Here is a 57,304-nt window from a genome sequence, read left to right on the forward strand (position 1 = left end):
CGCGGCCAGCATCCGGCCGTCGTCGAGCTCCAGCAGGCTGCGGTGCCCGCCGGGAACCCAGGCCACCGGCCGGGCGTGGCAGAGCATGGTCACCCCGGGCAGCGCGTCCAGGCGCTGCCACAGGGCGCGGCGAATCACCCGGTTCTCGACGAAGTGGCCGAAATCCGGCAGCTCGAGCTCGGCGGCGTTGAAGCGGATATGGCGCTTCTCGGCGGTGTCGCTGGCCTCGATATGGCGGAAGGGGCAGCGCCGTGCCTCGGGAATGTGTGACCAGGCGCCTACCTCCTCCAGCAAGCGCTGGGAGGCCAGGTTGAGCGATGACACCCGCAGGTCGAAGGGGGCCTCAATGGGGATCGCCGCGGGCGGGGCGCCGCCCTCCACCAGCGCCACGCTCATGCCGGCCTGGCCCAGCGCCGCCGCCACCGCCGCGCCGACCATGCCGCCGCCGACGATGATCGCATCCAGGGTCTCGTCCATGCCTTTCTCCAAGTGGCCACCTCCCGCTGCCGATGTTCGGGCGCCATGCGAAACCCCTTTCGGGTCGCGGTCGCCAGGCCTAGGATACCGAATCTTGACCCTACAAGGAGCGACCATGACCCCGACGCGATCCGCGCTGATCCTGCTGGGCTGGCTGGCGCTGGTGACGCTGGCCGCGCTGACTGGCATCTTCACCCCGCCCGGCGAGTGGTATGCCGGCCTCGACAAGCCGCCGTTCAACCCGCCCAGCCTGGCCTTCCCCATCGCCTGGACGCTGCTCTATGTGATGATGGCCGTGGCCGCCTGGCGGGCCACCCTGGCCGCACCCCCGGCAATGCGCTGGCACACCCTCTGGCCCTTCGTGGCCCAGCTGGCCGCCAACGCCCTGTGGTCGCCGCTGTTCTTCGGCCTGCACTGGATGGGAGTGGCGCTGGTCGACCTGCTGCTGCTGTGGGGGCTGATCGTGCTCACCATCCGCCGCTTCGCCTCGGTCTCGCCGCTGGCCGCCTGGCTGCTGGCGCCCTACCTGGCCTGGGTCAGCTTCGCCGCCTACCTCAACGCCAGCGTCTGGTGGCTGAACGGTTGAACGGCTGAACGGCTGAGGTCGCGAGGCCGCCGTCAGGCGAACTCCTCGGTGTCGATCTCGGCCTGCAGGGCCTCGCCGTAGCGTGCCCCGACGATGCGCTCGGGAGCGAAGAGGGCGTCCAGACGCGCCACGCCGGCGGCGTCCAGCCTCACCGGGTCGGCGGCCAGGTTCTCGCGCATGTGCGCGATGGAGCGGGTGCCGGGGATCGGGATGATGTCGTCGCCCCTGGCGCGCAGCCAGGCCAGCGCCAGTTGTCCGCTGGTCACCTCGAGTTCGCCGGCCACGGCCTCGAGTTCGGCCAGCAGCCCCAGGTTCTGCGCCAGGTTGTCGGCGCTGAAACGCGGCATGCCGACGCGCACGTCGCCCTCCACCAGGCCCTCGCTGTCGCGCACCGCGCCGGCCAGGAAGCCGCGCCCCAGCGGGCTGAAGGCCACGAACAGGGTGTCCGCCTCGCGGCACGCCTCGAGCACCGCGATCTCGGGGTTGCGGGTCCACAGCGAGTACTCCGTCTGTACCGCGGCGATGGGGTGCTCGGCCCGCGCTCGGCGCAGGGTGGCCGCCGAGACCTCCGAGAGGCCGATGGCGCCGATCTTGCCTTCCTCCACCAGCCGGGCCAGCTCGCCCACGCTCTCCTCGATGGGCACGCCCTTGTCCCAGCGATGCAGGTAGTAGAGATCGATATGGTCGGTCTGCAGGCGCGCCAGGCTCTCCTCGCACTGGCGGCGCAGCGTGGCCGGACGACCATCGATCACCTTCCTGCCCAGTTCCGGGTCCATGGCCATGCCGCACTTGCTGGCCAGCAGGAACTCATCCCGCTTGCCGGCGAGCGCCTTGCCCACCAGGCGTTCGTTGGCGGTGGCGCCATACAGGGTGGCGGTATCGAAGTGGCGATAGCCCATCTCGAAGGCCTCTTCCAGGGCGCGCAGCCCCTCGGCCTCGGAGACCGGCTGGCCGTAGCCGTGGGAGAGGTTCATGCAGCCCAGGCCGATGGTGGGGGAGGCCACGGCCTGGAGGCGGGCGGTCACGGAATTCATGGTGTCTCCTTGAAGGTTGTCGAGTCGTATCCTCAGCGCTTGCGGGCGATGAACTGCACCACGCAGCCCGGGCCGGTATGGCCGCGACCCTCGATCACCTCGCGCTCGCACTCCCGGCTGAGCGCGATCTCCAGTTCGGCGAAGGCCGCATCGAGCTCGGCGGCGGTGGGGGTGCGGTCCGGGGTATCCGGGCCACCGGTATTGCGAGGCACCTGGTCCGGCGTGTAGGCCTCCAGGATCAGTACGCCGCCGGGCTTGAGGGCGCGGATCACCTGGCGATGGAGGTGGGGGCGGCCCGCCGCCGGCACGTGGCAGAAGATCGATACCACGGCATCGAAGGACGCCGGCACGAACTCGTGCTCGGTGAGGTCGGCGTTCAGGATGGTCAGCGCTACCCCCTTGTGTTCGGCGAGGCGGGCGGCCTTGCGCAGGCCCACCGAGGAGGCATCCACCGAGGTCACCCAGTGGCCGAGGCCGGCCAGGTAGACCCCGTTGCGCCCCTCGCCGTCCGCCAGGCAGAGCACGCGCTTGGGCGCCTCGCCGATCAGCGCGACCTGCTCGCGCAGGAAGTCGTTAGGTTCGGTGCCATAGACGTAGTCGTCCGTGCTGTAGCGCTCATCCCACATGGGGCATCCTCACGTTGTCATCGCTCGAACCCCGAGAGTAGCAAGTTCCGGGGCCCTGTTGGCCTATCCGGCATCCCTCTCGTGACGGATAGCGGCACACACGCTGCACAATTCCTGCGCGAAGGGTCGCTAGCATGCAAAGTATTCTCATCGCCCAGGAGCCCCGCCATGCCGTCCCACATCACTCACTATGGCCGCGTCAGCCGCCTGCTCCACTGGGGCATGGCGGTTCTCTTCGGCGTCCAGTTCATCACCGCCAGCGTCCACTTCGCCTTCCCGGATACCGCCCTGGAGGCCGCCGTATGGGGCGCCCACAAGCCGCTGGGGGCACTGCTGATGGCATTGATCGTGCTGCGCCTGGTGTGGGCGGTGGTGGACCGGGCCCGGCGACCGGCCTCCGTCAACCTGGCCGCCGGCCTCGGCCATCTGGCGCTGTATGCCCTGATGGTGGCGGTGCCGCTGGTCGCCCTGCTGCGCCAGTATGGTTCGGGTCGCGCCTTCGCGCCCTTCGGCATCCCGCTGATGCCGGGCTTCGAGGGGGAGATCAACTGGATGACCGCCGTCGGCGGCATCTTCCACGGCCTGCTCGGCTGGGTGCTGCTGGCGCTGATCGTCGGCCACATCGGCATGGCGATCCTGCATCGCCGCATGGCGGGCGAGGACGTGCTGGTGCGCATGCTGCCGCGGCGCGGCACTCAGCCTGACACGGGGGGACGCTGAGGAACCGGTTCGGCCTGCTGACCCCGCCAAGGGGTTACACCACAAGCAAGAGGGGGGAGGCCAGATGCCTCCCCCCTCTTGCTTTTCCTGCCCCTGTTGGGAAGGTGCGTCAGGCTTACTCCATCTGGCCGATCGACCACCACAGCGTCTCGCCGGCGCTGTCGTCGACGCCGTCGTTGTCGGTGACGAAGTAGCCGTTACCCGCGACATCGATGGCGAAGCCTTCCACCTTGTCGGTGACAACGCCGTTCAGGGCCTCGAGGTCGGCCATCAGGTCACGCTCCAGCGTCTTCTCCAGCACCGGCAACTCGCCGCCCAGAGGAGCGGTCTCGATGCTGGCCAAGTTCAGCGCATAGAGGCGCTTGATGGCGGCGTGCTCGCCGATCTGGTTATCGCGCTCCACCACATAGAGCCTGTCGTTGGCGATCTCGATATCGGAGAGGCCCACCCAGCCGCGCGCGCTCTCTTCCAGCGGATAATGGGCCGCCGTCCACTCGGCGCTTGAGAGGTCGAAGCGCAGCAGCTTCGCATGGCCGGCGGGATCGTCCTGCCAGGGCCGCTGCATTGCCACCCACAGTGCATTTTCGTGCAACTCGATGCCCTCGGCGCCGAAGCGGGTCTGGTGCTCAAGCAGCGCCTCCGGCAGCGTCACCGTCCGCTCGATGGCGCCCTCCGCATTCACGTGATGCAGGGCATGCGGCACCTGCTCGTCGGCATCGCCCTCGGAGGCGACCCAGAAGCCGCCTTCACCATCCACGGCGATACCTTCCAGATCCAGAGTCTCGGCCGGCTCGCCGTCACGCGTGATCTCCAGGGCTGCGGTGATACGCGCCGGGTGCTGGTTGGCATCGATGGTGAAGATGCGCGGCTGGCCGGCGTAGAAGCTGTCATTGACGGCGTAGAGCATGCCCGCCCGTTGCGGGTCGGCGGTCAGCCCCGAGAGAGCCCCCCACCCGATCGGGGCACCCTGGGCATCGTTGTCGGACACCAACTGCGGGTAGGCGGGGGCGTCATCGCCGAGTTGATAGAACATCACGTGGGCACGTGGGCCGCCGTCTTCCACCAGGTCTTTCTCGTTGGCACTGACCAGCAGATTCCGCTGAGGTATCGCCACGGCGGACTCCGGTGCGATACCGGAGGGCAGCAGCTGCACGAACGCCGGATCTGCGCCGGTATCGCGATAGACGCCGATCACGGAGCCACGCTCAGAGAGCACGAAGATGTAGGTATCCTCGCCGAACTTGCCGACCTCGAGGCCCTCGGGTTCGGCCCCCTTCTTGCCGGAGCGCTTGTCCGGATAGTGGCCGGCGCGAGCCACTTCGTGCTCGAAGGCGGCGCCGGATTCGAACAGCAGCTCGCCACTCTTGTGAAAGATGCTGAAGCCACGGGCCCCGCCCTGGTAGTCACCCTCGTTGGCGATCACGAAGCGTTCGTCATCCAGCCACTGGGCGGCATCGGGTTCACGCAGCACGTCCTTCTGCTCATCGGTGAACGACAGGGCGCCATCCTTTTTGGTGTCGATCTGTGTCAGGTCGACCGTGCCCGCCGGAAAGTGGTGGCTGATCTCGCCACTGGCCGCATCGACGATGACCAGGTGGTTGTTCTCCTGGAGCGTGACCACGACCTCGCCCAGCGCGTTGAAGTCGACGAACTCCGGCTCCGGGTCGCTGGGGGCAATCTCGGCCAGTCCGGTCAGGTCCACGCGCTTGAGCCCCTCGCAGCTCAGCGAGCCGTTGCTTATCGGCACCAGCACCAGATCGCCCGCCGGTAGCTGCGGCATCACACCGTCATTGAGGTCTTCGTCGCGCTCGTTCTCGATGGCGACGGCAACCCAATCCCCTTGGTGGGAGACCGCCACCGAGTCCGGCTGCCCGCCCAGGTCGCACTGACCCAGCACCTGCTGCGTGGTGCTGGAAACCAGGGCCACGAAGCCCGAAGGCTCGGTGAAGCTGGCCGAGGTATTCACGCCGACCACCACGTCCTCGCCGATGGCACTGACCGCCGTGGGTTCGCCCGGCAGTGCGGTGAAGCCTGCCGCGCGGGGTGAGCCGTCTTCCTCGATGGCGATGTAGCCGATGCCACCGCGCGGGCTATCGCTGTAGATCAGCATGTCGCCGCTAGCCGTGGCGGTGATGATCTCCGCCGACGTCTCCTGGTTACGCTCGGATGCCGGCAGGTTATCGGCGGTAGAGACGCTGTGAATGCGGTTGAAGCTGGCGGCAGACGCCGCGGTGGCAACCGACGCCGCGGCGATGGCCAGGGCCAGGCCGGAAAGGCGAAGAGTACGGCAGGTCATGTGGTGATCTCCCATCGGGAACAGAAAGCTCGGAGTGAGAGAGGCACGGTAATGGTGGGTTGTTACAGAAAAGTGATGCGCTCCCTCTAGCAAATTTTTATTTCATTAGCATGAAAATAAAAAAGCCGTGTGCTCAATATTTTGGTCATCTATCTGTAGCAATGAGCCACTAATGTGCCGCCATGCCGACTATTCATGATGAGTGTTACTGATGAAGTTTACCCCCGTTTTCCTGGGTTTTTTGGTGGCGATGTCATCGTCTTTTTGCGTGGCGGATGTCCTGGTTGTTCCAGGTGATGGGGTGGAGGTCCTGGCCATCAATGGCCAGGAAGTGGATAGCGAAAGTCACCCGTCGATCTCGGGAGACATCCAGCTGGATGATGGAAGAAACCAGCTGCTCGTTACCTATGCCGCGCAAATCAGGGACACCGGGAATGAGTCGATTCTTGATACCAGCTCGGCCCAGGTCGTGCTGTTCGAGGCCCAGGATTCGCGCCTGCGCCTGATGGCCCCGGAGATTGGCAGTCGCCATGAGATGCGCACCTTCGACGAGGGCGGCCAGTGGCACCTGGTGGATGCCAAAGGCGAGCCGGTTCCCTATGAGTCTGCAGTGCTGGCGAAGCAGGGGCTGCAGTTCGGCAGGGACTATGAAGCCGAGTTAAGGCGCTTCAATCAATCCGCCTCTCCCGCTGCCATGGCGATCCTGGGCGAAGAAAGTTTCGCCTTCGATTCCCCCGTGGCGGCCGCCACCGCCCCGGAAGCAATGCCCTTCGGCGCGGCCGAAGGCGTGAATGACAGCGGCATGTCCGACCAGCAGATGGTCGGGAAGATGCTCAAGTTCTGGTACCAGCAAGCCAGCTCAACAACAAGAAACGACTTCAAGCGCTGGCTCCATGAGAGCCAGTGAGCCTTAGACTCCATTCGAAAAGGGAACTAGACCATGAAAAAGCTTCTCCTCGCCGCCGCCGTGGCCGTTGCCTCCGGCTCTGCCCACGCTGCCACCATCTATCAAGAAGGCGGCTTCGAGTACAAACTCAATGGTGACTTCCAGGTGCAGCTGCGCCAGAAGTCCGGCGACGACAAGGATCCGGATATCGAGTTCGACGACCTGGAGCTGAAGAACTACGTCAGCTACCAGCTCAACGATGACATGACCGCCTTCGGCCGCGTCGACTTCGGCTTCAAGGACGCGGCAAACGATGAAGATGATGCCGACAGCGGCGACCTTGAGGAGGCCTATCTGGGCATGGCCTTCGGCGGCACCTCCATCTCCGTCGGCAAGCAGAACTTCGCCGGCGACGAGTTTGGCATCGAGGAGGCCATCGAGCTCCACTCCAAAGAGGACCGCTTCGACGCCGTGTCCACCGATGGCGACGATGTGATTCGCATCGACTCCGAGCTCGGCAACGTCTACCTGGCGGCCTCCTACGAGCTGGAGTCCGAGGGCAACGACAGCGAGAATGGCGAGGCCTTCGACCTGTTCGCCTCCACCGAATTCGGTGGCCTGGAGCTGGCCGCGGCCTACCAGGAGTGGAAAGAAAATGATGAAACCATTGATACCTGGGGCGTCAGCGCCGCCTATGGCTTCGGCATCCTCACCCTGGCCGCCGACTACAGCGAGTCTGATTCAGATCTCGATAACTATTATGTTGATTCAGATAATAACCGTCTGAGCAATGCCGAGCAGTACAACCTGGCCGCCGTGTTCGCCGCCGCCGAGACCACCGATATCGCCATCGGCATGACCGAGACCAGCTACGACGACCTGGTCGGCGACGACGATGTGACCGAGTGGTACGCCAACGTCACCTACGCCTTCCCGGCCCACAAGAACGTCACCGTGTTTGCCGAGATCGCCGATACCGACGAGGAAAATGCCGACGTAGGCTACCTGGCCGGCATGCGCATCAAGTTCTAAGGACGGTCGCGCGTCCTTCAGCAGCAGATCTGTTTATTGGGTCCGCTCCCCGCTACGGTGGGGGCGGGCCCCTTTTGCGTGAGGCCGGCTTTCAGGCCAGGCCCGCCTGCCCATTTGGTCGAACGTCGCGATCTACTGCCCGAGCATGCGGTAGGGTAGCCCGTGACAGGCGCCTCGGCGCCGCCCTTTCAAGGATCTCGGAGCGCCAGGCATGGCCAAGCCCTTTCCCCTCTCCCCGCGCTACCGCGTGCTGCTGGCCGGGCTGTTCAGCCAGCTGCTGTGCATCGGCGTGGCACGTTTTGCCTACACCCCGCTGCTGCCGGTGATGCAGCAGCAGACCTGGCTGGGCGACGCCGATGGCGGCTGGCTGGCCGCCCTCAACTATGCCGGCTACATGCTCGGCGCGCTGATCGCCGCCTCCATCAGCAGCATCCGGCTCAAGGACACCCTCTACCGGATCACCCTGGTGCTGGCGCTCGCCTCCACCGCCGGCATGGCGCTGGTCGACAGCTTCTGGCTGTGGGCGGTCATGCGCTTCGTGGCGGGGTTCTCCAGCAGCGGCGCCATGCTGCTCGCCTCCGGGCTGATCCTGCACTGGCTGATCAGCCACCGGCAGCGCGGCGAACTCGGCATCCACTTCGCCGGGGTGGGCCTGGGCATGCTGCTGGCCGCCCTGGCGGTGGAGCTGATGCTACGGCTCGCCTTCGACTGGCAGGCCCAGTGGTGGGGCTTCACCGCCCTGGCCGTGGCGCTGTTGATTCCCGCCTGGGCCTGGCTGCCGCGCCCCGCCAAGCCGGTCGTGGGTGCCGGCGGCGGGCAACGCCAGGCCCAGCCGCCCAGCCGCACTTTCATGCGACTGATGCTGGCCGCCTACTTCTGTGCCGGCTACGGCTACGTGATCAGCGCCACCTTCATCGTCGCCATCGTCGAGCGCGAGCCGCTGCTGGCGGGGGCCGGCAACTGGACCTTCGCCCTGGTGGGGCTGGCCGCCGCGCCGGCGGTGATGCTGTGGGACCTCATCGCCCGCCGCTTCGGCTACCTGGGAGCGTTGATCAGTGCCATGGCGCTGCAGGTGGTGGGGATCGTGTTGCCGGCGTTGACCGATAGCCTGGCCGGCGTGCTGATCAGCGCGGTGCTCTACGGCGGCACCTTCCTGGGCTGCGTCAGCCTGGTACTGACCATGGCCGGCCGGCTCTACCCGCAGAGCCCGGCGCGCATGATGGGCCGCATGACGCTGGCCTACGGCGCCGCCCAGATCATCGCCCCGGCGCTTACCGGCATGCTCGCCGAGGCCAGCGGCCACTACGACACCGGCCTGTGGCTGGCCGGTGGCTTCGTCGCCCTGGGCGCGGTGCTGCTCGTCTGGCTGCGCCTGGTCGACCGCACCGCCCAGCGGCTGGACGCCGAGGCCAAGGCGGCACCGACGGGGTGAGAGGGCCAATTTTGTACCGCTACATGATGCGCCACCCTGTGGGAGGCCGGCTCTGCCGGGCGAAAGGGGGCCACAGGCCTCCCGCTCAGGGCTCCCCGGCGGCTCGCCGAGCAGCTACCAGTTCGCTCAATGCCCCCTTGGGGCTGAAGTTTTCATTCAGAGACGCACAGTCATCGCTTGCGCGTCCTGGATGATCAACGCCCAACCCCGCGAACGGCGCCCGCGCCATTAATCCCAGTGGATCCACTCGGCGAGTGCCTGGCGGTTGGCGATCTCCACCTGCTGGGCCCGCGGCTCGGTCTCGACGTGGTGAGGGTTGATGCCCAGCTCGCGCAGCGCGTAGAGCACCAGCGGCCCTCGGCACGACAGGGCGAGCTCACCGTCTTGCATGGCGTAGTCCGCCGCGATCAGCTCTCGTTCCTGGGGCGGTAGCCGCCTGTCGGGTATCAGGCACACGTCTACCCGGGTATGCCAGGCCGAGTCCTCGGCGATCCCGTGCTCGCCGAGCATCTCGCCACACGCCTCGGGCACACCGCGGAAGCGGCTCAGCACGAAATCCCGATAGTCGCGATGCTTCTCGCAGAAGGCCCGCACATGCCAACGCCCCGCCGCAAACACCAGCGTATGCGGCACGATGATCCGGTCCTCACCGGTGGGGCTGGTGAAGGAGGCGTAGGTGACCTCCAGGCGCTGGGCACCGCGGGCGGCCTTGACCACTTCCCGCACCACCTGCGGCGACACCATGCGGCTCGGCAGCGGCAGTGCCTCCGTGTTCGCCGCGCCGAGTCCTAGTCCTGTGAACGGCGATGCCAGCTGCCGGTGGACGCCCAGTAGATGCAGGTACTCCTCGACCCGACCTTGGGTGAAGGACGGTGCGAACCGTGTGGTCGGCAGGAAGCCCTTACGCGACTCGTCATAGGCCAGGTTACCGGGGACCAGTTCCCGATAGCGACGCAGTACCTTCTGCGCCTGCTGGCGCCCGATGTCGAAGGCCTCACCGATCTGCGCGGCCACCACACGACCCTCCCACAGCGCCAGAATTTCGATCAGCCGATAGCGGGCCAGGGTGTCCCAGGGGAGTGCGGTGGTCGCTGACATGGAGGCTTCCTTCCTTCCGTGGTGGAGACTCAGCATGACGGATGTCAGAACCGGGTTGAAGAGTACGCTGGTCGGATGGCCAGTGGGTGGCAAAGTAAGGTTAAGGGTGCTTAGCTGTAATCGCCAACTTGGTTACAGGGGCTGTCATGGACGATCTCTCTCCGTCTGACCTCAAGACGATTCTGCACTCCAAGCGCGCCAACCTTTACTACCTTCAGCACTGTCGGGTGCTCGTCAACGGCGGGCGCGTCGAGTACGTCACCGACGAGGGGCGCCAGTCACGCTACTGGAACATCCCTATTGCCAACACTACCTCGCTGCTGCTGGGTACTGGCACTTCTATTACACAGGCGGCGATGCGTGAGTTGGCCAAGGCTGGGGTGCTGGTCGGTTTCTGCGGCGGCGGCGGTACGCCGCTGTTCGCCGCCAACGAAGTCGACGTTGAAGTCGCCTGGCTGACTCCCCAGAGTGAGTATCGCCCGACCGAGTATCTTCAGCACTGGGTACGCTTCTGGTTCGATGACGACCGGCGTCTGGAAGCCGCAAGGCGTTTTCAGCAGGCGCGGCTGACGCGCATCAAGCGCCAGTGGCTCGATAGCAGACCGCTGCAGGATGCTGGTTTTGTGATCTCACCGGATCATTTAACCGCCGTGCTGGAACAGCACGACCAGGCCATCGTCCAGGCGCCCAGTACCGTGGATCTCTTGACGCTGGAAGCGCGGCTGACCAAGACGTTGTTCAAGCTGGCGGCTCAGGCTGTCGGCTATGGTGACTTTACCCGCGGCAAGCGCGCCACTGGCACCGATCCCGCCAACCGCTTTCTTGATCACGGCAACTACCTGGCCTACGGCCTGGGTGCTACGGCGACCTGGGTGTTGGGCATTCCGCATGGTTTGGCCGTGCTTCATGGCAAGACCCGTCGCGGCGGACTGGTCTTCGACGTAGCTGATCTGGTCAAGGATGCGGTGATTCTGCCACAGGCGTTTCTCTCGGCCATGCGTGGCGACGAAGAGCAGGCGTTTCGCCAGTCCTGCATCGAACAGCTGACTCGCACCGAAGCGCTCGACTTCATGATCGATACCCTGAAAGAGATCGCCACCGATCTGGGAAGTGACGCGCCATGAACGTGCTGATCGTCTCCCAGTGCAACAAGAATGCCCTCAAGGAAAGTCGGCGGATTCTTGACCAGTTTGCCGAGCGCCGCGGCGAACGCACCTGGCAGACGCCTATCACCCAGGCGGGGCTCGATACGTTGAGAAAGCTGCTGCGCAAGACGGCGCGCAAGAACACGGCCGTGGCCTGCCACTGGATTCGCGGAAGAGATCACAGCGAGCTGATGTGGATCGTTGGCGATGCTAGCCGCTTCAATCCGGAAGGGGCGGCGCCCACCAACACCACATCGCGGAATATCCTGCGACGTGCCGATGAAAATGACTGGCACAGCGGGCGCCTGATTCATCTTCTGGCATCGATGGCGGCCTTGTTCCACGACCTCGGCAAGTCCAGTCGCGCATTCCAGGATCGCCTTCACGGGCGTCTTGAGGGGCGCAACCGGTACCGCCATGAATGGGTGTCGCTGCGTTTGCTGGAAGCCTTCGTGGGCGATGACGACGATGAGACCTGGCTTGCTCGGCTTGCAAAGCCCACACCGGACGACGACGCGCGCTGGCTGGGCTATCTCAAGAGCGATGGAGTAGCCGACGTCGCTGACGGGGAGAAAACACCTTTTATCCAACTGCCGCCGCTTGCGGCGGCGATTGGCTGGCTGGTACTGAGCCATCACCGTCTGCCGGCGTTGCCGGCTTACGATGACAACGGTCGACAAAAGTGGGTCGGGGCTCGCGCCAGCATGAACGCCGCTAACCTGCCGGCGCTCCCCGAGGCTATCACGGCGGCCTGGAACGAATGCGTCGAATTGGCCGAGACACAAGACGTCGAGCCGTACTGGGAATTCCCCCATGGCCTGACTGTTAGGACTGATGCATGGCGGCAGCGTAGTCGGCGGCTGGCGCGGCAGCTAAAAGACATCAGGGTATCGACGCCGCCGCTGGAATCTCCCTACGTCATGCATCTGGCACGTTTGGCATTGATGCTGGCGGATCACCACTATTCGAGCCTGACCGGCACAGGGCGGCTCTCCGGGAGCTGGTCGACCGCGCTCTACGCCAATACCACCGTGCTGAATGGCAAGCGTCAGCTATGCCAGCCCCTGGAAGAACACCTGCTGGGCGTAACTCGGGCGGCGGGTGAAATCGTTCATCGCTTCCCGGATATGTCCATCGCCCTGCCGCGTATCGCGCGGCACAAGGGCTTTCGCCAGCGCAGCCGCGACCCTCGCTTTCGCTGGCAGGACAAAGCATTCGATCTGGCGGCAGGTCTGCGCGACAAGGCCTGCGAACAGGGCTTCTTCGGTATCAATATGGCATCGACCGGCTGCGGCAAGACCATCGCCAATGGCCGCATCATGTACGCCCTGAGCGATCCTGAGAAAGGGGCCCGCTTCTCGATAGCCCTCGGCCTGAGAACGCTCACGCTGCAAACCGGGCAGGTCTATCGTGAGTTGCTTGGACTGGGCAGCGACGATTTGGCTATTCGCGTCGGTGGTAGCGCCAGTCGTGCTCTCTTCGAACACCAGCAGCAGGAGAATGGGGGCTCAGAGTCCCGCGTCGCACTGTTGGATGAGCAGAGCCATGTCCATTTCGAAGGGCAAATCGATGAACACCCTCTGCTGTCGCGAGCCGCGAAAGACCCCCATGCCCGAGCGCTTATCGGCGCGCCGGTGCTGGTGTGTACCATCGATCACCTGATACCGGCCACTGAAAGTCTTCGCGGCGGTCACCAGATTGCCCCAATGCTGCGGCTAATGAGCAGTGATCTCGTGCTTGATGAGCCGGATGACTTCGATATCAGTGATCTACCCGGCCTGACGCGCTTGGTGTACTGGGCAGGACTGCTGGGGTCGCGGGTACTGCTCTCCTCGGCCACGTTGCCGCCTGCCATGGTGCGTGGGCTGTTCGAGGCCTATTGTGCCGGCCGGACAGAGTACCAGCGGCATCGTGGCATTCCAGGCACTCCGGTGAGCCCTTATTGTGCCTGGTTCGACGAGTTTGGTTGCGCCCAGCAGCAATGCGCTGAGGGTGAGCAGTTTGCTGCCGCCCATAAGCAGTTTGCTCAGCAGCGTGCCGTGCGGCTAGGGGAGCAGACGCCGGCCCGTCGTGGCTATCTCGTGCCGTTGTCTGCTCCCAGCGCCCATCCGGACGCCGTACATCAAGCGGTCGCGCAGACGATGCTCACTCATGCCTGCTCCCTGCACGAGCACCACCACTCTGTCGACCCCCATAGTGACAAGCGGGCCAGCTTCGGTCTGGTGCGCATGGCCAACATCGAGCCGCTCGCTGCCGTTGCCCAGGCGCTCTACCAGTCGGAAATTCCGGAAGGGTGGCAAATCCACCTTTGCGTCTACCATTCCCAGTTCCCGCTGCTGCTGCGCTCACGCCTGGAAGCACGCCTGGACCGGGCGCTTGATCGACGCAGCGAGGATGCCGTCTTCGATCTCGCCGACGTTCGAGCTCGGCTCGATGACGGCTCCGCTCAGGATCACCTCTTTATCGTGCTTGGGTCGCCGGTCACTGAGGTTGGCCGGGACCATGATTACGACTGGGCCGTGGTCGAGCCTTCATCGATGCGTTCGATCATTCAGCTGGCCGGTCGCGTACGCCGCCACCGCCTTGCCCCTGTTCGTGCCCCCAACATTGCACTGCTTGGAACCAACGTTCGGCACCTGAAACGGGTCGCGCCGGCCTTCAGCCGGCCAGGTTTCGAGACCGAGCGGGACTGGCCGCTGAAGTCGCATCAACTGGCGGAGCTTCTGAGAGAGGCCGAGATTGAGCATATCGACTCGCGCCCACGTTTGTTGCCTGTGGAGGTGCTAGAGCCGGCGCACAAGTTGGTTGATCTCGAGCATGCGCGACTTGCCGCACTCATGATCGAGGGGGCCCATGCAGCTCCTGGTCGCCAACGACGCAGGCGTCGCGGTGAGCCGGCGCAGATTCATCTCGGCGCCTATCTCTTCTATCGCCCTGCGTCGATGACCCTCGGGGCGCTACCGATACAGCACCACCCCTTTCGGGAAGACAACGAACCGGAGTGCGAATTCGTGCTGCTCCCGGATGAAACAGGGGAAGACTACGGCTTCTGGCGGGTGGAGCAGGAGGGCAGAGAGGAGAGGCTGACACCCGTGGAGACCGAGCTGGACCGGATACCGGAGGACGTTTTCCGCCAGCCTCGCATCGCACCCTGGAACGAGCCCGACTACATGGCCGCGCTGGCGGATCAAGCCGAGGCCATGGACATGGAGCTAGAGCGCTGTGCCAGGCGCTTCGGCCGCATCCGCCTGAAAACGAACTACGCCCCGCAGGGGTGGCACTTTCATCCAGCGTTGGGATTCGTGAGGAGAAAGTAGGCAGCCGGCCTTGGCCGGGCCGGATGAGGCTGCCTGTGCGGCAGTGAAGGATGCTGGGTGCTATTTCTAAGCGGCCTGCTCGGCTGCGTTGGTGAGTCTATCACTTCGCTTGGGTTGGTTGTTTTAAGTTTACTATTAAGGAAGCTGGTATTGGATGCTGGTTGCTAGGTTTGATCTGAGGCCTGGCCGGGTGTAGCCTGTTGGTGAGCTCGGCAGTGCTGAGTGGGTGCTCGCCATTGAGGGGCTGCTCAATGGGCGAGCAAAGCATCGATAACGTCTAACCTACTTTGGGAAGAGTAAGGAGGTGTGTGGATGATTGGCTATCGTCCCGTTAGAAGAGACGAGTATCTTGGCCCAACCACGCCCCAAGCGTTACCGCGCTTGGGGCACATTATGACATGCCTTGGGATTACCACCCAAGCTAAGGCAGGGAACCTATGTCAGAGCCCCAACACCATGCGTCTATGCGCGATCTGGTCGAATGGTTTATCCATGACCGCTTCGCGACCAAGACGGAAAAACTCCCAACGGATGATCCCAGGTACCTTGAGCTTCAACAGCAGTTCGAGCCACAAGCCTGGCTGGCCGATGCGGCCCGTCGTGTCAGCCAGCTTCAGGTGGTCACGCACTCCCTGAAGGCGATTCACCCGGATGCCAAGGGCACGAATCTCTACGTTGAGCCCGGCCAGCTGAATCAGAGCGGCCAGGTAGGCAGCCACTGCCTGCCTGCCGATTTTAAGGGCGACGTCGTCGGCAACGCAGCTGCGCTTGATGTCTACAAGTTCCTGAAACTGGAGTGGCAAGGGCGCACGCTGCTAGAGCGGGCGCTCGATTTCGACCAAGTACTGATCGATGCCTTGAGCCAGGATCGCGACGAAGCCGAAAGCTGGGTACGCGCCTTCGCAAGCATCACCGAGCCCAAAGGGGCGCCCAGCTCCCATGTGATGGGCAAACAGCTTTACTGGCTGGTAGGCGATGATCCAACCGACGACACTGCCTACCACCTGCTGGCACCGCTCTATGCCACTGCGCTTACTCACCGCTTCTATGCGCAGGTCAGTCCCAATACCTGGTTTTTTGGCGATCACAACAAGGCGGCGCGTAAGGCGTTGAAGGACAAGGCACCATTTGAAGGTGGTTATACCAGCTATCCTAATCTAGCCGTCCAGAAACTCGGCGGCACCAAACCGCAGAATATCTCACAGCTCAATAGTGAACGAGGCGGCCAGAATTATCTTCTGGCATCGTTACCGCCAAACTGGGATTCGCGCGAGGTGTACGCACCGATGCGCGACCCCTTTCGAGCATTCAAAAGGCGCCCGAACGTCTGGCGCATCGTGGATGATCTCAAGCGCTTTCTGGAAACGGATCCTGCCAAGAACATGCACACCCGTGACCTGCGTGATGACCTCACCTCCATGCTGGTCGACGAGCTGATGCTGTTCACATTTGATATCCACTCCTTGGCGCCAGGCTGGACGGAGGATGAGAAGTGTCAGCTGGCCCTCGAAGAGCAGTATTGGCTGGATCCAGGGCGAGCCGATGAGGATAGCGAGTTTGCCGAGGCGCGCTGGAAGTCAAACTGGCATGAAGCCATCAGCTCTCGTGCGGCTAGCTGGCTTAACCGTGAACTGAGCGACAAAAGTCCTCTCAGCCTCGGCGATGCGGAACATCATCATTGGAAGCGTCAGTTTGAGGGCATCGTGAAAGAGTTTCGCCAACAGCTCGATGATCTGCAAGAAGCATTACGTGATGAAGACGATGATCAAGGAGACGCAGCATGATCCAGCATCTTCTGCTGCTTCCCCGGCTGCGGATCCAGAACGCCAATGCCATTTCCAGCCCAATGACCTGGGGCTTTCCTGCCATGAGCGCCTTCATGGGGCTGATGCAGGCGCTGGAGCGCAATCTACCGGATGATATCAAGCTGGTCTTCAACGAGATCGGGGTGGTGTGTCATCGCCTCGACCCTCAAGTTACCTCGGGTGGCTTCACCCGTGTTTTTCACCTCACCCGTAACCCTGTAGACAAGACGGGCAGCACTGCGGCCATTGTCGAGGAGGGCCGGACACATCTGGAAATCTCATTGTTGATCGGCGTTGAGGCAGATGGTAGCGACGATCTGAAAAGCGCAGAGCACCGCCAAGTCATTGCCCAACAGCTTTACCAGCAAGTGCAGGGCATGCGTATTTCAGGTGGCAGTGTGATGCCGCCTCGCCCCGGTGAACGACACTACCGGCCGGAACTGATCAGCTTCGATGCCGATGAGGAAAAAGGAGCGCAGCAATGGCGCCGGCTCAAGCGCAAGCTGTTGCCGGGATTTGCGCTGGTACTTAGGGATGATCGGCTCACGGAGCATACCGCCACACTGAAAGCGAACGACGACGGTGCTACACCGCTGGACGCCTGGCTCGACCTGTCACGGCTCAACCACGAGTGCCGGATCACCAGGGGGGAAGACGATAACGGCAAGCAGCAGGTCAGTTGGGATGTTCGCCGCCCCTATCCTGGCTGGTTAGTGCCGATCCCAGTGGGCTATGGCGCCATTTCCGAACTATTCGGTCCGGGCGCAGTGGCTAATGCCCGAGATCCTGAGGTGCCGTTCCAGTTCGTCGAAAGCCTCTACTCGATCGGCGAATGGGTAAGCCCGCACCGAATCAGGGATCCCGAAGCCTTGCTGTGGTTCGTGGAGAACGACCTCGAACGTGGTACCTATCGCTTGAGTAATGCCTACACTGACACCTTGATAAACGACTGACGCAGGAAGACTCTCATGGCCAAGAAAGATGACGCCCTCAAAACCGCATCCGTCCTTGCTTTCGAACGCAAGCTTGATCCGTCGGATGCACTGTTCAGTGCCGGAGACTGGAGTGACCGCTCTCAACATATGACGTGGAGTGGCATTCCTATCCGCGAAAAATCAGTTCGCGGTACCATTTCCAACCGGCTGAAGGTCAAGGACCAGGATCCCGCCAAGCTGGATGCCGCTATTGAGAATCCCAACTTGCAGACGGTTGATGTTGCTACGTTACCGCATGACGTTGACACCTTGGCCGTGCACTTTACGCTGCGTGTTCTAGCCGGGGCGGGTACGCCTTCTGCCTGCAATAACGCTGAATACCAGAAGAAACTAGCGCAGACGGTAACGGGCTATGTAAACGAACACGGCTTTGGCGAGCTCGCTCACCGTTATGCCTGTAATCTCGCCAATGGCCGTTTCCTGTGGCGCAATCGTATCGGTGCCGAAGAGGTCGAAGTCATCGTCAGCCAGATGAAGGATGGGAAAGCTGAGAAGCAGTGGACCTTCAACGCGCTCGAACATTCGCTACGCGATTTTGAGGGCAGTGCAGGCACTCGTGAGCTAGGTGTACTCATCAACGAGGCGCTGTTCGGTGATCGTTATCTGCTATTGGATGTGGTGGCCTTTGCCAGGGTAGGTGCAGGGCAGGAAGTTTTCCCTTCTCAGGAGCTGATTCTGGATCGTAGCCGGGGAGACAAGAGCAAGACACTCTATAGTATTGGTGACGATAAAAGTGCCGCTATCCACTCCCAGAAACTGGGCAATGCTCTGCGTACGATCGACACCTGGTATCCGGCCCCGGAAGATGGCAGCGATCTTGGCCCTATCGCGGTAGAACCATATGGCTCAGTGACCACTCAGGGGAGTGCTTATCGTCAGCCGAAGCAGAAAATGGATTTCTATAACCTGCTCGATAACTGGCTACTCAAGGATCAGGTGCCCTCTACTGATCAGCAGCACTTCGTCATGGCCACCCTTATCCGCGGCGGCGTGTTTGGCGACGCGGGGTAAGCCATCATGGATCACTATCTCGATATTCACTTACGGCCCGATCCTGACTTTTCGGCTGCGCTGCTGATGGGAGCACTCTTCAGCAAGTTGCACCGAGCCCTTGTTGATTTGGAAGCCGATGATATTGGCGTCAGCTTTCCAGATCACAAGCTTGGTGTGCGCGCCCGTACACCGGGCGACCTGCTGCGGCTGCATGGTCGAGGGGCTCGGCTCGAGCAGCTGATGGAGAATTCATGGCTCACCGGCATGCGTGACCATGTAATGCTACAAGCCATGCAAGGCGTACCTGCTGAGTCCCAGCATCGAGTTGTTCGGCGACGACAGTTCAATACAGGAGGCCTCAGCCGGGCGAAGCGTTATGCACAGCGGCATGACATAGACATCGAAGAGGCGCAGCGCCTGATGCAGGCGCCTGCCGAACGACAGATTGCTTTGCCATTCGTACAGGTCAGCAGCCGCTCCAGTGGACAGCGCTTCGCGCTATTCATAGAGCATGGACCACCACAGTCACAGCCCGTTGCTGGCCGGTTCAATCAGTACGGGCTCAGCGGTGAGGCCACCGTGCCCTGGTTCTGACCCTTTTTCAGGGCTTCTCTTAAGAGTTATGAAAATCAGATGGTTATCAGCGCCTCTCTAAAAAGAGAGGCGCTGCTCTATCAGGCCATTGCTCTTTAACAATCAATTGCTTACTTTGGAATCGCTCTAGTTCGCTGCCGCCCAGGCAGCTCAGAAAACTACATGTCCGCGCCGCTTGATGAAAGGACGGTTCGCTGCCGCCCAGGCAGCTCAGAAAAGCACAGCCTCCCGCTGAAACCTCACGTTGCCGTTCGCTGCCGCCCAGGCAGCTCAGAAATGATTGCGGGTCTGCTGCAACACGCCGTCGCGGTTCGCTGCCGCCCAGGCAGCTCAGAAATCGGCAAATGGGCTGTTGAGGCTGCGCAGCTCGTTCGCTGCCGCCCAGGCAGCTCAGAAAACGACTACCCGGCGGAGGAGACTCTGGTCAGCGTTCGCTGCCGCCCAGGCAGCTCAGAAATGGATGGGCGAGCCCGGCGTGCGGAAGAACACGTTCGCTGCCGCCCAGGCAGCTCAGAAAAGGTCAACATCGCCCCAAACAGCATCGGTGGAGTTCGCTGCCGCCCAGGCAGCTCAGAAAACCCGCCAGGAGAAGGAGCGCCACTTCGGCTGGTTCGCTGCCGCCCAGGCAGCTCAGAAAAGCGCGTCTTTGGCCAGGTCAACGCCTTGGTCGTTCGCTGCCGCCCAGGCAGCTCAGAAATGGTTGAGTTCCGCTGGTTCAAGAACGGCAGCGTTCGCTGCCGCCCAGGCAGCTCAGAAATTGAAGAACGGGGCGAGATCCGGAACGGCGACGTTCGCTGCCGCCCAGGCAGCTCAGAAAAAGCCGGAATCGCCAAGTTGCAAAATGCTCTCGTTCGCTGCCGCCCAGGCAGCTCAGAAAATGCGGGAGCGCTTGAGGAGCAGCATCCAGGCGTTCGCTGCCGCCCAGGCAGCTCAGAAATCGTAGCCATCGGAGAACCGACGCGCCCACACGTTCGCTGCCGCCCAGGCAGCTCAGAAATTGTCCTGCTTGCTCATCAGCTCGGCGAGCTTGTTCGCTGCCGCCCAGGCAGCTCAGAAAAGCCGTGAGTCGAACATGTGAGCGTATCGGCTGTTCGCTGCCGCCCAGGCAGCTCAGAAAATCGTCGGCTCGAAGTACGACCCCGAGAACGAGTTCGCTGCCGCCCAGGCAGCTCAGAAATCGACCATGGCCGAGGAGAGCTCGCTGCTGGTGTTCGCTGCCGCCCAGGCAGCTCAGAAATCAAGACGATGACAGGCGGGCTCTACTCCGACGTTCGCTGCCGCCCAGGCAGCTCAGAAATGCCACACGGCGTAGGGCGTGGCGCCCTCCTGGTTCGCTGCCGCCCAGGCAGCTCAGAAAAGTTCGAGCCCGCTGATGCCAACGGCGATCACGTTCGCTGCCGCCCAGGCAGCTCAGAAAAGCGTCTCGGCAGGCTGTATCGTGGCGGTGTCGTTCGCTGCCGCCCAGGCAGCTCAGAAAGCCCAGGGTCGCCGGGTTGCGCGCGTCCTCGAGTTCGCTGCCGCCCAGGCAGCTCAGAAAAAAGGCCTAACCAGCAGTTCCCGTATGCTCACGTTCGCTGCAGCCCAGGCAGCTCAGAAAAGTCGCTCGAGCAGCTTGTTCACCACCTGGGTGTTCGCTGCCGCCCAGGCAGCTCAGAAAAGCCCAGCTCGTGCCGGCAGTAGTTGCACGCCGTTCGCTGCCGCCCAGGCAGCTCAGAAATGGTCCGGGCGGCGCGTTTTTCTGCCGGCCCTGTTCGCTGCCGCCCAGGCAGCTCAGAAATACGGCCAGACCCTGGACGCCGTGAACCTGCCGTTCGCTGCCGCCCAGGCAGCTCAGAAATCAGCAGGTGACGATCCGCGGGGCCGGAATGGGTTCGCTGCCGCCCAGGCAGCTCAGAAATGGTTGAAGGTGATTAGCGTGCGCGCGGGGATGTTCGCTGCCGCCCAGGCAGCTCAGAAATGACGATGTAAGGCTCATAGTCGTAAAGGGCTGTTCGCTGCCGCCCAGGCAGCTCAGAAACTGATTCGGCCCGAGGCGCGGCCCTGGTGAAGGTTCGCTGCCGCCCAGGCAGCTCAGAAAAGTTGCTGACTCCGGCCAGAGCACTGGCAGCCGTTCGCTGCCGCCCAGGCAGCTCAGAAATGGTTGGCGGCCTGCATGGTCTTCTTCTGCTGGTTCGCTGCCGCCCAGGCAGCTCAGAAAACCTGCCCGGACTGCTCGCGGGTGATCTCGATGTTCGCTGCCGCCCAGGCAGCTCAGAAATGAGCCGCGTGCGCCCGGGGTGACCCGGGCGTGTTCGCTGCCGCCCAGGCAGCTCAGAAAGCAGGGCTACGGGAAGCGGCCGACGAACTACGGTTCGCTGCCGCCCAGGCAGCTCAGAAATTCATGGAAGGGCTGCTGCGCTGGGTGGAGGAGTTCGCTGCCGCCCAGGCAGCTCAGAAATACAAGGCCGTCGAGGCGTACACCTTCCCGCAGTTCGCTGCCGCCCAGGCAGCTCAGAAATGGAAGGCAAGCAGTCGCCCTACACCATGGACGTTCGCTGCCGCCCAGGCAGCTCAGAAAAGGCCATCGCCAAGCAAGACCCCGACCTGCGCGTTCGCTGCCGCCCAGGCAGCTCAGAAATCGGGGAAAAGGAGGTTCACGATGAAAAGATGGTTCGCTGCCGCCCAGGCAGCTCAGAAAAACGTGCTGGGCGGCATGGGCCTTGAGGTAGAGTTCGCTGCCGCCCAGGCAGCTCAGAAAAACACCGTCGAGACCATCGAACGGCAGAGCTAGTTCGCTGCCGCCCAGGCAGCTCAGAAAACGATGAGGCCGGTATCCTGATAGCCAGACATGTTCGCTGCCGCCCAGGCAGCTCAGAAAGCGTGGCTTGGTGGCCTCGGTGGCGCGGCGCAGTTCGCTGCCGCCCAGGCAGCTCAGAAATCGGCAGCGCGGGGCAGCTCCCGGCCACCCTTGTTCGCTGCCGCCCAGGCAGCTCAGAAAAGAACGTCGGCATCGGATACCGCGCCACCTGCGTTCGCTGCCGCCCAGGCAGCTCAGAAATGGGGGAATTACACTGCCGGCGTCTCGGTCACGTTCGCTGCCGCCCAGGCAGCTCAGAAATGCCAAGGCACGTTACCCCTCCAAGAGTTGCTGTTCGCTGCCGCCCAGGCAGCTCAGAAATGCTGACCAGTGCCACATTGCGGCGCTTGGCGTTCGCTGCCGCCCAGGCAGCTCAGAAAGTATATGGCGGCCAGGCCCAGCGGGGCCAGGAGTTCGCTGCCGCCCAGGCAGCTCAGAAATGATGCGCCACAACAAACGCCAGCTCGCCGAGGTTCGCTGCCGCCCAGGCAGCTCAGAAATTGCTGGCCTGCACCCCGCGCTGGTGGTTGTAGTTCGCTGCCGCCCAGGCAGCTCAGAAAAGGTCAAACTCGACCACACCACCACGCTGCCCGTTCGCTGCCGCCCAGGCAGCTCAGAAAACATGCGCCGCCAGGGCATCGCGCTCGGCTTCGTTCGCTGCCGCCCAGGCAGCTCAGAAAATCGACGACGGCCGCCTGGTGTGGGACGTGGCGTTCGCTGCCGCCCAGGCAGCTCAGAAATTCGCGGCACGGCGCTTCGACTGCCCGTACGCGTTCGCTGCCGCCCAGGCAGCTCAGAAATCGCTGCGCTTGCGCTGCCTGAGTTCGTCAAGGTTCGCTGCCGCCCAGGCAGCTCAGAAATCGGCGTGGAGAAGATCGACTGGTCCGCCCCGGTTCGCTGCCGCCCAGGCAGCTCAGAAAAACGGGTGAAGAAACCACCAACGGGAGTCAAAGTTCGCTGCCGCCCAGGCAGCTCAGAAAGTGGTCCCCGCGTGGGCCTGGCGTGACGGTTGGTTCGCTGCCGCCCAGGCAGCTCAGAAAACCAGTCTCGGGCAGGCCAGCTTCACGCACTAGTTCGCTGCCGCCCAGGCAGCTCAGAAAACGTCGTCGGCCATCTTGGCGTAGGCCTCGGCGTTCGCTGCCGCCCAGGCAGCTCAGAAATGAAGGCCGGGGCCATCGTGCCTGTCTCCAACGTTCGCTGCCGCCCAGGCAGCTCAGAAAGCCTGCTGTGGAGCGGGGACGACGACCTACGCGTTCGCTGCCGCCCAGGCAGCTCAGAAATCCCGCAGCTCGTCGCGTGTCAGTGTCAGCATGTTCGCTGCCGCCCAGGCAGCTCAGAAAATTCGCCGTGACCACCGGAGAGACGGAGAGGAGTTCGCTGCCGCCCAGGCAGCTCAGAAAATGAGGACGAAGGCGGGCAGGGCGAAACGGCCGTTCGCTGCCGCCCAGGCAGCTCAGAAAAGGAGAAGAGTCTGGCCAGAGGCGAGGGATACGTTCGCTGCCGCCCAGGCAGCTCAGAAAAGAAGATAAAAAGCCCCATGACAATGGCGAGAGTTCGCTGCCGCCCAGGCAGCTCAGAAAATCTTGGCGAGCGCGCGGGCTTGCTGCTCCTGGTTCGCTGCCGCCCAGGCAGCTCAGAAAACTGGAACCATCAGGTCAACGACCAGCTGCGTGTTCGCTGCCGCCCAGGCAGCTCAGAAAAAGCCGCGCTTCGTGATGGTGGAGGGCGTCAAGTTCGCTGCCGCCCAGGCAGCTCAGAAACCCGGCAACCGCCAGGCTCAACCGCATGATAAGTTCGCTGCCGCCCAGGCAGCTCAGAAAAGGTGACGCGGCTCGTTGGCCTGGCCGACGAAGTTCGCTGCCGCCCAGGCAGCTCAGAAATCAGCGTTGGTGTCGAACCATCGGGCCACTGCGTTCGCTGCCGCCCAGGCAGCTCAGAAATGGATCCGCGTCTCGTCGGCCTGCACGCTGAAGTTCGCTGCCGCCCAGGCAGCTCAGAAATGGCATGGGCTGCCATGCCGGGTGGTACTCTGGTTCGCTGCCGCCCAGGCAGCTCAGAAATGGTCAAGGGCGGCAGCAGCCGCACCGCCAACGTTCGCTGCCGCCCAGGCAGCTCAGAAATATTTGCGACGGAAGGCGGCTTTCTGTAGCGCGTTCGCTGCCGCCCAGGCAGCTCAGAAATCGCTAATCTGCTGCTGTGCCTTGCTGATAGCGTTCGCTGCCGCCCAGGCAGCTCAGAAAAATAACAGCAGCGGCCACCTCGGGACGCGCATGTTCGCTGCCGCCCAGGCAGCTCAGAAAGCGGAGCCGCTGGCGAATTCGTCGGTGATGGTGTTCGCTGCCGCCCAGGCAGCTCAGAAATCCCGGAAACCTATTGACCTGTTCATGGTTATGTTCGCTGCCGCCCAGGCAGCTCAGAAAGTCGAGTGGGCATCGGGGCGCTCGACGGCAACGTTCGCTGCCGCCCAGGCAGCTCAGAAAGAGTCCTCTGCCTCTCGGCGGTGGTCGGCTGCGTTCGCTGCCGCCCAGGCAGCTCAGAAATATCGCCAGGTGCCCGTGATCTGGCAGCCGGGGTTCGCTGCCGCCCAGGCAGCTCAGAAAACTTGTCGGCCGTCTCGGCGTCGTCGTCCAGCGTTCGCTGCCGCCCAGGCAGCTCAGAAAATGAGCCAGCATTACTACCAGACGACCAACCAGTTCGCTGCCGCCCAGGCAGCTCAGAAAATGGGGCGGGCCACGCTCCCCGCGGCCCTGATGTTCGCTGCCGCCCAGGCAGCTCAGAAAACCTCGAGCGAGCAGGGCAAGCGCCTGCTGAAGTTCGCTGCCGCCCAGGCAGCTCAGAAAAGATCAGCGAGAAGCTGGCGCAATTCGGCATCGTTCGCTGCCGCCCAGGCAGCTCAGAAAGAAACCGCGGCCGATTTTTCCGGTTGGGGGTTGTTCGCTGCCGCCCAGGCAGCTCAGAAAAGCACCCGCAGCAGGTGCAGCAACAAACGCCCGTTCGCTGCCGCCCAGGCAGCTCAGAAAACGACGAGATCCACGCCACGCCGGAGCTGTGGGTTCGCTGCCGCCCAGGCAGCTCAGAAATTCTCTGCCCCCTCGGCGCGCTCCAGGGCAGCGTTCGCTGCCGCCCAGGCAGCTCAGAAATATTCAGAAGGAGGCGCCACCTGAGCAGGCTAATCACCCTGTCATCCAGGCAGCATCACCACCCTGTAGTCGCCGGGTGCAGTTGTTTCGTATCTCTCGCGCGGCAGGAGGGGTTTACCTAAGCTTTTGGTACCGTGTCTTGCGTCTGGGTGGCCCGGAGGCCAAGTGGTGCCGGGAAGGCGATGCCAGGAGGTGCCAAATGGCGGATGCATCGAAGGGGCTGTGGGTGACGTTGGTGTCGGGCTTCCTGGCCATCGCCGGGGTCGGGGCCAAGGGTGTGGCCGATCTCTATCTCGAGCGGGCCAGGCTCGATTCCCAACTGATCATCGGCGCGCTGGGCTCACCCTCGGCCGAGTCGCGCCAGGAGGCGTTGAGGCTGCTGGTGGATGCCCGGTTGATCGCGAACGAGGATACTCGCCAGGGCCTGAAGCTGTACTTCGAGGGAGACGCTCCCCGCGAGCCACCCCAGGTGACCTCGTTTATCCAGAGCGGCGAGAGGGTGAGCCTGACACCGGCCACCCCGACCAATGCCAGCCGGACCGACATCGATCTGTTCGTCTGTGGCTCGGCGAGGACGAGCCTGGAGGCTCAGGCGCTGGTGGAGAACATGCATCGCACCCTTGATGGCTCGGGGCGCTACGGGCGCATCGCGCTGAAGGTATGGGATGGCGCCCTGTACCAGGAGCTGCCCGAGAGTGAGCTCAAGGGGGCCGTTACCCTGATCTACGATGCGGGGCATGGGGAGGCGGGCGAGGTCGAGGGGCTGCGGGGCCAGCTGGCACCCGTGTCAGGGCTGCCCCTGCGCGAAGTGCCCAATGCCGGGCCCAGCACGCCCTGGCTGCTCTCTCTGGTGGTGTGTCCCGGGTGATCTCGTTGTGGTCTCCGCCGATCCGCTTCCAGCCTCTCGGTGGCATCCCCCCATGCGGGGTGTGTCGGTCTACCTTGAAGGGTAATCCCTGCGGCATCTTCTCCAGGGTGGGGGCGAACCAATGAAGTGTGCACTGATACTCCTTCCCGGGCTCGACCCGGTCCAGCAGGATCATTATCGCGATGTCCTCGTGCGCAACCTTGTCACGGCCGAGGAGTCGGTCAGTATTCTTGAATGGGGCGACGCCGGCGTGCCCGATGAGCGGGCGGCCTGCCTGCAGGTCGAGGATGGCAGCGAAAAGGGAACCACGGTGCATGTGTACGAGGCGTGGTGGGGCGATCTGGTGGCGCGACCCGAACAGCAGACGCCGGCGCGGGCCATCCTCGAGGGGTTCCAGCTGCTGGCCTACTGGCTTCATCCGAGCCTTCGACCCGCGTTCAGGCAGTCGCGGTTTCTGACCTTGAGCCTGGTGCTCTCTTCCCTGTTGTTGCTGCTGTGGTATGTCGGAATCCTGACCGCCGGGCTGGCCGCGATCGGCGCCGACGGCAGCCTCGGCGTCCTGGGCGCCAAGGCCGGCGCGTTCGCCGAGGCGGTCGGTGGTCATGCGATATGGGTGGCGCTGGCCGGCCTGCTCGCTTTTATGCCGGTCAATGCGCTGGTGGCGATCGCCGGTTTTACGCGCCGCTATCTGACGAACATGGCCACTGCCGAGGATACGGGGCTTCGCGACGTCATTCGCGGTCGTGTCCATCGCATCCTGAAGTCCACCGATGGGCAGGGCTATGACCGGGTGGTGATCGTCGCCCACAGCTTCGGCACCGTCATCGCTGCCGATCTGGTCGCCGAAATGTCCGCCCCGCTAGAGCGACAGCTGCGGTTGATCACGCTGGGCTCACCGGCACGGGTCCTCGCGTACCGTTCGCGATGGTTGCGGCGAACCCTCGAGCGCGCTTATGGCACCCCCGTGATAGCCGAGTGGCATGACTACTACTCGGAGCAGGACTGGATGTGCACGACGATGTTCGAGGCCGCAGAGGGAGATGCCTCATGCTACAGCCATCGGCTGGAGCGCGACGCACCGCTGGTCGACCGGCTGACCGGGGTCACCCATAAGGCCTACTTCCGAGACCGCGCGGTGTTGCGCGGTATCCTCGCCGCGCTCGGCAACCAGGAGGCGCCGTCGTCTTGATCTCGCCATGGCGAGGCGGCATTCGCCGATGGCGTGATGCAGGTCATGCCGAAGCGAGGAAGGCGGTATCCGTCGATGCCGGTCGCCAGCGTCTGGCCTAGCCTTGAGTCAGGCCTGCTTATCGGCTGGGGGGTGATCATGGACATTGAAGGCCTGTTCGATGCGAGTTACGAGCGGGTGCTGCGCCGGGAGGTCGGGGGAGAGGCGTTCTTCGCGGCTTTCTACGAGCGCTTTATAGAGGCCTCACCGGAGGTCGCGGTGAAGTTCCGCCATACCGACATGACGCGCCAGCGGGCCATGCTCAAGAAGGCCTTCTATCACCTGCTGGCCTTCTACGCCTCGAGCGATGCCGACTACTACCTGCAGCAGGTGGCGGTCAGCCACGATCGCGCCCACCTCGATATCGCGCCGTCGCTCTATGACCTCTGGCTCGAGACCCTGGTCGACACGGTGCGCGACTTCGACGCGCAGTTCGACGACGATGTGGAGCTGGCCTGGAGGCTGGTGATGACGCCGGGCATCGTCTTCATGACCTTCCACTACGACCGCGGCACCCGTTGAGGCCGCGCGGAGGCCGTTAGGTGTTTAGTACCGGGGTGTCGGCATCATCGGTGTCCGTGACCGGTTCCCGTGCCCGGCATCACCACCCACTCCGGCTCCTCGAACTCGCCGATCACGCGGATCTCGCAGAAGGGGGCGGCACTCTTGATGATCTCCTTCACCCTGGGCGCCGGCTGGGCCTCCATGGCGTCGCGGCTGGCCTTGCTGTCCCAGTGGGCGATGGCGATTAGGGTGGCGGGGTCGTCGATCTTGCGGTGCAGTTCGGTGCCCCGCGCGCCCGGCGCCTGCTGGATCAGCTCGCTGGCGCGCACCCAGGTGTCGGCGTAGTCCTCGGCGGTGTAGTCGTCGCGGATGTGTACCTCGAAGATGTATTTCACGTTGACTCTCCTGATGGTGGATTCCCCGATCTCTCTCGGCCCATGACCGATACGGGGCGTACTTTTTGTTTGTTTGAGAAGGCGTTGGCTTCTCGAAACCCATCCAGATCAATAAAACTTTAGTTCAAGGCTGTTAGCGTGTGCGCGTGGCTTTGCGATGGGGCCGGCGTCTGTGAGCCCCTCGATCTGGCCACTCCTTTCAATGCTTACAGGGGAAGCGCTCATGTCCCAACCTCAAGAAGGCGCCTCGGACCTGCGGCTGGTGCCGGCACTGGTGGCGGTAGCGGTCGGCGTGGTGGTGTGGCTGTTGCCCCAGCCGGCCGATGTCTCCGACCAGGGCTGGCTGATGCTGGCCATGTTCATCGGCACGATTGCCGCGATCATCGGCAAGGCGATGCCGATCGGGGCGCTCTCGATCGTCGCCATCGCGATGGTGGCGGCGTCGGGCGTCACCAGCGACCAGCCGGGTACGGCGATCCGCGATGCACTGGGCAGCTTCACCAGTCCGCTGATCTGGCTGATTGCCGTGGCCATCATGATATCCCGCAGCCTGATCAAGACCGGCCTGGGCTCGCGTATCGGCTACTATTTCATCTCCGTATTCGGCAAGCGTACGCTGGGTATCGGCTATGCCCTGGCGCTTTCCGAGCTGACCATCGCCCCGGTCACCCCCAGCAACACGGCGCGCGGGGGCGGCATCATGCACCCCATCATGCAGTCGATCGCCCATAGCTTCGGTTCGACCCCCGAGAACGGGAATACCGGCAAGATCGGCAAGTACCTGGCACTGGTCAACTACCATAGCAACCCCATTACCTCGGCGATGTTCGTGACCGCCACGGCCCCCAACCCGCTGACCGTCAAGCTGATTGCCGAGGCTACCGGTGCCGCGATTACGCTGAGCTGGACCACCTGGGCGCTGGCCATGCTGTTGCCGGGCCTGGCGGCGATCGCGCTGATGCCACTGGTGCTCTACCTGCTCTATCCCCCCGAGATCAAGAAGACCGAAGACGCGGCGAGCTTCGCCCGCCAGCAGCTCTCCGACCTGGGCGGCATGCAACGAGACGAGAAGATCACCCTGGGGGTGTTCGTGATGCTGCTGCTGCTGTGGGCAGGGGTGCCGGCCTGGCTGCTGGGTGATGCCTTTGAGCTGCATTCGGCCACGTCCGCGCTGATCGGCCTCGCCGTTCTGCTGCTGACCGGGGTGCTGACCTGGAAGGACGTGCTGAACGAAAAGAGTGCCTGGGACACCCTGGTGTGGTTCGGTGCGCTGGTGATGATGGCCTCGCAGCTTAATCAGCTTGGTGTGGTGGCCTGGTTTTCCTCCACCATCGAGGGCCTGATTACCCAGACCGGCGTGGGCTGGCTTGGCGCGAGTTCCTTGCTGATCCTGGTATTCCTCTATTCTCACTACTTCTTCGCCAGTACCACGGCGCATATCACGGCGATGATGGGAGCCTTTCTGGCCGTGGGCCTGGCCATGGGGGCGCCGGCGATGCCGTTCGTGCTGAGCATGGCCGCGGCCTCCTCGATCATGATGACCCTGACCCACTACGCCACGGGCACCTCCCCGGTCATCTTCGGTTCGGGCTACGTGCCGCTGGGCGAATGGTGGCGCGCCGGCTTCGTGATGAGCGTGGTCAACCTGCTGGTCTGGGTCGTGGTGGGCGGTCTATGGTGGAAGCTGCTCGGCTACTGGTAAGGATGTTCCATGATGTCGCAGGCTCCCCTGCTGATCGCCATCGCCGCCCTGATCGGGGCGGCATTTTCCGCTTATGGCGTATGGCGGCGTCGCGGCGTCAGCGCCTGGCCACGGGCCACGGCCGAGGTGGTCGCCACCGAGGTCATCGAGCTTGGCTCGCGGGTGCAGAATCGCGAGGGCCCCGAACAGCAGCGTCGCTACCTGGCCAGGGTGGAGGTGCGCTTCGAGGTGGCGGGCCAGGCGATCGTCACCGACAACCGCCGCTTCGATGCGCCGCCTTCCTTCACGGAGCGTGAGGCGGCCGAGGCCTGGCTGCGAGACTACCCCACCGGCAAGACGCTGGAGGTTCGCTACGACCCCGACGACCCGAAACTCGCCCAGTTCGGCCCGTCGCGTATCCCCACCCGGCGCATCGGACTGGCGTTGTTCCTGCTGGCGATGGCGGGGTTTGCCCTGTTCATCTACCTGCAGTGACTCCCGCCATGTAAAAGCGCCGCGGTTCCCGGGCGCCGCGGCGCTTTGCGTGGTAGTCAGGCCTGCGTATCAAGCGCGCTGGGGTTCCATTGCCTGGGTATGCAGGGCATTGCCGGCCGCGTCCATCAGCGTCACGGTGAGCACCTCGCTTTCACCGTCGAGATCCACCTGGCCGAAGAACTGGTAGCCGTCGGAGGGCGGCAGGTTGGACTGTCCCTCCGGCGGGGCCTTCTGGAACACCACCTCGGGGCCGAAGGTGCCGTCCAGCTCGCCGGGGCCGAAGGTGCCGGCGTGGAGCGGGCCGCTGACAAACTCCCAGAAGGGCGCGAACTCCTTGAAGCTGGCGCGCTCGGGTGAGTACTGCTGGGCGGCGGTGTAGTGCACGTCGGCGGTGAGCCACACCACATTGTGTATGGCCTCGTCGCGGATGGCGCGCAGCAGGTCGGCGATCTCCATCTCACGTCCCAGCGGCTTGCCGTGATGGTCGTTGGCGACGGCCTCGAAGTGTTCGCCGTCGCGCACGATCAGCCCGATCGGCATGTCGGAGGCGATGATCTTCCAGGTGGCGGTGGAGCGGCGCAGGCCGTCGAGAAGCCAGCGCAGCTGGTCCTGCCCCAGGAAGCTGGCCGCTTCGCCGCCATCCTGCTGGTTGCGGCTGTTGGCTGCGCGGTAGGTGCGCATGTCCAGCATGAAGACCTCGAGGCTGGGCCCGTAGGCGAAGCGCCGGTGGATGCGGCCGGGAGCCTCGGGACGCTGGCGCAGCGGCATGTATTCGAGGAAGGCACGACGTGCGCGTGCCGCCAGCAGGCTGGCGTTCTTCTCGGTGTAGCGATCGTCGTCGAGGAGCTCGCCGGGGTACCAATTGTTGGTGGTCTCGTGGTCGTCCCACTGGGCGAGCATGGGCACCTCGGCGTTGAACTGGCGGACGTTGGCATCCATCAGGTTGTAGGCGAACTGGCCGCGAAACTCCTGCAGGGTTTCCGCCACCTTGCGCTTCTCGGGCGTGACCAGGTTGCGCCAGGTCTCGCCGTTGGCCAGCGTCACGCTCTCCTTCAGGGGGCCGTCGGCGTAGACGGTATCGCCGGAGTGAATGAAGAAGTCGGGGCGCTGGCGGTGCATGGTGGCGTAGGTGGTCATGCCGCCGCGCGACGCGTCGATGCCCCAGCCCTGGCCGGCGGTATCGCCGGACCACACGAAGCGCACGTCACGGCGGGTGCTGGGCGGGAGGCGCAGTTGGCCGATCACCGGCTCGCTGATGGCGCGATGGTCATCGAGGGAGGCGAAGCGCACGCGGTAGTGGGCGCTATCCATGCCGGCTAGGCCGGTGACGTCGAGCTTGGCGGTGAGATCGGTGGCAGGCAGCACCTCGGGACCGGCCAGCTGTCGGGCGCCGTGGAATTCGGGGTTATCGGCGATCTCCACCAGCATGCGCGAGGGGCGGTCGGCACGGGCCCAGAGCATGGCGCGGTCGTGGAGCATGTCGCCGCTCATCACGCCATAGGGCAGCATCGGGCGGCGGCCCTGGGCCAGCACGATGGAGGGGGCGGCCAGGCAGGCGCCGAGGGTGGCGCCTCCCTTGAGGCCGAGCGTGAGGGCGTCGCGACGGGTGAAGCGCATGAGAACCTCCGAGTGGGATGAGTCCGGGCACTTCATCATCCGCTGCCGTGATGACAGCTCCTTGTCGGCGCCATGACATGGAGGTTTCCTTGTTAAGCCATTGATGATTCTGCGCGGGGCCGTCAGGATGACGACCTTTTGCGTGGAGGATTCATGCGCCGCTCTCTGCTGGCCGGGCTATTGGCCCTCACTCCCCTGGCGGCCCAGGGCGATGTCGTCGTGGGCAGCTGGAACATCAAGCACCTGGGCTGGAACAACGACAAGGCGGTGGGGCAGGTGGCCCATGTGGCCAATCACTTCGACCTGCTGGCGATCCAGGAGCTGATGGATCCGGCGGCGCTCGAGGCGCTGGAGGGGGAACTGGAGGCACTCTCCGGGGAGGCGTGGTCCTCCATGGCCAGCCACGCCCTGGGGCGAAGCTCCTACGAGGAGCACTACGGCTTCCTGTGGCGCGAGAGCGAGGTGGCCTACGAGGATGGCGCGGTGGTGTTCATCGACCACGGCGATGTCTTCTCGCGCGAGCCCTACTCGGCACGCTTCCGCGACGTGGAGAGCGGTGACCTGTTCACCGCGGCCACGGTACATGTGGTCTATGGCGACGGCGTCGGTGACCGCCTGCCGGAGATCGCGGCGCTGGCCGACTACTGGCGGTGGCTGGGCGAGGTGCATGCCGACACCCCGCGGCTGCTGATGGGCGACTTCAACCTGGCGCCGGGCCACGCCGGCTGGGCGCCGCTGCGTGAATTGGGTGCGGTGCCGGCGGTGGCCGAGGGGGCCTCGACCCTGGCGACCACGTCGGGCCGCTATGCCAACCTCTACGACAACCTGTGGTATGACGCCGAGCGCCTCGCGCCGGACGATCAGGGTGTGCTGCGCTTCCCCGAACTGCTGCCCATGGCCCATCAGGAGGCCCGCGATCGCGTCTCGGATCATGTGCCGGTGTATGTGGCGCTGAACGGGGCGGCGCTGGAGCGCCGGGCCGCCGATGGGGGAGAGTTGATGGCGAGCCGGCGTGGGCCGAGCTGCATCGACCTCAATGCCAGCGATATCGAGCGCCTGGCAGCGCTGCCCCACGTGGGGCCGGCGCGCGCCGAGGCCATCGTCTCCGGTCGCCCGTGGCGGGCCTCGGGGGAGCTGACGCGTATCTCCGGCATCGGCCAGGGGCGCCTGGCCGATATCCGCGGTAGCGGCCTGCTGTGTGGTGCCGAAGGCTGAGCCTTCGTCGCACGGCCAGGCGCCATCATGACGCATTCGGCCCTTTCACCGCCCTGCTGCGGTGCAGCGACGAGGCGTGATGCCGACCGCTGGCCCTGGGCGCTGGGGTGATATTCTCGTTAATTCACTGTTATCAAGTGACTATTCCGGGAGTGGCCCGTTAATCGCAATACATTGGGCAGAGTCGCCGCCGACGGTGGTGATTCCCAAGTGAGCTGGCGTGCTCCTCCTGGTCCCCTTCGGGGGACCTTTTTTCTCTCCGCGGCATGGGTATGCTGAGGGGCCTGGAACCCGCCCCCTGCAAGGAGCCCTCGCATGTCCGCCGACCTTCCTCCCCACAGCTCTGCTTTCTCCGCCGTTCTGGCCGCCCTGGATGCGCTGCACGCACAGGACCCCCGCCACGTCGGCGTGGAGGGTGAGCGCGTGCCCCAGGAGCTGTGGCATGCCGGGCGCATGAGCGCCTGGCTGGAGCGGCTGCATGAGCACCCCGATGCGCTGATCCAGTTGGCGGTGCGCGGCCAGCACTTGCAGCGCTGGACGGTGCCGCGCAGCGACTACCCCGAGGGCCGAGTGGGCTACCTGACCTGGCGTCGTGACCAGGGCCGGCGTGCCGGCGAGACCACCGCGCGGCTGATGCGCGAGGCGGGCTATGGCGAGGAGGAGGCCGAGGCGGTGGCGCGGATGATCCGCAAGCAGGGGCTGGGGCGCGACCCGGGCACCCAGGCGGTGGAGGATTGCGCCTGCCTGGTGTTCCTGGAAAACTACTTCGCCGATTTCTCCAAGCAGATCGACCACGATCATCTGATCCGCATCGTGCAGATGACCTGGAAGAAGATGTCGCCGCGGGCCCACGAGCTGGCGCTGGGGCTGCCGATGAGCGACCAGGCGCGGGCCCTGGTGGAGGAGGCGCTGGCGGGGTAGCCCCGCAGCACGCGGCCAGACATGACGACGGGCGAGCCATCGAGGATGGCTCGCCCGTCGTGCGTTCGGGGGGAGGGTGATCGAGAGCGCTACTCGGTCAGGGTCTGGGCGGCCTCGAGGTAGGCGTCGCCGTGGGTTCGCACGCGCTCGTGCTCGAGGGTCTCGGAGCCCAGGTGCACCTCCTCGAGGTCCACGGCCATGGTGTCGAGCTCTTCGTCGATCTTGGCCAGGGCATTCTCGAGGGTGTAGGTGAGTTCGTGGATGGTGCCGAGGTCGGCGTTGCTGAGCTCGTCCTGGGCCAGCAGCTCGGCCAGCTTGCGGTTGGTCTCGGTGAAATGGGTGACCGCCTGGTCCAGGGTCTCGGCGCTCTCGCCCGCGAAGTGGTCGGGGCGCTCGTGGTCGTCGGCGTTGGCGGCGGTGCCCAGCAGGCCGAAGCACACGGCGGTGAACAGCAGCTTCTTCATGGGTGTCCTCGCTGTCGATGAGAATCGTTTACACGGGAACCTTAGTCGCTCGCCTTACAAATGACAAGCATTATTGTTTGCGCCTGAGTCTCCTTTGATCCTTGTCATCTTCTTCACCGTCAGGCCGCCGGCAGCGTCACCTCGAGCGTCGTCCCGCTCTCGCAGGGCTTGCCGTGGCGCAGGGTCAGGCGCCGCTCGGTGAGGTTCATCACCACGCCGAACAGGGTCTCCATGCGCTCCTCGGCGGGCTGGTCGGGATTGAAGTGGCGACAGATCGACAGCGGATGGCCGTGGTGGTCGCCGAGGATCTCGAACAGCCGCGCCTCCTCCACCGGGGTGTGGTCCGGGAACTCGCCGAGCAGGGCATCGAGCCGGGCCAGGCGCGGGCGGGAGTCGGGGCGAGGGAAGTCCTCCACCTGGCAGGTGACGGCGGCATCATAGAGGTGGTTGGTGTGGGTCACCACGCCGCCCCGAGGCGGGAGCCTGCCGGGCTCGCCGGGATGCACCTCCAGGCCGAGCGCCTCGCCGGCGGCACTCGCCACCAGGAAGTGCGCCGGCGAGCAGACGCGGTCGCGCTGTGCCACGGCCAGGGCGCCGGCCGGGTCGGGGCTCTCGAGGATCTTGCGCAACGCCACGTGGATCGGCAGGCCCTCGCCGCAGGTCTGGGAGCGGATGGCGTTGAGGCAGACGCCGATGCCGTGGGCGTTCATGCCGATCTTGGCCACCATGCCCGCCTCGCCGATGCTGACCAGCGGCGCGGCATCGTCGCCCTCGATATGCAGCGCTACCACGTTGTCGAGCTGGTCGGCGCGCCAGTCCCAGTTCTGGGCCAGCCACTGGTCACCACCGCGCTGGAGGGCGAAGGCGGAGCAGCCACCGCTGGCCTGGGTCAGCGAGATCTCGCTGCGACAGTTGAGGGTGAGGATATCGGCGAGCTCGAGCCCGGCGCCCTCGGCGATGCCGGCCATCTCCTCGAGGATGGCGGGGAAGCGGCGCTCGATCATGGCGCCGAAGCGCTCGGCCTCGCGGCGCGCCTGGCCCCAGTCGAGGCCGACGAAGTCCTGGAAGAGGCGGTCGTAGACGGCGATGCTGGCGTGGATCAGCGGCGCATGGGCACGGCCGTGGCCCAGGCCGATGTCGCGCCGGCTGCCGGTGAGGTGGGTGAGCTGCATGGTGGCCTCCGCACGTCGGGGTGTGGCGGTCACTCTAGCATGGAGGAATCGGTGGGGCCGGCCGGGCGCCGGCCCCGGGAGGTTCAGCTCTTGCGCGGCGCGTTGTAGACGCCTTCGTCGAGCTCGCCCTCGCTCTTGGCCACCAGGGTGGTGACCATCAGGTCGCCGGCGACGTTCACGCTGGTGCGGGCCATGTCGAGGATGCGGTCGATGCCGGCGATCACCGCGATCGCCTCCAGCGGCAGACCGATCTGGGCCATGACGATGGAGAGCATCACCAGGCCGGCGCCGGGCACGCCGGCGGTGCCGATGGAGGCCAGGGTGCCGGTGACGATGATCATGCCGTAGTCCATCAGGCTCAGGTCGACGCCGAGCAGCTGGGCGATGAATACCGCGACCACGCCCTGGTAGATGGCGGTGCCGTCCATGTTGATGGTGGCACCCACCGGCAGCACGAAGCCGGAGACGCCCTCCGAGACGCCGAGGTTATTCTGGGCGCAGCGGATGGAGATCGGCAGGGTGCCCGAGGAGGAGGCGGAGGAGTAGGCCACCACCAGGGCGTCGAGGATGCCTTGCAGGTAGCGCAGCGGGTTGAGCTTGCCGATCAGCGCGAGCATGCCGGAGTAGACCACCAGCACATGCAGGATGCTGGCGAGGTAGGCGACACCGATCACCTTGGCCAGCGGCAGCAGTACCTCGAGGCCGTAGCTGCCGGCGACATGCGCGATCAGGCCGAAGACGCCGAACGGGGCGAAGGCCATGACGATCCCGGTGAGCTTGTACATCGCCTCGGCGAAGCTCTCGAACAAGCGTACCACGGGCTCGCCCTTGTCGCCGATCAGGGTCAGCGAGATGCCAAGACCGATGGCGAAGACGATGATCTGCAGGATATTGCCGCTGGCCAGGGCGTCGACGGGGTTCTGGGGCACCAGACCGACGATGATGTCAATCAGGCTGGGGGCTTCCTTGGCCTCGACGCCGGACTCGAAGCTCATCTCCATGCCGACACCCGGCTGGAACAGCCAGGAGGCGAGCAGGCCGATGGCGATGGCGAAGGCGGTGGTGATCAGGTAGAGCGCGATGGTGCGGGCGCCGATGCGACCCATCTTCTGCGGGTCGCGCATGGCGGTGATGCCGACCACCAGGGTCGAGAAGACCAGCGGCACGATCAGCATCTTGATGGCGCTGATGAAGATGTCGCCGATCGGCTTGAAGACGCTGGCGTTCTCGCCCATCAGGGCGCCGGCCAGCACGCCGAGAAGCAGGCCGGCGAGGATCTTCTGCCAGAGCGGGATGCGCCGCCAGAGGTTGCCCTCGGTGCCTTGCGGAGGCTGGGTCATGACATGGCTCCTTGCTGTGTTAGTGCGATTTTATGGTGGGTTTGTTGCGCAGAGCGGCGATTCTACAGAAAGAAACTTTGTCGTTCCTGAAAAAAAAGCGCCTCCATGCTCTGTGTCATGGAGGCGTTTCAGGCTGCGGTCGGCGGGAGTTAAGGAAGGGGCCGGCAGGAACCGGATCAGGACGAAGGCGACAGCGCCTCGTCGAGCAGGTCCTGGAAGGCGCTCCAGGAGCGTTCATCGGCGCGTTGCTGGTAGGCGTCGCTGCCGAACACGGTGAAGGCGTGGGGGGCGCCGGAGTAGACCTCGATCTGGTAGGTGGCACTGGCGGCCTCGAGCTCCTCGCCGAGGGTGGCGACGTCGTCCAGGGAGATCGAGGCGTCGGCACCGCCGTGGGCGATCAGGATGGGCCCGGCGCCCTCGGGCCAGCTCTGGTCTTCGGGGGTGGTCAGGCCGCCGTGGAAGCTGGCGAAGCCGTGAACGTCCTCGGCCGCGCCGGAGCGTGCCATCTCCAGCACCACGGCGCCGCCGAAGCAGTAGCCCATGATCACCGCGTTGCTCGCGGCCCCCTGGGCGCGGGCCTCGGCCAGGCCGGCCAGGGTGAGGGCGCGCATGCGCTCGCGGTCCTCGTAGAGGCGGGCGGTCTCGGCCTTCTTGGCCTCGGTCTCGGCCGGGCGGTTGCCCTGGCCGTAGAGGTCGGCGGCGAAGGCGTCGTAGCCGAGGTCGGCGAGCATGTCGGCGCGGCGGCGTTCGTAGTCGTCCAGGCCGTCCCAGTCGTGAATGATCAACACGCTGCCGCGGGACTCGCCCTCGGCCAGGGAGAGATAGCCCTGGAAGGCTTCGCCGTTGACGTCGTAGGCGATCTCCTCACCGGCGGGTTCGAAGGCGTGGGCGCCACCGGCGGCCATGGCCAGGGCCAGGGCGGTGGGGATCAGGGGGTAACGAAGGGTCATGAGAAGTCTCCCGTTGGTGGAGTTGCCCGGCTCAGTATAGGCGCCATGGCGGCGGCGCGAGCGACCGAGCGTTGGCGAAGCCGACTTGAGTTTTTCCCTTTGCCCTTCCAGATTTAGGGGGTGTGTGATCCCAGCAACCAAGCGAGACGAACAACATGAAGAAGAGTCTAGTAGCGATGGCGGTCGCGGCCTCCACCCTGGCCGTGGGCGCGGCCCAGGCCGAGGTGAAGGTGGGCTTCCTGGGCGGCTTCACCGGCCCGATCGAGACCCTGACCCCGCCGGTCTACGATGCGGCGCAGCTGGCCGTACAGCATGTCAACGAGCAGGGCGGCGTGCTGGGCGGCGAGCAGGTCGCCATGCCCAGCGGCGATACCACCTGCTCCGATGCCTCCGCGGCCTCCAACGCCGCCGACCGCCTGGTCAACAGCGAACAGGTCACGGCGATCGTCGGCGCGCTGTGCACCGGGGCGACCATCGCCGCGGCCAACAACGCCGCCATCCCGGGGGGCGTGGTGATGGTGTCGCCGGCCTCCACGGCACCGGCGGTGAGTGAGCTCGAGGACAACGACCTGGTGTTCCGCACCGTTCCCTCCGACGCCTTCCAGGGCGAGGCGCTGGCCAAGATGCTGCTCGAGAAGGGCATCGACGAAGTGGCGGTCACCTATGTGAACAACGACTACGGCCGCGGCCTGGCCGATGCCTTCGTGGCCACCTACGAGGCCGAGGGCGGCACGGTGGCCGAGAACCTGGCCCACGAGGATAACCGCGCCGACTACCGTTCCGAGCTGGGGACCCTCTCGGCGACCGGCGTTCCCGACCTGGTGGTGCTGGCCTATGGCGACACCTCCGGGCAGACGGTGGTGCGCCAGGCCTACGAGAGCGGCATGTTCACCCGCTACATCGGTGCCGACGGCATGGTGATCTCGGGACTTCTCGATGGCGTGGGCGAAGAGGTGCTGAACGACAACTTCATCGCCACGCGCCCGGGCAACCCGGATAGCCCTGGCACGCAGCGCTTCGTCGAGTTGGCCGAGGCGGGCGGCATTTCCCACGAGGCGGTGTTCGCCGGGCAGGGCTATGACGCCGCCTTCCTGCTGGCGCTGGCCATCGAGCAGAACGGCAGTGCCGAACGCGAGGGCCTCTCCGCGGCGCTGCGCAGCGTCTCCTCCGCCCCGGGCGAGGTGATCCTGCCCGGCGAGTGGGAGAAGGCCCTGGGGCTGATCGCCGCCGGCGAGGAGATCAACTACGAGGGCGCCTCGGGCAGCCACGAGTTCGACGACAAGGGCGACGTGCCCGGCATCGTCGAGGAGATGGCGGTCGAAGGCGGCGAGTTCGTCAGCAAGGGCTTCCTGGACAAGTAAGCCCGCTCTCACTGCGCTGATTCCACCCCCTGAAACGCATCGGCCCCGGCGGATTCCCGCCGGGGCCGATGCGTTGCAATCCATGATGTCAGTAGAGAGTGCGGATTTATGTCACGAGCGATGAGAGGCTGGTCGACGCCGGAGCGGAGCTCCCGGAGTGTAGCTCGCTACATGAGGAGAGCGAGCACCGCCGGCGGCCAGGATATCGAGCGCAGTAATAAATCGGCGCTCTCTATCCATGGTGCTTGACCTTCTCGGGCAATAGCCCCTTGGGCGCGAAGCGCAGCACCAGGCTGATCAGCAGGCCGATGACGAACACCCGGGCCTGGAGCGCGCGGCTGTCGAGGTTGGTGGGGGCGTCCCAGCCGAAGCTGCCCTCGCCGAAGGTGATCGCCAGCTCGAGCACGGCCAGCGCCAGGGGCTCGGACATCACCCAGATGATATACACCGCGAAGGCGCCGAAGATGGTGCCCAGGTTGTTGCCCGGGCCACCGAGGATGACCATCACCAGCACCAGGAAGGTGTGGTTGAGGGGCAGGTAGCCCTGGGGGTCGAAGAGGCCGTTGAAGCTGCCGAGGGTGGCGCCGCCGATGCCCATCAGGATGCAGCCCAGCACGAAGATCTCCAGGCGCCGGCGGTTGATGTCCTTGCCCATGGCGGCGGCGGAGATCTCGTTGTCGCGGATGGCGCGGATCATGCGCCCCCAGGGGGCGTGGTAGGCGCGGGTGAGCAGGAAGAAGATCACCACGATCATCACCGCGGTGACCGAGAAGTAGAGCGCCCGGGCCAGGGTGAAGCCGACCTCGGCGGGGCCCGGCACCGGCCAGGGCAGCGGCGAGACGGTGGCGGTGCCGCGGGTCAGCCAGTCGGCATTCTTGAGCACCGCCTTGATGATCTCGGCAATGCCCAGGGTAGCGATGGCCAGGTAGTCGCTGCGCAGGCCCAGGCACACCTTGCCGATGAAGTAGCCCACCGTCCCGGCCAGCACGCCGCCGACGATCCAGCCCAGCCAGGGCGGCAGGCCCAGCCCGCCGATATAGCCGAACTGCGACTCGATCTGTTCGGTGACCACGCCCAGGCGGGCCGAGACCAGCAGGTAGAAGAGCAGCGCCAGGGCCACCGCCAGGCCGGTACGCAGGCGCCGGGGCACGCCCAGGTGGTGCAGGCGGCTGGCGCCGACTACCACCATCACACCGCCCAGGGCCATCAGCACCACCATGCCCAGTTCGCCGGAGAGGGGGCTTGCCCAGAACTCACCATTGACCGGCATGCTGAAGGCCATGGCGCTGTAGCCGCCCAGCGCCACGAAGCCCATCACCCCGGCATTGAACTGGCCGGCGTAGCCCCACTGGATGGTCAGGCCCAGGGCGAGGATGGCGTAGCAGGCCGCCTCCACCAGCATGCGGGTGCTGTAGGCGGCCCCCATGGCGGCATAGACGCCGAGGATGGCGGCCATCAGGATGGCGAACAGCACCACCTCGCGCAGCGGGAAGCGCGACGGGGCGGCGACCAGGTCCTCTCGATGCTCGTGTTGTCCTTGTTGTTGTTGTGTGCTCATCAGATCACCTTCCCCTTGAAGATGCCGGTGGGGCGCCACACCAGGATGGCGACCAGGAGGACGAAGGGCACCACGATCTTGTACTCCGTGCCGACGAAGGCCAGGCTGTCGGCGCTGGCCAGCCACTCCGGCAGGTTGTCGTGGAAGGGGCGCAGCAGCACGCTCCAGTTGAACACCGCCAGGGTCTCGGCGAAGCCCACCACGAAGCCGCCGGCGATGGCACCGTAGGGGTGGCCCACGCCGCCGACGATGGCCGCGGCGAAGATCGGCAGCAGCAGGAAGAAGCTGAGGTCCGGCTTGAAGGTCACGTCCAGCGACAGCAGGGTGCCGGCGATGGCCGCCAGGGCGCCGACGATCACCCAGGTCACCGCCACGATCAGGTTGGTGTTGATGCCCGAGGCGCGGGCCAGGTCGGGGTTGTCGGACATCGCCCGCATCGCCTTGCCCAGCCGCGAGCGCGACAGGAACAGATGCAGCCCCACCACGCAGACGATGGTCAGCACGAAGAGGATCACCTGGGGCTCGGTGACCACGATGGGTGCCCGGGCGCCCTCGAAGGGCAGGGCGAGGCGGAAGATCTCCTTGCGGTCGTCGACATAGAGGCTCTCGCCGCTGGTGCCGGCGAACAGCCGGATCAGCCCCTGCAGCATCAGGGTGACGCCCAGCGAGGCGATCACCATGACGATGGGCTTCACGCCGTGGGCGCGCAGCGGCTTGTAGAACGTCTTGTCGATGCCCACCGCCAGGGCCGCGGTGAGCAGCATGGCCAGCGGCAGCATCACCACCGCCGTGGGCAGCCCCAGGGCGGCACCCGCCCCGGGGAAGGCGGTGGTCAGCAGTAGCACCGTGAAGGCGCCGAAGGTCATCATGTCGGCGTGGGCGAAGTGGGCGAAACGCATGATGCTGAACACCAGGGTGACGCCCACCGCACCGATGGCGTAGATCGAGCCGGTGACACTGCCGGCGACGACCACGTAGTTGAAGAAGAAGACGAGTTCGTTCACGAGGTTGGTTCTCCCTGCTCCCAGGCTCAGCCGCCCAGGAAGCTCCTGGCCACTTCCGGATCCGCCAGCAGGGCGGCCCCGGTATCGGTGAAACGGTTCTGGCCGGCGGCCAGCACGAAGCCCTTGTCGGCGATGGCCAGCGCCTGCTTGGCGTTCTGCTCCACCATCAGGATGCCGACGCCGGCGCTGTTGACCTGCTTCACCTGCGCGAAGATCTCGTGCATGTAGAGCGGCGAGAGGCCGGCGGTGGGCTCGTCGAGCAGCAGCACGCTGGGTTCCGCCATCAGCGCGCGACCCATGGCCACCATCTGGCGCTGACCGCCGGAGAGCTCGCCGGCGGGCTGGTGGCGTTTATCGTAGAGCGGCGGGAAGAAGTCGTAGATCTGCTTCAGCATGCGCTTGACGTTGCCCGGCTTGAGGAAGGCGCCCATCTGCAGGTTTTCCTTCACCGTCAGGCTCGGGAAGACGTTGTGCTCCTGGGGCACGAAGCCCATGCCCTGCTGTACCAGCCGGTGGGGCGGCAGGTTGTGGATGGGTTCGCCGCGCAGCAGGATCTCGCCCTGGGTAACCACAAGCAAGCCGAAGATGGCCTTGAGCATGGTGGACTTGCCGGCGCCGTTGGGGCCGACGATGACGCCTATCTGGTCGGCCTCGAGGGTCATGTTCACCCCGTTGAGGATGTTCATGCCGCCGTAGCCGCCATAGACGTCGCGCGCTTCAAGAAGTGGCATCTTGGGACGCTCCGAAGTAGGCCTCGATGACCTCTGGATTGTTCTGGATCTCCTCGATGGAGCCCTCGACCATCACGCTGCCCTGGGCGAGCACGATCACCGGATCGCAGAGCCGGGCGATCATGTCCATGTCGTGCTCGATGACCAGGAAGGTGTAGCCCATCTCGCGGTTGAGGCGTTCGATGTTCTCCACCAGGTCGCCGAGCAGGGTGCGGTTGACCCCGGCGGCGATCTCGTCGAGCAGGACCACCCGGGCGTCGGTCATCATGGTGCGGCCGAGCTCGAGGAGCTTCTTCTGGCCCCCGGAGAGATTGCCGGCCAGCTCGTTGCGCACATGATGCAGGCCGATGAAGTCGATCACCTCCAGCGCACGGCGGCGCACCTCGGCCTCCTGGGAGCGCACCCGGCCGGGCTTCAGCCAGGCGTTGAACAGGCTCTCACCGGCCTGGGCCGCCGGCACCATCATCAGGTTCTCCAGCGCGGTCATATGGGAGAACTCGTGGGCGATCTGGAAGGTGCGCAGCAGTCCCTTGTGGAACAGCTCGTTGGCGGGGCGGTTGGTGATCTCCTCGCCCTCGAGCAGCACCTGGCCGCTGTCCAGCGGCAGGGCGCCGGCGATGATGTTGAACAGGGTCGACTTGCCGGCGCCGTTGGGGCCGATCAGGCCGGTGATCGAGCCCGACTCCACCGAGAGCGAGCAGTCGTTGATCACCTTGAGGCCGCCGAAGGCCTTGTTGACGTGTTGCACGTCGATCATGGATGCCATGCGGTATGTCTCGTCGTTGTTGTACTGATCTTGTTGTACTGACTTGCTGTATCGGCTTGTTGTGTCATGCCGAGGCGGTGAGGGTCATCGCTCCTGGCTATCGTCCATCAGGAAGGTTCGGCCGGCGGCGAAGGCGCCGACGATCACCACCGCGCCGATGGTCGGGATCAGGTAGCCATCCACCTGGGGGATGGCGCGCAGGAACACGAAGGAGACCGCCGCCGGGGCGACGAAGCGCACCAGGAAGCGCCAGGTGGCGAACCAGGTCTCGTTGGTGCGCATCTCCTTCATCACCTCGGAGTGGGTCAGCGCCCAGCCGGCGAACAGGGCGATCAGAAGGCCGCCCAGCGGCATGAAGATGTTGGTGAGCAGTTCGAAGAGGTCGAAGGCGCTGCGCCCGAACAGGCTGTGGAAGAGGCTGTCCTCGGCCCACTGGTTGAAGCTGACCACGGTCAGCAGGCCCAGCGCCCAGCTGGCCACCACCATGGCGAAGACCGCCTGGGGGCGGGTGAGGTCGAAGCGTTCCACCAGGTAGGCGGCCACCGGCTCGATCAGCGAGATGGAGGAGCTGATCGCCGCGCCCAGCACCAGGATGAAGAAGATGCCACCGATCAGCGCGCCGCCGGGCATCTCGGCGAAGGCCAGCGGCAGGGTGACGAACATCAACCCCGGGCCCTGGCCGGCGTCGAGGCCGGCGCCGAACACCAGCGAGAAGATCGCCAGGCCGGCGACCACCGCTACCGCGGTGTCGACCATGGCGATGGCGATGGCGGTGCGGGTCAGCGAGACCTCGCCGGACATGTAGGCGCCGTAGGCCATGATGGCGCCCATGCCGAGGCTCAGGGTGAAGAACGACTGGCCCATGGCCTCGAGCCAGCCCTCGAGACTCAGGTCGGCGATATTGAAGGTGAACAGGAAGTCGGCCGCGGCGGCGAAGTCGCCGTTGGTGACGCCGTAGGCGAGCACCACCAGCAGGATCACGAACAGCGCCGGCATGATCACCCGCAGCCCGCGCTCGATGCCCTGGTGGACGCCGAGGCCGACGATCAGCCCCGAGGCGATGATGAACAGGGTGTGATAGAGGGTGAGCAGCGAGGGCGAGGCGAGCAGCGCATCGAAGCCGGCGGCGATGGTCTCGGCGTCGGCCCCGACCAGGGCACCGGTGAGCATCTGCCAGGTGTAGTGGATGGCCCAGCCGGCGATCACCGAATAGAAGCTCAGTATCAGGAAGGCCGAGACGCCACCCAGCCAGCCGATGGTTTCCCAGCCTCGCGAGGTGTGATGGGTGCGAGTCAGGAAGCGCATGCCCATGATCGGGCTGCGCCGGCTGGCGCGGCCGAGCATGGTCTCGGCGATCAGGATGGGAATGCCCACGGCGAAGATGGTCAGGGCGTAGACCAGGATGAAGGCCCCGCCGCCGTTCTCGCCGGCCAGGTAGGGAAAGCGCCACAGGTTTCCGAGCCCCACCGCCGAGCCGACCGCGGCCAGCAGGAAGGTGCCCTTGTGGGTCCAGACGTTGTGCGTGCTCATCGTGGCTCCGAAGCTGAGGTCGTTGGCCGGTGGCCCAGCTCGCCACTTTGCGACAAAACCCTGTCGGGAACCAGTGGCCCGCGTTTACGCCGCGTTAACGTCGCCGAAAATGAGGCTGTCGACTAGTCATCATCGTGCTTTTCCTCGGCGTCGCCGAGGGTCGGTTCGAGGGCTCGACAATTGTCGGGCAGGCGCACGGTATCGCCCAGGGCGAGCTTGCCGTGGGACTTGAGCCGCCGCCCGTTGTCCAGCGAGATGATCGCGGCCACCTCGCCGATGCTGGTGCCCTCCACGTAGGCCTCCACCTTCACCCGCACCACGGCGCCCTCGTGGCGTGCCGAGAGGATATCGCCGGGGCCGGGGTCGGAATGGCCGCCGTCATCCTGTGCGAAATGGCGCATCACGCTGTCGGCGCCGGGGTCGTCCCACTCCACGTGCTTGTGCATCTCGACTCTCCTGTCGCTGGGTCCGGGGCGCAAGGGGTGGCGCCCCGCCTGGTACGCTTCCAGCATAGAGGGTCGCGACGCCCGGGGGAAAGCCGCTCCTGGCGGACAGCCATGAAAAAGCCCGCCGATCGGCGGGCTTGAGAGAGCGGGGAGGCTGGCGTCACTTCTTGCCGGCGCGCTTGCGCTCGTTCTCGGTTAGGTGCTTCTTGCGCAGGCGGATATGGCTGGGGGTGATCTCGACCAGCTCGTCGTCATCGAGGAATTCGATGGCCTGCTCGAGGCTGAACCTGATCGGCGGGGTCAGCACGATGTTCTCGTCGTTGCCCGTGGAGCGCATGTTGTCGAGCTTCTTGCCCTTGGTGGGGTTGACCACCATGTCGTTGGCGCGGTTGTTGATACCGATCAGCATGCCCTCGTAGACCTCGGTGGCATGGTCGATGATCAGCTTGCCGCGCTCCTGCAGGGCATAGAGGGCGTAGGCCAGGGCCTTGCCGGAGACCATGGAGACCAGCACGCCGTTGCGGCGCTCGATGGCGGCATCGGGCTTGAGCGGGCCGTAGTGGTCGAAGCGGCTGGTGAGGATGCCGGTGCCCGAGGTGAGGGTCATGAACTGGCCACGGAAGCCGATCAGCCCGCGCGCCGGGATGATGAAGTCCAGGCGCACGCGGCCCTTGCCGTCGGGGTTCATGTTCTTGAGCTCGCCCTTGCGGTAGCCGATCTCTTCCATGATGGCGCCCTGGTGCTGCTCCTCGCAGTCGATGATCACCTCTTCGTACGGCTCCTGCTTCTGGCCGTCGATCTCGCGGATGATCACCTCCGGGCGGCCCACGGCGAGCTCGAAGCCCTCGCGACGCATGGTCTCGATCAGCACCGAGAGGTGCAGCTCGCCGCGACCGGAGACCTTGAACTTCTCCGGGGTCTCGCCCTGCTCGACGCGCAGTGCCACGTTGTGGATCAGCTCCTGCTCGAGGCGATCCTTGATGTTGCGGCTGGTGACGAACTTGCCGTCCTTGCCGGCGAAGGGCGAGTCGTTGACCTGGAAGGTCATGGAGACGGTGGGCTCGTCCACGGAGAGCGGCGGCAGCGCCTCGACGGCGGCCGGGTCGCACAGGGTGTCGGAGATCGCCAGGCTATCGATGCCGGTGATGCAGACGATATCGCCGGCGGTGGCCTCGTCGGTCTGCACGCGCTCCAGGCCCATGTGGGTCATCACCTGGCCGATCTTGCCCTTGCGGGTGGTGCCTTCCTTGGTGATGACGGTGACCTGCTGGTTGGGCTTGACCGAGCCGCGCTTGATGCGGCCGAGGCCGATGACGCCGACGTAGCTGTTGTAGTCCAGCGCCGAGATCTGCATCTGGAAGGGGCCATCCAGCTCCACCTTGGGCGGCTCGACGATGTCGACGATGGACTGGAACATGGGGCTCATGTCCTCGGCCAGCTCGTCGGGATCGGGGCCGGCGATGCCGTTGAGTGCCGAGCAGTAGATGATCGGGAAGTCGAGCTGCTCATCGGAGGCGCCGAGGTTGTCGAACAGGTCGAAGATCTGGTCGATGACCCAGTCGGGGCGGGCGCCGGGGCGGTCGATCTTGTTGACCACCACGATCGGCTTGAGGCCCTGGTCGAAGGCCTTCTGGGTCACGAAGCGGGTCTGCGGCATGGGGCCGTCGACCGCATCGACCAGCAGCAGCACCGAGTCGACCATGGACATGACGCGCTCGACCTCGCCACCGAAGTCGGCGTGTCCGGGGGTGTCGACGATGTTGATGTGATAGGCCTGGCCGTCCGGCGACTGCCAGCGGATCGCCGTGTTCTTGGCCAGGATGGTGATGCCACGCTCCTTCTCCTGGTCATTGGAGTCCATCACGCGTTCCTGCCCCTCGGCCTTGCGGTCGAGCGTGCCGGATTGGCTGAGCAGTTTGTCGACTAGCGTGGTCTTGCCGTGGTCGACGTGCGCGATAATGGCAATGTTTCTGAGACTTTCGATATTTGAAGGACTTACGGTCGTGCTCATAAGGTGTGACTCGCTGATATGTACGCACCTATGTACACGTTCTGGTAAGTACCCTAGGCGCGGGGCAGGGATGTGGGACGCGCATTGTACAGACAAGAGGCGCTCAGGAGTAGCAAGTTCGCCGACGCAGCCGTGTACTCATCGGTGCCTCGCCGTCACGACCCCGGTGCGCCGGGCCTCAGCCTGCGCCTCGCTGCCGGGGTGGCGAGCTCCAGGCGAGCCCCGCAGTGGCGCAGGCGCTCCACCAGATCGGAGATCGCGTCGCGGTCGAGACGGGGGTCGCAGCCGCCGATGCGATCGTACCAGTGGCGTGCCAGGCAGATGCCGGCCGCGGTATCGGATTGCCTGCGTCCCAGCAGGCGGGCGAACAGACCCGGCGTGCTGCCTGGCAGGATCACGGCGTCGACCTCATCGGCACCCACCCGCCGGGCCAGCTGCAGCAGGGTGTAGGTGGCGTCGAGGCAGCCGATAACGGGAAACACCAGCACCGGACCGTTGGTGTTCGGGATGACGTTGGCGAGCCGCTCGCCCAGGGGGGCAGCGGGCAGGCGAAGGTGGCGGGTCCCATGGCGGCGGGCGATGCCGGCCACGCGTGGGTCACGCGTATCGTCGATCACGACCAGTTCGAAGGCCTGGTCGGCGGCGAGCGATGCCACCAGCGCCAGCTCCCGGGGCAGCCTGGCGCCGGCACTGCGGGCATCGATCAGTAGCGTGCCGGTAGGAAGGGCCATGCGACCTCCGAGGCCATAATAAAGAGGAGGCTCCTGATGGCGGCCAGGAGTCGCGGCCGGCGGGCAAGTTTGTAATCAAGTGTAGTATGGAGTGAGAGAATGTATCAAAGGCTTGTTGCGTTCGCCCGGCGTGGTACTTGATGGTGCGCAACGCTCGCTCTGAGCACCATAATGGTGCAATTTGCCTCGGGCTGTTTCTCGCTGCGAGTCGCTGCTTCATCGGAGTGCAACCGATGTCGATGGTAAATATCTTTATATTCAGTATGTTAAAGGGTGAGTGCCGGCGTGAGGTGCAAGGTTGGCACGCTGCCTGCATTGTTATGGTCAGCGCCCGGGGATGCCGGGCCGTCGTGGGCAGCGTGCCTGCGGCGTGCTACAACAGACTGCTGGGGTTCCAGCATCGTGATGCCTGAATCACCTCAACCATCGAGCCATGCTCAACCGGAGGACACCATGTCTGCCAAGACGCTCGCCCTGATCGAAGAACATGACGTCAAGTGGGTCGACCTGCGCTTCACCGATACCATCGGCAAGGAGCAGCACGTCACCATTCCCGCACGGGATGTGGATGAGGAGTTCTTCGAGAACGGCCAGATGTTCGACGGCTCTTCCATCTCCGGCTGGAAGGGCATCAACGAATCCGACATGATCCTGCGCCCCGAGGACGGCACCGCCTTCCTGGATCCCTTCACCGAGGATTCCACCCTGGTGCTGCGTTGCGACATCATCGAGCCTGCCACCATGCAGGGCTATGACCGCGACCCGCGCTCCATCGCCAAGCGTGCCGAGGCCTACCTGCAGTCCACCGGCCTGGGCGACACCGCCTTCTTCGGCCCGGAGCCGGAGTTCTTCATCTTCGACGAGGTGCACTGGAAGACCGACATCGAAGGCGCCATGTACAAGATCTCCTCCGAGGAGGGTGCCTGGGCCACCGATCGTCCCATCGAGGGCGGCAACCTGGCCCACCGTCCGCGGGTCAAGGGCGGCTACTTCCCGGTGCCCCCGGTGGACAGCTTCCACGACATTCGCGGTGCCATGTGCAACACCCTGGAGGCCATCGGACAGAGCGTCGAGGTGCACCACCACGAGGTGGCCAACGCCGGCCAGAACGAGATCGGGGTCAAGTTCAACACCCTGGTCAAGAAGGCCGACGAGGTCCAGGAGATGAAGTACGTGATCCACAACGTGGCTCACGCCTACGGCAAGACCGCCACCTTCATGCCCAAGCCGCTGGTCGGCGACAACGGCAGCGGCATGCACGTGCACCAGTCCTTCTGGAAAGAGGGCGCCAACCAGTTCGCGGGCGACGAGTACGCCGGCCTCTCCGAGATGGCCATCTACTACATCGGCGGCATCATCAAGCACGCGCGTGCCCTGAACGCCTTCGCCAACGCCTCCACCAACTCCTACAAGCGCCTGGTGCCGGGCTTCGAGGCGCCGGTGATGCTGGCCTACTCGGCTCGCAACCGTTCGGCCTCCATCCGTATCCCCTACACCGCCAGCCCCAAGGGCAAGCGTGTCGAGCTGCGCTTCCCCGACCCGACCGCCAACCCCTACCTGTGCTTCGCGGCGATGCTGATGGCCGGCATCGATGGCATCAAGAACAAGATCCACCCCGGCGATGCCATGGACAAGAACCTCTATGACCTGCCGCCGGAAGAGGGCAAGAAGGTGCCGACCGTGGCTCACAGCCTCGACCAGGCCCTGGAGGCGCTGGACAAGGATCGTGCCTTCCTGACCGAGGGTGGCGTGTTCACCGACGACATGATCGACGCCTACGTCGAGCTGAAGATGGAAGACGTGGATCGCATGCGCATGGCCACGCATCCGGTCGAGTTCGACATGTACTACAGCTGCTGATGATCGCCGTCGCCCCCTGCGGGGCGGCGCGACACGCTGAACCAGCACTCGTTGAACCAGCAAAGGGGTTCCGCTACCGGCGGAACCCCTTTCTTCTCTACACTATCCAACGCAGAGTGAGATGCCGAGCCATCCCGGCTCACGCAGCGACAAGCAGGGGGCGATCCATGAACAAGGCAGTGCTGACGCTGGTGCTGGTCATGACCTTCGGCGTGGCCGCCGAGGCCCAGAAGATCTATCGCACCACGGATGCCCAGGGCAATGTGGTGTTCACCGACAACCCAGACCGTGGCGGCGAGCAGGTGGAGCTGGCGCCGGTCACGGTGGTGCCCTCCACCGGCGAAGTGCGCACCGGGGGTGCTCCTCGCGTCGAGGGGGCCGCGGCGCCATCCGCTTCACCGGGCCAGCCGTTCATGCCCTACGACAGCTTTCGCATCGTCTCGCCGACCCACGAACAGGCTTTCCCGGTGGGGGCGGCCGGCAATATCACCGTGGATCTGGGGGTCGAGCCGGGCCTGCGCGAGGACCATCGCGTCAGGCTGCTGGTGGATGGCCGGGTCAGCCAGTCGGCGATGCATACCACGGCCTTCATGGTGCCCAACATGAACCCCGGGGAGCATGTGCTGCAGGCCGAGCTGCTGGATGCCGGCGGTGAGGTGCGCCACCGCACCTCGCCGGTGACCATCTATGTGCTGCGTGCCAACGTGAATCGCCAGCCAGCCGGTTAGCTTCCCCCTCGCTGGGCACCCTGGCCGTGGTGCCCGGACGGCAGCCCCAGGCCCTGTCGCCCACCGTATGGCGGGCACTGGCCTCCCCATTCCGAGTATCCGCCCTACCAGCCGCCTCAGCCGCCTGTCGATGAGGAGGAGGTCGTGACGCCCCGGCGGCGCCTCGACGCCCCCTCTCGACGCCTGCCTGAGGACGAGCCGCTGCGTCGCCGGGCCGAACGGCAAACGCGTCCGGCGCCTTGATCCGATCCGAGTCAGGAGATGGTGCAGGCGTCTCCTGTATGCACTATTTTGGTGCGACTGATGCGCCGCCAGTCGCCGTGGAGTGCGCCGTCATGGGGCCCGAGGGCTGGCCCGCTTCTTGCAACACTCGTTATTAAAGCAAGCATCATTACAGCAAGCATTCGAGAGCAAGCATACCTGGACCCGATATGGCCGCTTCGATGTACCAACGCCTGATGGAACATCTCTCCACCGCCGTGCTGCTGCTGGATGGCGAGCTCAGGGTGGCGTGGATGAACCCCGCCGCCGAGGCGTTGCTCTCGGTGAGCCTGGGCCGCGTGCAGGGGGTGGCACTGTGCACGCTGATGGAGCAGGAGGATGGGATGGCAGCGGTGCTGACCAAGGCGCTGGAGGCCTGTCATCCCTTCACCCGCCGCGAGGCGCGCCTGGCGATGCTGGGCGGTGAGCCGCTGACCGTGGACTATACCGCCACGCCGCTCTCCCGCGATGAACTGCTGCTGGAGGTGGAGCCCCGCGACCGGCTGATTCGTATCTCCCGGGAAGAGGCGCTGATGACTCGCCAGGAGACCGTCAAGGTGCTGACCCGGGGGCTGGCCCACGAGGTCAAGAACCCGCTGGGCGGCATTCGCGGCGCGGCCCAGTTACTGGAGCGCGATCTGGAGAACCCCGCGCACCGTGAGTTCACCCGCATCATCATCGAGGAGGTGGATCGCCTGCGCGACCTGGTGGATTCCATGCTGGGCCCCAACCGGGTGACTCGCCACGAGCCTCTCAATGTCCACAAGGTGCTGGAGCGGGTACGCACCCTGGTGCTCGCCGAGCACCCCGGGGTGAGCTTCGAGCGCGACTACGACCCCAGCCTGCCGGACCTCGCCGGCGACGAGGCGCAGATGATTCAGGCGGTGCTCAACGTGGCGCGCAACGCCGTGGAGGCGATGACCGAGGCGGGCACGGCCGAGCCGCACCTGGTCTTGCGTACTCGGGCGCGTCGCCAGTTCACGCTGGGGGCCGAGCGTCACCGCCTGGTGTGCGAGGTGGCGATCCTCGACAACGGGCCGGGCATTCCCGAGGCGCTCAAGGAGACGCTCTTCTACCCCATGGTCTCGGGGCGCGCCGAGGGCAGCGGCCTGGGGCTCTCCATCGCCCAGGGCATCCTGCACCAGCATCAGGGGTTGATCGAGTGCGATTCCGTGCCGGGCCATACCGAATTCCGACTGCTGATTCCTCTGGAGACGCACCATGACTGATGTTGCACGCGTGGCGGTCGTCGATGACGATCGCGCCATCCGCTGGGTGCTGGAGCGCGCCCTGGCCCAGCCCGACCTCGAGGTGGAGTGCATCGAGCGTGCCGACACCGCCCTCGAACGGCTGCTGGCCGACCCGCCCGATGTGCTGGTCACCGATATCCGCATGCCGGGCATCGACGGCCTCGACCTGATGGCCAGGGTGCGCGAGGCCCACCCGGAGCTGCCGGTGATCGTGATGACCGCCCACTCCGATCTGGACAGCGCCGTGGCTTCCTATCAGGGGGGCGCCTTCGAGTATCTGCCCAAGCCCTTCGACGTCGACGAGGCGCTGGCCCTGGTGCGCCGCGCGGTGGCCCACGCCCGGGAGCGCCGCCGCCCGGTCAGCGTGCCAGAGGGGCTGGACGCCGAGATCATCGGCGAGGCGCCGGCCATGCAGGAGGTGTTCCGCGCCATCGGTCGCCTCTCCCACTCACACATCACGGTGCTGATCAACGGCGAGTCGGGCACCGGCAAGGAGCGGGTCGCGCGGGCTCTGCACCAGCACAGCCCGCGCACCGGCAAGCCCTTCATCGCGCTGAACATGGCGGCGATTCCCCGGGACCTGATCGAGTCGGAGCTGTTCGGCCACGAGAAGGGCGCCTTCACCGGGGCCACGGCCAGCCGCCAGGGGCGCTTCGAACAGGCCAACGGCGGCACCCTGTTCCTCGACGAGATCGGCGACATGCCGGCGGAGACCCAGACCCGGCTGCTGCGGGTGCTGGCCGATGGCGAGTTCTACCGGGTGGGCGGCCATATGCCGGTGAAGGTGGACGTGCGCATCATCGCCGCCACCCACCAGGATCTCGAGCGGCTGGTGGAGGATGGCCGCTTCCGCGAGGACCTCTTCCACCGCCTCAACGTGATTCGCGTGCACCTGCCCAGGCTCGCCGAGCGGCGCGAGGACATCCCGCGGCTGACGCGCCACTTCCTGGCCGAGGCGGCCAAGGAGCTCGCCACCGACATCAAGGTGCTCACCCCCGAGGCGGAGCGCCACCTGGCCCGGCTGGCCTGGCCCGGCAACGTGCGCCAATTGGAGAACGCCTGCCGCTGGCTGACGGTGATGGCCTCGGGGCGCGAGGTCCTCGTCGAGGACCTGCCGCCGGAGCTACGCCAGGCGAGCGACGAGGGGCTGGTCGCCAGCAGCGACTGGCGGGTGGCCTTCCGCGACTGGGCCGACCGTGCCCTGGCCGCGGGGCATACCCATTTGCTGGAGGAGGCGGTGCCGGACTTCGAGAAGATCCTGATCGAGACCGCCCTGCGCCACACCGGCGGGCGCAAGGGGGAAGCCGCCGAACTGCTGGGCTGGGGGCGCAACACCCTCACCCGCAAGCTCAAGGTCCTGTTGCCGGCGCTGGCGGAGGGGGAGTGAGCTAGCCCAGAAGTCGGCGCGCGAGCAGCCGCTGCATGTCACGGCGGCTGTGGGCGATCAGATAGACGATGAGGCGCTCGTCATGCTGGCGGTAGAGGATGCGCACCGGCGGTTCGATGACCTGTCGATACTCCCGGATACCCAGCTCCAGCAGCTCCCGGGGGTGGCTGCCACGCTCGGGGAACTCCCCCAACGACATGATGCCCGCCTCAATGGCGGCGAGCAGCTGCTCGGCCGCAGAGGGAGAGTCTTCGGCAATGAAGTCGTGGAGCTCGCGAAGGTCTTCGAAGGCCGAGGCCGTGAGCTCGACCCGCAGCACCACGCTAGCGATCCCCGCGACGCAGCCGATGGAAGCTCTCGGCGGCATCAAGGGTCTTGCCCTGCTCGACCTCCTGGCTGCCCAGCGCCAGGATCTTGAGCAGTGCCAGGGTCTCCTGGGTCTGCTCATAGCTGCGGATGTCCTGCACGACCATCCTGGCCTCGCCGTTCTGGGTGATCACCATGGGCTCGCGCAGCTCGTTGAGCGAGCGGGAAATCTCGGCGGCATGGGCCTTCAGGTAGCTGATCGGCTTGATGTTCTCTGAGTACTTCATGGCGTTCGGTTCCGCACGGGCATATGGACTGAATTTAGTCTTAATTTGGTGCCATGACAACCGAGGGCTTGGGTTAATGCCGTGCGCCAGGGCTGGGCGAGGACACCGCGGGCTGCCAGAATGGGGCCTCAAGGAGAGATACCCATGACGCAGATGAGCTGGGAGCGGCTGCTGGACCCGAGCCGCCTGCACGACCGGCGCGGCGAGCGCCCGGGTAATGGCCGTGACGAGATCGGCCGCAGCCCCTTCCACAAGGACCACGACCGCATCGTCTTCGCCGGTTCCTTCCGGCGCCTGGGGCGCAAGACCCAGGTGCATCCGCTGACCGACAACGACCATATCCACACCCGGCTCACTCACTCCCTGGAGGTGGGCTGCGTGGGGCGTTCGCTGGGCATGATCGTCGGCGAGCGGCTGAGCGGCCGCCTGCCCGACTGGATCACCCCGGCCGACCTTGGGGTGATCGTCCAGGCCGCCTGCCTAGGCCACGATATCGGCAACCCGCCTTTCGGGCATGCCGGCGAGTACGCCATCCGCGACTGGTTCAAGCGTGCCGAGGCCGACGGCAAGGGCCTGCTCGACGGGCTCTCGCCGCTGGAGCGCGAGGACCTGCTCACCTACGAGGGCAACGCCCAGGGCTTCCGGGTGGTCACCCAGATCGAGTACAACCAGTTCCGCGGCGGCATGCGCCTGACCACGGCGACCCTGGGTACCCTGCTCAAGTATCCCTGGACCGTGGAGCACGGCGGCGCGGCGGGCAAGTTCGGCTGCTACCAGAGCGAGCGCGAGTTGCTGGTCGAGGTGGTCGAGCGGCTGGGGCTGCTCCCCAGGGGAGAGGGGCGCTGGTGCCGCCACCCCCTGGCCTGGCTGGTGGAGGCCGCCGACGACATCTGCTATGCGCTGCTCGATCTGGAGGACGGCCTGGAGATGGGCATCCTGCGCTACGACGAGGTCGCCGAGATCCTGATCCAGATCGCCGGCGGGGCCCCCGGCGACTACACCGCCATGCAGCGCCAGGGTGTCTCCCAGCGGCGGCGCATCGCCGCCCTGCGCGGCGCGGCCATGGAGCGCGCGGTGAACGACGTGGGGGCGGTGTTCGTGCAGCATGAGGCGGAGCTGCTGGGAGGGCGGCTGAAGTCGGACCTGCTGGAGCTGTGCCATCCCGACCTGGACTGGGGGGTGAAGGCGGCCAAGCAGCTGGCCCGGGAGCGGATCTTCCAGAACGAGCGCAAGGCCAAGCTGGAGATCGGTGCCTACACCACCCTGGGGATCCTGCTCGAGGCCTTTATCGGCGCGGCCCACGAACTGCATCACACCGGTCATTCCACCTTCAAGCACCAGCGGGTGCTGGCGCTGATCGGCGAGAACACCCCGCGCCCCTCCTGGAGCCTCTACGACAGCTACCGGCGCATGCTCGACTTCATCGGCGGCATGACCGACCACTACGCCGTGGACCTGGCCCAGGAGATGGGCGGCCGGCTGCGCGGCGACTGAGCCGGACGGTATCGGGCATCCAGCCTACTCGCCCGGCGCCCGTCTGGCGCCGGCATGCTCGAGCAGGGTGGCGATGACGGCGTCGTGGGTGGCGGCATCGAACTCGCCGGGGCAGAGCTCGGCCAGGCGACTGGCCAGGTCGTCGCCGCTGCCTACCAGCAGGTCACCCGGCCCCTGATCGGCCTCCACCTTCCAGCCGGGGAGGGTCAGCACGCCCATCACCGGCACCGTGCGGCCGGTGCGTGAGCTCAGCCACTCGGCCATCCAGCGCGCCAGCTCGCGGGTCTTGGCCAGCGGCTTGCGCTCGCTCCAGCCCGGGAAGCGCAGCCTGGAAGGCTCCACCACCAGCCGGTCGAGCTCTTCCCCGGAGGGCGCGAAGGGGCGGGTGCGGGCGCGGGTCTCCACCACGAAGACTCCACAGGGCGTGACCACCACGTGATCGATGCGCGTGCCGGCCGCTGGCACGTCGTGGAAGACGTAGAAGGGGTGAGCCTCCGGGCGCACCAGCCGTTCGAGCTCCTGGCCCACCGCCAGCTCGCAGGCCAGCCCCAGCTTGAGCCGGCGGATGCGCTGGAAGTCACGCATCAGTCGGAAGCTGTAGGCGAGCACCAGCAGGGTGCTCAGCGCACCATACAGGGCCCACTCCACCCAGTGTTGCTCCTCGGAGAACAGCATGCGGCCCATGCCGTAGACCAGCGGCACCAGGGTGACCAGGGGGCCCAGTGCACCGTTCAGGAAGAGTCCGGCGAAGGCGTCGTCGAGGCGGTCGCGCAGGTGCTGGCCGGGCTCGCGCAGCGGTCGGGCGTCGAAGGGCGAGCGCACCCGGGCATCGTGCAGGTTGCGCAGCGCCACCACGATCACCCCCATGGCGGCGAGGGGGAACAGGAAGATCAGGGGGAGCAGGTATTCCAGCCAGGCCATCGGGGTTCCTTGCCCATCGGGTGGGGTGCCGGGGTCGAGAGCCCATTCTAGACAACCCGGGCCCTCCGGGGCCATGCTCTGTTCGGCGCAGGCAGCGAGGCAGCAGGATGACGTCAGCACTAGCGACACCCGAGGCAAGCGAGGCAACCCTGGAGGCGCTCGTCGAGTTCGTCGCGCACCATCCGCGGCTGGCGGTACTCGGCGGCGCCGGGATCAGCACCGCCAGCGGCATTCCCGACTACCGCGACGATGCCGGCGAGTGGAAGCGCTCGCCGCCCATGCAGCATCGCCAGTTCATGGGCAGTCATGCCGCCCGGCAGCGCTACTGGGCCCGCGCCCTGGTGGGCTTTCGCGCCCTGGGCGAGGCGCGACCCAATGCGGCGCACCGGGCCCTGGCGCGGCTCGAGGCGCTCGGCCATGTGCGCGGGGTGATCACCCAGAACGTGGATGGCCTGCACCAGCGGGCCGGCTCGCGGCGCGTCATCGACCTGCACGGCCGCGCCGATCGTGTGCGCTGCATGGGGTGTGGCGCCAGTCGCATGCGCCATGCGCTGCACGCCGAACTCGAGGCGCTCAATCCGCGCTGGGCGACCACCGGTGCCGCCGCGGCGCCGGATGGCGACGCCGACCTGGAGGCGGACTTCTCCGCGTTCCGGGTGCCCGACTGCTCACGCTGCGGCGACGGCATCTGGAAGCCCGACGTGGTGTTCTTCGGCGACAGCGTGCCGGGTAGCGTGGTCGAGCGCGCCTTTGCCCTGGTCGAGGAGTGCGAGGCCCTGCTGGTGGTGGGTTCCTCCTTGATGGTCTATT

General features: G+C 65.4%; 47 protein-coding genes and 1 CRISPR repeat array (2 of these 48 only partly in view). Of the genes, 25 read left to right on the forward strand and 22 right to left on the reverse strand.

Translation table 11 applies throughout. From position 1 onward, the window contains the following. On the reverse strand, positions 1 to 477 hold the start of the coding sequence (locus tag RAN53_RS08920) for an FAD-dependent monooxygenase (RefSeq protein WP_305796464.1). The gene continues 702 nt to the left of window position 1, outside the view; only the first 477 of its 1,179 coding nucleotides appear in the window; its start codon is at positions 475 to 477; the stop codon falls past the left edge of the window. A 115-nt stretch (positions 478 to 592) separates the two neighbouring features. Here RAN53_RS08920 and RAN53_RS08925 point away from each other — a divergent pair, with 115 nt between their 5' ends. Continuing rightward, positions 593 to 1,063: a TspO/MBR family protein gene (locus tag RAN53_RS08925; protein WP_305796465.1), complete on the forward strand. Its 471-nt coding sequence runs from the start codon at positions 593 to 595 to the stop codon at positions 1,061 to 1,063. A 32-nt stretch (positions 1,064 to 1,095) separates the two neighbouring features. Here the strand turns inward: RAN53_RS08925 and RAN53_RS08930 are convergent, their stop codons facing one another. Further along, entirely contained in the window at positions 1,096 to 2,097 is a 1,002-nt protein-coding gene (locus RAN53_RS08930) for an aldo/keto reductase (RefSeq protein ID WP_305796466.1), read from the reverse strand. 32 nt (positions 2,098 to 2,129) lie between these two features. Further along, on the reverse strand, positions 2,130 to 2,723 hold the full coding sequence (locus tag RAN53_RS08935; protein WP_305796467.1) for an SAM-dependent methyltransferase: 594 nt from the start codon (positions 2,721 to 2,723) through the stop codon (positions 2,130 to 2,132). Between the two features lie 168 nt (positions 2,724 to 2,891). Between RAN53_RS08935 and RAN53_RS08940 the strand changes: the two genes are divergently transcribed. After that, positions 2,892 to 3,443: a cytochrome b gene (locus RAN53_RS08940; protein ID WP_305796468.1), complete on the forward strand. Its 552-nt coding sequence runs from the start codon at positions 2,892 to 2,894 to the stop codon at positions 3,441 to 3,443. Positions 3,444 to 3,558: 115 nt separating this feature from the next. Here the strand turns inward: RAN53_RS08940 and RAN53_RS08945 are convergent, their stop codons facing one another. Continuing rightward, complete coding sequence (locus tag RAN53_RS08945) at positions 3,559 to 5,739, reverse strand: esterase-like activity of phytase family protein (RefSeq protein ID WP_305796469.1); 2,181 nt, start codon at positions 5,737 to 5,739, stop codon at positions 3,559 to 3,561. Positions 5,740 to 5,950: 211 nt separating this feature from the next. On the opposite strand from RAN53_RS08945, the gene RAN53_RS08950 reads away from it, so the two are divergent. The 3 genes from RAN53_RS08950 to RAN53_RS08960 all read left to right on the forward strand — a co-directional run bounded on the left by RAN53_RS08950 (position 5,951) and on the right by RAN53_RS08960 (position 9,089). After that, positions 5,951 to 6,646 carry a DUF2057 domain-containing protein gene (locus RAN53_RS08950; protein WP_305796470.1) on the forward strand — a complete coding sequence of 232 codons (696 nt, stop codon included), beginning with the start codon at positions 5,951 to 5,953 and terminating at the stop codon, positions 6,644 to 6,646. Positions 6,647 to 6,679: 33 nt separating this feature from the next. Beyond that, on the forward strand, positions 6,680 to 7,657 hold the full coding sequence (locus RAN53_RS08955; protein ID WP_305796471.1) for a porin: 978 nt from the start codon (positions 6,680 to 6,682) through the stop codon (positions 7,655 to 7,657). A gap of 211 nt (positions 7,658 to 7,868) precedes the next feature. Continuing rightward, positions 7,869 to 9,089, forward strand: coding sequence for a YbfB/YjiJ family MFS transporter (locus RAN53_RS08960; protein WP_305796472.1), 1,221 nt, complete (start codon positions 7,869 to 7,871; stop codon positions 9,087 to 9,089). 228 nt (positions 9,090 to 9,317) lie between these two features. Here RAN53_RS08960 and RAN53_RS08965 read toward each other — a convergent pair whose 3' ends face one another. Beyond that, positions 9,318 to 10,187, reverse strand: a complete 870-nt coding sequence (locus RAN53_RS08965; RefSeq protein WP_305796473.1) for a WYL domain-containing protein — start codon at positions 10,185 to 10,187, stop codon at positions 9,318 to 9,320. A gap of 146 nt (positions 10,188 to 10,333) precedes the next feature. Here RAN53_RS08965 and cas1f point away from each other — a divergent pair, with 146 nt between their 5' ends. The 9 genes from cas1f (at position 10,334) to RAN53_RS09010 (ending at position 27,630) form a co-directional block, all read left to right on the forward strand. Beyond that, complete coding sequence (cas1f, locus tag RAN53_RS08970) at positions 10,334 to 11,311, forward strand: type I-F CRISPR-associated endonuclease Cas1f (RefSeq protein WP_305796474.1); 978 nt, start codon at positions 10,334 to 10,336, stop codon at positions 11,309 to 11,311. Then, on the forward strand, positions 11,308 to 14,649 hold the full coding sequence (gene cas3f / locus RAN53_RS08975; RefSeq protein ID WP_305796475.1) for a type I-F CRISPR-associated helicase Cas3f: 3,342 nt from the start codon (positions 11,308 to 11,310) through the stop codon (positions 14,647 to 14,649). Before cas1f ends, cas3f begins: the two co-directional genes overlap by 4 nt. Positions 14,650 to 15,113: 464 nt before the next feature. After that, positions 15,114 to 16,433, forward strand: a complete 1,320-nt coding sequence (gene csy1, locus RAN53_RS08980) for a type I-F CRISPR-associated protein Csy1 (RefSeq protein WP_305796476.1) — start codon at positions 15,114 to 15,116, stop codon at positions 16,431 to 16,433. Next, on the forward strand, positions 16,430 to 17,407 hold the full coding sequence (gene csy2, locus RAN53_RS08985; protein WP_305796477.1) for a type I-F CRISPR-associated protein Csy2: 978 nt from the start codon (positions 16,430 to 16,432) through the stop codon (positions 17,405 to 17,407). Before csy1 ends, csy2 begins: the two co-directional genes overlap by 4 nt. Before the next feature lie 15 nt (positions 17,408 to 17,422). Then, the gene (csy3, locus tag RAN53_RS08990) at positions 17,423 to 18,460 is read left to right on the forward strand and encodes a type I-F CRISPR-associated protein Csy3 (RefSeq protein WP_305796478.1); all 1,038 of its coding nucleotides are present in this window, start codon (positions 17,423 to 17,425) and stop codon (positions 18,458 to 18,460) included. A 6-nt stretch (positions 18,461 to 18,466) separates the two neighbouring features. Next, positions 18,467 to 19,036: a type I-F CRISPR-associated endoribonuclease Cas6/Csy4 gene (cas6f, locus tag RAN53_RS08995; RefSeq protein WP_305796479.1), complete on the forward strand. Its 570-nt coding sequence runs from the start codon at positions 18,467 to 18,469 to the stop codon at positions 19,034 to 19,036. 129 nt (positions 19,037 to 19,165) lie between these two features. Next, positions 19,166 to 25,012: direct repeats of the CRISPR family, unit length 28 nt; unit sequence GTTCGCTGCCGCCCAGGCAGCTCAGAAA. Positions 25,013 to 25,211: 199 nt separating this feature from the next. After that, the gene (locus RAN53_RS09000) at positions 25,212 to 25,880 is read left to right on the forward strand and encodes a hypothetical protein (RefSeq protein ID WP_305796480.1); all 669 of its coding nucleotides are present in this window, start codon (positions 25,212 to 25,214) and stop codon (positions 25,878 to 25,880) included. A gap of 121 nt (positions 25,881 to 26,001) precedes the next feature. Beyond that, positions 26,002 to 27,069, forward strand: a complete 1,068-nt coding sequence (locus RAN53_RS09005) for a hypothetical protein (RefSeq protein ID WP_305796481.1) — start codon at positions 26,002 to 26,004, stop codon at positions 27,067 to 27,069. A gap of 138 nt (positions 27,070 to 27,207) precedes the next feature. Then, positions 27,208 to 27,630, forward strand: coding sequence for a globin (locus tag RAN53_RS09010; protein WP_305796482.1), 423 nt, complete (start codon positions 27,208 to 27,210; stop codon positions 27,628 to 27,630). Positions 27,631 to 27,674: 44 nt separating this feature from the next. On the opposite strand, the gene RAN53_RS09015 is transcribed toward RAN53_RS09010, so the two are convergent. After that, entirely contained in the window at positions 27,675 to 28,007 is a 333-nt protein-coding gene (locus RAN53_RS09015) for an antibiotic biosynthesis monooxygenase family protein (protein WP_305796483.1), read from the reverse strand. A gap of 223 nt (positions 28,008 to 28,230) precedes the next feature. Here RAN53_RS09015 and RAN53_RS09020 point away from each other — a divergent pair, with 223 nt between their 5' ends. Beyond that, on the forward strand, positions 28,231 to 29,709 hold the full coding sequence (locus tag RAN53_RS09020; protein ID WP_305796484.1) for a DASS family sodium-coupled anion symporter: 1,479 nt from the start codon (positions 28,231 to 28,233) through the stop codon (positions 29,707 to 29,709). A 12-nt stretch (positions 29,710 to 29,721) separates the two neighbouring features. Beyond that, positions 29,722 to 30,183 (forward strand): DUF3592 domain-containing protein, encoded by a 462-nt coding sequence (locus RAN53_RS09025; RefSeq protein WP_305796485.1) that lies wholly within the window; start codon positions 29,722 to 29,724, stop codon positions 30,181 to 30,183. Between the two features lie 69 nt (positions 30,184 to 30,252). Here the strand turns inward: RAN53_RS09025 and RAN53_RS09030 are convergent, their stop codons facing one another. Further along, positions 30,253 to 31,800, reverse strand: coding sequence for an alkaline phosphatase D family protein (locus RAN53_RS09030; protein ID WP_305796486.1), 1,548 nt, complete (start codon positions 31,798 to 31,800; stop codon positions 30,253 to 30,255). 153 nt (positions 31,801 to 31,953) lie between these two features. Here RAN53_RS09030 and RAN53_RS09035 point away from each other — a divergent pair, with 153 nt between their 5' ends. Together RAN53_RS09035 and RAN53_RS09040 are read left to right on the forward strand one after the other, a co-directional pair. After that, positions 31,954 to 33,015 (forward strand): endonuclease, encoded by a 1,062-nt coding sequence (locus RAN53_RS09035; RefSeq protein ID WP_305796487.1) that lies wholly within the window; start codon positions 31,954 to 31,956, stop codon positions 33,013 to 33,015. A 315-nt stretch (positions 33,016 to 33,330) separates the two neighbouring features. After that, positions 33,331 to 33,936, forward strand: a complete 606-nt coding sequence (locus RAN53_RS09040) for a DUF4202 domain-containing protein (RefSeq protein ID WP_305796488.1) — start codon at positions 33,331 to 33,333, stop codon at positions 33,934 to 33,936. 89 nt (positions 33,937 to 34,025) lie between these two features. Here RAN53_RS09040 and RAN53_RS09045 read toward each other — a convergent pair whose 3' ends face one another. The 4 genes from RAN53_RS09045 to RAN53_RS09060 all read right to left on the reverse strand — a co-directional run bounded on the left by RAN53_RS09045 (position 34,026) and on the right by RAN53_RS09060 (position 37,862). Then, positions 34,026 to 34,400 carry a DUF6746 family protein gene (locus RAN53_RS09045; RefSeq protein WP_305796489.1) on the reverse strand — a complete coding sequence of 125 codons (375 nt, stop codon included), beginning with the start codon at positions 34,398 to 34,400 and terminating at the stop codon, positions 34,026 to 34,028. A 119-nt stretch (positions 34,401 to 34,519) separates the two neighbouring features. Beyond that, a complete protein-coding gene (locus tag RAN53_RS09050; RefSeq protein WP_305796490.1) occupies positions 34,520 to 35,572 on the reverse strand; it encodes a C45 family autoproteolytic acyltransferase/hydolase in 1,053 nt (350 codons plus the stop codon). Between the two features lie 83 nt (positions 35,573 to 35,655). Continuing rightward, entirely contained in the window at positions 35,656 to 36,912 is a 1,257-nt protein-coding gene (locus RAN53_RS09055) for a dicarboxylate/amino acid:cation symporter (RefSeq protein WP_305796491.1), read from the reverse strand. Between the two features lie 176 nt (positions 36,913 to 37,088). Beyond that, positions 37,089 to 37,862 carry a dienelactone hydrolase family protein gene (locus tag RAN53_RS09060; protein WP_305796492.1) on the reverse strand — a complete coding sequence of 258 codons (774 nt, stop codon included), beginning with the start codon at positions 37,860 to 37,862 and terminating at the stop codon, positions 37,089 to 37,091. A gap of 155 nt (positions 37,863 to 38,017) precedes the next feature. Between RAN53_RS09060 and RAN53_RS09065 the strand changes: the two genes are divergently transcribed. Continuing rightward, positions 38,018 to 39,223, forward strand: coding sequence for an ABC transporter substrate-binding protein (locus RAN53_RS09065; RefSeq protein ID WP_305796493.1), 1,206 nt, complete (start codon positions 38,018 to 38,020; stop codon positions 39,221 to 39,223). A gap of 232 nt (positions 39,224 to 39,455) precedes the next feature. Here the strand turns inward: RAN53_RS09065 and RAN53_RS09070 are convergent, their stop codons facing one another. From RAN53_RS09070 to RAN53_RS09105, 8 genes are all read right to left on the reverse strand, one after another. After that, a complete protein-coding gene (locus RAN53_RS09070; protein WP_305796494.1) occupies positions 39,456 to 40,781 on the reverse strand; it encodes a branched-chain amino acid ABC transporter permease in 1,326 nt (441 codons plus the stop codon). Then, positions 40,781 to 41,785, reverse strand: a complete 1,005-nt coding sequence (locus RAN53_RS09075; protein ID WP_305796495.1) for a branched-chain amino acid ABC transporter permease — start codon at positions 41,783 to 41,785, stop codon at positions 40,781 to 40,783. Before RAN53_RS09075 ends, RAN53_RS09070 begins: the two co-directional genes overlap by 1 nt. 26 nt (positions 41,786 to 41,811) lie before the next feature. Continuing rightward, a complete protein-coding gene (locus tag RAN53_RS09080; protein WP_305796496.1) occupies positions 41,812 to 42,516 on the reverse strand; it encodes an ABC transporter ATP-binding protein in 705 nt (234 codons plus the stop codon). Beyond that, a complete protein-coding gene (locus tag RAN53_RS09085; RefSeq protein ID WP_305796497.1) occupies positions 42,503 to 43,282 on the reverse strand; it encodes an ABC transporter ATP-binding protein in 780 nt (259 codons plus the stop codon). The genes RAN53_RS09080 and RAN53_RS09085 overlap by 14 nt, the downstream gene beginning before the upstream one ends. An 84-nt stretch (positions 43,283 to 43,366) precedes the next feature. Continuing rightward, positions 43,367 to 44,812 carry a sodium-dependent transporter gene (locus RAN53_RS09090; protein ID WP_305796498.1) on the reverse strand — a complete coding sequence of 482 codons (1,446 nt, stop codon included), beginning with the start codon at positions 44,810 to 44,812 and terminating at the stop codon, positions 43,367 to 43,369. Positions 44,813 to 44,934: 122 nt separating this feature from the next. Continuing rightward, positions 44,935 to 45,258 carry a hypothetical protein gene (locus RAN53_RS09095; protein ID WP_305796499.1) on the reverse strand — a complete coding sequence of 108 codons (324 nt, stop codon included), beginning with the start codon at positions 45,256 to 45,258 and terminating at the stop codon, positions 44,935 to 44,937. 160 nt (positions 45,259 to 45,418) lie between these two features. Further along, positions 45,419 to 47,269: a translational GTPase TypA gene (typA, locus tag RAN53_RS09100; RefSeq protein WP_305796500.1), complete on the reverse strand. Its 1,851-nt coding sequence runs from the start codon at positions 47,267 to 47,269 to the stop codon at positions 45,419 to 45,421. Between the two features lie 155 nt (positions 47,270 to 47,424). Continuing rightward, positions 47,425 to 48,000, reverse strand: coding sequence for a hypothetical protein (locus RAN53_RS09105; protein WP_305796501.1), 576 nt, complete (start codon positions 47,998 to 48,000; stop codon positions 47,425 to 47,427). A 453-nt stretch (positions 48,001 to 48,453) separates the two neighbouring features. Between RAN53_RS09105 and glnA the strand changes: the two genes are divergently transcribed. From glnA to ntrC, 4 genes are all read left to right on the forward strand, one after another. Next, the gene (gene glnA / locus RAN53_RS09110; RefSeq protein ID WP_305796502.1) at positions 48,454 to 49,860 is read left to right on the forward strand and encodes a glutamate--ammonia ligase; all 1,407 of its coding nucleotides are present in this window, start codon (positions 48,454 to 48,456) and stop codon (positions 49,858 to 49,860) included. Positions 49,861 to 50,027: 167 nt separating this feature from the next. Then, positions 50,028 to 50,588, forward strand: coding sequence for a DUF4124 domain-containing protein (locus tag RAN53_RS09115; protein ID WP_305796503.1), 561 nt, complete (start codon positions 50,028 to 50,030; stop codon positions 50,586 to 50,588). Positions 50,589 to 51,031: 443 nt separating this feature from the next. Further along, entirely contained in the window at positions 51,032 to 52,078 is a 1,047-nt protein-coding gene (gene glnL / locus RAN53_RS09120; RefSeq protein ID WP_305796523.1) for a nitrogen regulation protein NR(II), read from the forward strand. Further along, positions 52,071 to 53,486, forward strand: coding sequence for a nitrogen regulation protein NR(I) (gene ntrC / locus RAN53_RS09125; RefSeq protein WP_305796504.1), 1,416 nt, complete (start codon positions 52,071 to 52,073; stop codon positions 53,484 to 53,486). Before glnL ends, ntrC begins: the two co-directional genes overlap by 8 nt. A 1-nt stretch (position 53,487) precedes the next feature. Here ntrC and RAN53_RS09130 read toward each other — a convergent pair whose 3' ends face one another. Both RAN53_RS09130 and RAN53_RS09135 read right to left on the reverse strand, forming a co-directional pair. Then, entirely contained in the window at positions 53,488 to 53,853 is a 366-nt protein-coding gene (locus RAN53_RS09130) for a type II toxin-antitoxin system RelE/ParE family toxin (protein ID WP_305796505.1), read from the reverse strand. Continuing rightward, positions 53,810 to 54,079 (reverse strand): type II toxin-antitoxin system Phd/YefM family antitoxin, encoded by a 270-nt coding sequence (locus RAN53_RS09135; protein WP_305796506.1) that lies wholly within the window; start codon positions 54,077 to 54,079, stop codon positions 53,810 to 53,812. The genes RAN53_RS09130 and RAN53_RS09135 overlap by 44 nt, the downstream gene beginning before the upstream one ends. Positions 54,080 to 54,223: 144 nt before the next feature. On the opposite strand from RAN53_RS09135, the gene RAN53_RS09140 reads away from it, so the two are divergent. Continuing rightward, positions 54,224 to 55,573: a deoxyguanosinetriphosphate triphosphohydrolase gene (locus tag RAN53_RS09140; RefSeq protein WP_305796507.1), complete on the forward strand. Its 1,350-nt coding sequence runs from the start codon at positions 54,224 to 54,226 to the stop codon at positions 55,571 to 55,573. 24 nt (positions 55,574 to 55,597) lie between these two features. Here the strand turns inward: RAN53_RS09140 and RAN53_RS09145 are convergent, their stop codons facing one another. Further along, positions 55,598 to 56,494, reverse strand: a complete 897-nt coding sequence (locus RAN53_RS09145) for a nuclease-related domain-containing protein (protein WP_305796508.1) — start codon at positions 56,492 to 56,494, stop codon at positions 55,598 to 55,600. 107 nt (positions 56,495 to 56,601) lie between these two features. Here RAN53_RS09145 and RAN53_RS09150 point away from each other — a divergent pair, with 107 nt between their 5' ends. Continuing rightward, positions 56,602 to 57,304, forward strand: partial view of an NAD-dependent protein deacetylase gene (locus RAN53_RS09150; RefSeq protein ID WP_305796509.1) — the 5' portion only. It continues 176 nt past the right edge of the window; only the first 703 of its 879 coding nucleotides appear in the window; the start codon lies at positions 56,602 to 56,604; its stop codon lies beyond the right edge, outside the window.

Origin of the sequence: Halomonas sp. SSL-5, assembly GCF_030708455.1 — a bacterium.
GTDB lineage: Bacteria > Pseudomonadota > Gammaproteobacteria > Pseudomonadales > Halomonadaceae > Halomonas.

Coding starts and splice junctions, on each gene's coding strand:
- RAN53_RS08955 (WP_305796471.1), top strand. CDS start 6,680: ATGAAAAAGCTTCTCCTCGCCGCCGCCGTGGCCGTTGCCTCCGGCTCT.
- csy2 (WP_305796477.1), top strand. CDS start 16,430: ATGATCCAGCATCTTCTGCTGCTTCCCCGGCTGCGGATCCAGAACGCC.
- RAN53_RS09095 (WP_305796499.1), bottom strand. CDS start 45,258: ATGCACAAGCACGTGGAGTGGGACGACCCCGGCGCCGACAGCGTGATG.
- ntrC (WP_305796504.1), top strand. CDS start 52,071: ATGACTGATGTTGCACGCGTGGCGGTCGTCGATGACGATCGCGCCATC.
- RAN53_RS08960 (WP_305796472.1), top strand. CDS start 7,869: ATGGCCAAGCCCTTTCCCCTCTCCCCGCGCTACCGCGTGCTGCTGGCC.
- RAN53_RS09060 (WP_305796492.1), bottom strand. CDS start 37,862: ATGACCCTTCGTTACCCCCTGATCCCCACCGCCCTGGCCCTGGCCATG.
- RAN53_RS09055 (WP_305796491.1), bottom strand. CDS start 36,912: ATGACCCAGCCTCCGCAAGGCACCGAGGGCAACCTCTGGCGGCGCATC.
- RAN53_RS09145 (WP_305796508.1), bottom strand. CDS start 56,494: ATGGCCTGGCTGGAATACCTGCTCCCCCTGATCTTCCTGTTCCCCCTC.
- RAN53_RS09135 (WP_305796506.1), bottom strand. CDS start 54,079: ATGAAGTACTCAGAGAACATCAAGCCGATCAGCTACCTGAAGGCCCAT.
- RAN53_RS09065 (WP_305796493.1), top strand. CDS start 38,018: ATGAAGAAGAGTCTAGTAGCGATGGCGGTCGCGGCCTCCACCCTGGCC.
- RAN53_RS09050 (WP_305796490.1), bottom strand. CDS start 35,572: ATGCAGCTCACCCACCTCACCGGCAGCCGGCGCGACATCGGCCTGGGC.
- RAN53_RS09005 (WP_305796481.1), top strand. CDS start 26,002: ATGAAGTGTGCACTGATACTCCTTCCCGGGCTCGACCCGGTCCAGCAG.
- RAN53_RS09000 (WP_305796480.1), top strand. CDS start 25,212: ATGGCGGATGCATCGAAGGGGCTGTGGGTGACGTTGGTGTCGGGCTTC.
- RAN53_RS08965 (WP_305796473.1), bottom strand. CDS start 10,187: ATGTCAGCGACCACCGCACTCCCCTGGGACACCCTGGCCCGCTATCGG.
- RAN53_RS09020 (WP_305796484.1), top strand. CDS start 28,231: ATGTCCCAACCTCAAGAAGGCGCCTCGGACCTGCGGCTGGTGCCGGCA.
- glnL (WP_305796523.1), top strand. CDS start 51,032: ATGTACCAACGCCTGATGGAACATCTCTCCACCGCCGTGCTGCTGCTG.
- RAN53_RS09080 (WP_305796496.1), bottom strand. CDS start 42,516: ATGCCACTTCTTGAAGCGCGCGACGTCTATGGCGGCTACGGCGGCATG.
- RAN53_RS09025 (WP_305796485.1), top strand. CDS start 29,722: ATGTCGCAGGCTCCCCTGCTGATCGCCATCGCCGCCCTGATCGGGGCG.
- cas3f (WP_305796475.1), top strand. CDS start 11,308: ATGAACGTGCTGATCGTCTCCCAGTGCAACAAGAATGCCCTCAAGGAA.
- RAN53_RS08950 (WP_305796470.1), top strand. CDS start 5,951: ATGAAGTTTACCCCCGTTTTCCTGGGTTTTTTGGTGGCGATGTCATCG.
- RAN53_RS08940 (WP_305796468.1), top strand. CDS start 2,892: ATGCCGTCCCACATCACTCACTATGGCCGCGTCAGCCGCCTGCTCCAC.
- RAN53_RS09070 (WP_305796494.1), bottom strand. CDS start 40,781: ATGAGCACACAACAACAACAAGGACAACACGAGCATCGAGAGGACCTG.
- RAN53_RS08925 (WP_305796465.1), top strand. CDS start 593: ATGACCCCGACGCGATCCGCGCTGATCCTGCTGGGCTGGCTGGCGCTG.
- RAN53_RS08945 (WP_305796469.1), bottom strand. CDS start 5,739: ATGACCTGCCGTACTCTTCGCCTTTCCGGCCTGGCCCTGGCCATCGCC.
- RAN53_RS09130 (WP_305796505.1), bottom strand. CDS start 53,853: ATGCCGCCGAGAGCTTCCATCGGCTGCGTCGCGGGGATCGCTAGCGTG.
- RAN53_RS08935 (WP_305796467.1), bottom strand. CDS start 2,723: ATGTGGGATGAGCGCTACAGCACGGACGACTACGTCTATGGCACCGAA.
- RAN53_RS08930 (WP_305796466.1), bottom strand. CDS start 2,097: ATGAATTCCGTGACCGCCCGCCTCCAGGCCGTGGCCTCCCCCACCATC.
- csy3 (WP_305796478.1), top strand. CDS start 17,423: ATGGCCAAGAAAGATGACGCCCTCAAAACCGCATCCGTCCTTGCTTTC.
- RAN53_RS09030 (WP_305796486.1), bottom strand. CDS start 31,800: ATGCGCTTCACCCGTCGCGACGCCCTCACGCTCGGCCTCAAGGGAGGC.
- RAN53_RS09105 (WP_305796501.1), bottom strand. CDS start 48,000: ATGGCCCTTCCTACCGGCACGCTACTGATCGATGCCCGCAGTGCCGGC.
- RAN53_RS09140 (WP_305796507.1), top strand. CDS start 54,224: ATGACGCAGATGAGCTGGGAGCGGCTGCTGGACCCGAGCCGCCTGCAC.
- RAN53_RS09085 (WP_305796497.1), bottom strand. CDS start 43,282: ATGGCATCCATGATCGACGTGCAACACGTCAACAAGGCCTTCGGCGGC.
- typA (WP_305796500.1), bottom strand. CDS start 47,269: ATGAGCACGACCGTAAGTCCTTCAAATATCGAAAGTCTCAGAAACATT.
- glnA (WP_305796502.1), top strand. CDS start 48,454: ATGTCTGCCAAGACGCTCGCCCTGATCGAAGAACATGACGTCAAGTGG.
- RAN53_RS09010 (WP_305796482.1), top strand. CDS start 27,208: ATGGACATTGAAGGCCTGTTCGATGCGAGTTACGAGCGGGTGCTGCGC.
- RAN53_RS09090 (WP_305796498.1), bottom strand. CDS start 44,812: ATGAGCACGCACAACGTCTGGACCCACAAGGGCACCTTCCTGCTGGCC.
- cas6f (WP_305796479.1), top strand. CDS start 18,467: ATGGATCACTATCTCGATATTCACTTACGGCCCGATCCTGACTTTTCG.
- cas1f (WP_305796474.1), top strand. CDS start 10,334: ATGGACGATCTCTCTCCGTCTGACCTCAAGACGATTCTGCACTCCAAG.
- RAN53_RS09045 (WP_305796489.1), bottom strand. CDS start 34,400: ATGAAGAAGCTGCTGTTCACCGCCGTGTGCTTCGGCCTGCTGGGCACC.
- RAN53_RS09035 (WP_305796487.1), top strand. CDS start 31,954: ATGCGCCGCTCTCTGCTGGCCGGGCTATTGGCCCTCACTCCCCTGGCG.
- RAN53_RS09040 (WP_305796488.1), top strand. CDS start 33,331: ATGTCCGCCGACCTTCCTCCCCACAGCTCTGCTTTCTCCGCCGTTCTG.
- RAN53_RS09115 (WP_305796503.1), top strand. CDS start 50,028: ATGAACAAGGCAGTGCTGACGCTGGTGCTGGTCATGACCTTCGGCGTG.
- csy1 (WP_305796476.1), top strand. CDS start 15,114: ATGCGCGATCTGGTCGAATGGTTTATCCATGACCGCTTCGCGACCAAG.